This window comes from Streptomyces sp. NPDC021212 (assembly GCF_044332925.1).
Taxonomy (GTDB): domain Bacteria; phylum Actinomycetota; class Actinomycetes; order Streptomycetales; family Streptomycetaceae; genus Streptomyces.
Window position 1 is genome coordinate 56886 of record NZ_JBIRPZ010000018.1, and the last position, 55386, is coordinate 112271.

Sequence of the window (55386 nt, forward strand, 5' to 3'; positions counted from 1 at the left end):
GCGCCCGCCCGCGCCCGCGCTGACCGGCTGCTGATTGGGACGCGGCAGCCTCGGATACGTCACCGATACGCCACGACGTGAGAGCCGCACCCCATGCCACAGATCATCCCGGGCTTCGCCTACCACCGCGTCCCCACAGCCGAGACACCTGACGGCGTCGCCCTCAACGTGGCCGTCGGCGGCGCCGGCAGCCCGGTCGTCCTGCTGCACGGCTTCCCGCAGACCCACCTGATGTGGCGGCACGTGGCGACCGATCTGGCCGCCGACCACACCGTCATCTGCCCCGACCTGCGCGGCTACGGCGCGAGCGACAAACCGGCGGACCCGGACGGCACGGCGTACGCCAAGCGCACCATGGCCGCCGACATCGTGGCCGTGGCCCGCGCGCTCGGCCACGACCGCTTCGCCCTGGCCGGTCACGACCGCGGCGCGCTGGTCGCCTTCCGCGCCGGGCTCGACCACCCGGACACCGTCACCCACCTCGCCGCCCTCGACGTGCTGCCGACGCTGGACATGTGGGAGGCGATGCACGGCATCACCGCAGCGGTCGGCTTCCACCTCTATCTGATGGCGCAGCCCCCGGGCCTGCCCGAGCGGATGATCGCCGCCGCCCCGGACGACTTCTTCGGCCACTTCCTCGACCTCTGGGGCACGGACCCGGCCGCGATCCCCGCCTCCATCCGCACCGCGTACCTGGACGCCTGCCGCGCCGCCGTCCCCTCGATCGTCGCCGACTACCGGGCCTCCGCCGGGATCGACGTCGCCCACGACCGGGCCGACCGGGAGGCGGGCAACCGGCTGCGGATGCCGGTCACCGTCCTCCAGCAGGACTGGGGCGCCGCCCTCGGGTTCGACGCGGAGGCGCTGTGGCGCGCGTGGGCGCCGGATCTGCACCATGAGACCGTCGCGTACGGCCACTTCATGGCCGAGGAGGCGCCCACGGACGTCGCGAAGGCCCTGCGCGCACTCCTCTCGCGCAGCGCCTGACGCCCGCACGTGCGCCACGCCCGTGCCTTTGTCGCCAAACTTTTGCCCAATGATCGAACGAACCCTACGGGTGACCAATTCCGGCTAGCTTGGAGGCAGATCGTTCCGTACGCACAACCCCTCAGGAGCCCGCTCCGTGTCCGAGCAGGATGTCGCGCAGCGCATCGACACCACCAAGCCGCACTCCGCCCGTTTCTGGAACTACTTCGTGGGCGGCAAGGACAACTACGAGGCCGATCGGGCGGTCGGCGACGAGATCAAGGAGATCTTCCCGGGTCTGGTCGATGTCGCGGTGGCCAGCCGCCACTTCCTCTCCCGGGCCGTGACCTGCCTGGCCGCGGAGCACGGCGTACGGCAGTTCCTGGACATCGGGACGGGGCTGCCGACCGCCGACAACACCCACCAGGTGGCGCAGCGCGTCGCGCCGGACGCGCGGATCGTGTACGTCGACAACGACCCGCTCGTCCTGGTGCACGCCCGCACCCTGCTGCACAGCACCCCCGAGGGGGCCACCGACTACCTCGACGCGGACCTCTACGCCCCGGACGCCGTCCTCGCGGCGGCGGCCGGGACGCTGGACCTCACCCAACCGGTCGCGCTCGTGCTGCTGAACGTCCTCGGCCACGTCGCCGACCCCGCCGAGGCCCGTTCCCTGGTGGGCCGTCTGATGGCGGGGCTGCCGTCCGGCAGCTACCTGGTGATCGGCGATTCCACCGCCACCAGCGAGGGGATGATCGCGGCCTCGGCGGCGTACAACGCGAGCGGAGCGGTGCCGTATTACGTCCGCCCGGTCGAGGACATCGCCGCGTTCTTCGAGGGGCTCGACGTCCTGGAGCCGGGCATCGTCCCGATCACGCGCTGGCGGCCCGAGTCCGACGGTGACGCGGTGGACGCGTACGGAGGCGTGGGCCGCAAGCCGTAGGCCCGTCCAGGACCCCGGCGTCAGACACCGGCCCCTACCGCTTCGCCTCCATCAGGACACCAGCCGAGGACTCCGCCCAGGTCGGCCTAGTGGTGTGTCCGCAGGGATTCACCGGGTTGGACGATCTACAGGTGGTTCGAGTAGAAGTTGGCGAGCCGGTCGACGGCGGCGTCGACGTACTCGGGCTCGTCGTACATCTCGTAGTGGCCTGCGCCGTCGATCACCATGAGGTCGACCGGGTTGGGCACCAGCTTCCACAGCCGCGTGCCGGGCTCGTAGGAGCCGGTGTTGCCGATGCGTCCGGCGAGGATGACCTGCAGCGGCTGGGTCATGAGCTGATCGACCAGGTGATACGCGTCGTAGCCCAGCAGCAGCGAGTCGCCGCGCGAGAGGCGACGGTTCGTGGAGTGCTCGTTCCTGCCCCGCTCGGTGCGGTAGTAGGTGATTGCCTGGGTTGTGTCGATATCGGTCAGCCCGACTGCTGTGGCTTCCTCCAAGGTGTCGGGCAACCAGTTCACGCGGGTCAGCTCGCCGGAGCGGGTCTCTTCGATGCGCGCGTCGGCCATGGCGTCGAGTGCGGCCGCCGCGCCGTCCGACTGGAAGCTGCGGAACGACGTGCCCATGTTGCCGGGGACCACCGTGCCGACCGCCTTGATGCGGTGGTCCGTGCGGGCGGTGTGCACCGCGTAGCCTCCGCCGGCGCAGATGCCGAGGACGCCGATGCGCTCGGGGTCGATGCCGGGGATCGTGCTGAGCGCGTCGATCGCGTAGGAGATGTCCTCACCGCGGCGGTAGGGGTCCTCGAGGTCGCGGGGTTCTCCGCCGCTCTGGCCTTGATGGGCGGGGTCGAACACGAGCGCTGCGCCCGCGCCCTGCTCGCGACGGGCGTTCGTGTCCGGGCGCTGGTACGTGACCCCGCCACCGACCGGGCGAAGGCGGTCGAAGCGCTCGGTGCCCAACTGGTCACCGGCGACCTCTACGACCGCGACTCCGTGACCAGGGCCGCCGAGGGAGCCCGTGCCGTCTTCTCGGTCCAGATGCCCGACGTGAACGGACGCGCCTTCGAAGGCGAAGTCGCCCAGGCCGTCAACCTGATCGAGGGCGCGCGGGCCGCCGGGGTGCCGCAGTTCGTGCACACCTCCGTCTCCGGAGCCGGGCAGCACGCCAGCTGGGTCACGGGCCCCTGGGCGTGGATGGAGCCGTACTACGCGGCGAAGGCCGGAATCCAGGACCGCGTGCGTGAGGCGGGCTTCACGCACTGGACGCTCATCAAACCGGGCTTCTTCATGGAAAACTTCCGCCCCTCCGCGGAAATCATGTTCCCCCGCGGGGTCGAAGGCGGTCTGGTAACCCTCCTGAAGCCCGCAACCGTGCTGTCCCTCGTCGCGGTCGAAGACATCGGCAAGGCCGCCGCCGCTGCCATCGCCGCGCCCGAGCGGTTCGACCGGGTCGAACTGGAGCTGGTGAGTGACCACCTGACGATGCGGGATATCGCCAAGATCCTCTCCCGCAACCTGGGCACCGAGCTGACCGCACCCGATATGACGGCGGAGGAGGCAACCGCCGCCGGGATGCCCGACATGGGCTTCGGCCAGGCCCGCATCAACGAGTACGCTCGGACTCCCCCTCACCACCTTCGAGGCATGGTCACGAAAGCATCTGAGGGGCCACAACTGCTAGCGGCCCACGGTGACGGCAGCCTCGGGCGGCGCGGGAGGCGTGGCCCGCTCCAGCCGAGCGTTTCACACCCGGGCGGCGATGCGCTCGCCGAGTTCTGCGGCTGCCGGACTGCCGGGCATGGATGTGAGGCGGGCGGCGATGTTGGTCAGGCCGTCGTCGATCCGTACGGACTGCACGCCGTCGGCCCAGTCGAGGAACTCCCTCCAGGTGGCCAGAGCCGTCTCGCTGTTGCCGCGTTTGAGCTGGACGTGCCCGAGGTCGGCGAGCACGATCGCCCGGGTGCGCTTGCGGTCGAGGCCGTGGATGTCGAGGGCGAGATGGAGATGTTCTTCGGCGGCGGTGAGGTCGCCGAGCTTGGCGTGGATCATGCCCGATTCATGGGCCCACCGGCCGTGGCTGTAGTGGCTCGCCCAGGATTGCCCCGGCCGGGACGGCGCCTGCTCAATGGCGGCTTGGGCGGAGGTGAGCATCGTCGTGGCGGTGGGGTGGTCGCCGTCGGCGGCTGCCGCGCGGGCGAGGGTACTGCGGTAGTACGCGAGCGCCTTGGGGTTGGCGAGTCTCCGGCCGCGCTGTTCGCACGCCTCGGCGAGCCGTACGGCGGTGGGAATGTGGCCGAGGTCGATGGCCTGTTCGGCGAGCCCGCGCAAGGCCGTCGCGGCGAGTTCGTTCTCCCCGGCCTCGGCGGCGAGCTTGAAGCTGTGCAGGTGGTACTGCTGGCTCAGCCCCTGATTGCCCTCGTCACGGGCCATCCAGCCGATCAGGTGCACCAGTTCGCTGGTCGCGGCGAACAGCTCGCGGCCGACCTTGTCGCTGTAGCGGCCGTCCAACCATCGTCTGACGTCGACGGTGAGGTAGCGCACCGCGAGGTGCCGGGCGTGGCCGCCGCCGGTCTCGGAAGCGGCGTTGCCCAAGGTGGCCGTCATGGTACGGACGGCGGTGACTTCGCCCATGCCCACCGCGACGGGACCGGGACGGTTCACGCGGCGGATGACCGCTTCGGCGTCAGGGAGGTCGAGCGCGGCCAGGCCGACGGCGGCGGATGCGGCGAGGAACTGTCGTCGGTCCACGTCGCTGCCTCCCAGGATCATGACCGAGGTCACGGTATCGGCGAACTCGGACTCATTGTCCTCGGACAAACTGACGGTGAGGACCTGTTCGATGAACGGCAACCACGCCTGGGGCACTCGGCGTCCCGTTTCCCATCGGTATACCTGCTGCCGGTCGCAGAACCCCGTCTTCCCCCAGCGCGCCACTGAGAGTTCGTCCGCAAGTCTCGCCTGGCTGCACTTGGGGCGCCGTGCCGTGCGTGCTGCGCGGATGCGCTCCCCGATGGTCATACCCGGCCCGATCGTCGGTCCTGGTTCACAACTGGACTACAGGTGGCAGACATTGTGGCAGCACCCCACCCGCCGCATCCGGACGTTGACTGATGGTAACCACTCGGTGGGGCAGCCGCCGGGTAGCGAGCGGAAGGAACACCCTCATCATCACCCGAACCAGCACTTCCGCTTCGCACTACACCGTGCTGCTCTCCGCCACCCGCAAGGGTGCCCGCCTCGCCCGGCTGCTCGCGACCGAGCGCATCCGCTCCTGGGGGTTGCCGCACGAGAAGGCGGCGCTGATCGTCGCCGAGCCGGCCGCGAACGCCGCGCTGCACGGCCGCGTTCCGGGCCGGAACTTCCGGCTCTCGCTCAACAGGACCCCCGACACGCTCCGCATCGAAGTGAAGGACCCCCGGGCCGACCGCCTGCCCGTCGTCCGTCCGAAAACCGAGACCGGTGAGCAACCGCGCGAATCGGGTCACGGGCTCCTCCTCGTCGAGGAGTTCGCGGACCGCTGGGGTGTCCGCCCTGAGCTGATCGGCAAGACGATCTGGGCCGAACTCGACCTCTCCGTCTGACGTCCGTCCCACCGGAGGCCCGGAACCCAGGATCCGGCGGGGCGGGCCATCAAAGACCAAGAACTGCGGGAAAGAACCTTCCCAACCCATCCAAACCTCTCACCAGTCACCCGGACGGGTGATTTCACCCAACTCGGCTGGCGCGCGGACGGATTGGCACGGCAGGCTCGGCCACAACAACCCCAGACATGCGACGGCCCCCGGCCGGGACTGGCATCCCGAGTCGAGGGCCTGACCACCGAGGAAGTGGACCCTTCCTGATGGCTGAACAGCACCCTAACGCGCCTGCGCGCGTACTTCCCCTCGTTCGCCGATCCGCCGGCGGAGTCACCCATGTGAGGGAACGGCACCCGAACCGCTACACGATCGTCGGCAACCACCTCACCCAGCACCGCGAACTCTCCCTCACCGCGATCGGACTCGGCGCGCACATCCAGTCGCTGCCGGAGGGCGCGTCCGTGGACATCCGTACGCTCTCCGCGAGGTTCCCGGAGGGCCGGGACCGGATCGCCGCCGCGCTGCGGGAGTTGGAGGCGTACGGCTACATCGAACGCAGCCGGGAACGCACCACGGAGGGCCGGATGGTGACCCGTACGGTCTCGTACAACCACCCGGAGGCCACGCGCGCCCGCCGTACCCGCGAACCGCAACCCGTACGGCCCGTACAGCCCGTACGGCCCGAACGCGAGCGGCAGCCCGAACGCCCCGCACCGCCACCGCCGCCACCCCTCCCGCAGCCCAACAAGCCCGCCCCCACGCACCCCGTCGCGACGGCACTGCTCACCACCCTCCGCCGCGCGGACGACCGGTTACTGCTCTCCGAGCGGGACGTACGCCGCCTCGCCCCGGGCGTGGCCGTCTGGCTGGAGCGTGGCGCCGCACCCGATGCCGTACGCCGCACCCTCACCGCGAACCTCCCGCCCGACCTCCGTTACCCCGCCGCGTTCCTGGCGCACCGCCTCACCGAGCTGCTCCCGCCACCGCTCCCGGCGGCGACCCCGACCGCTCCCGGCTCCCGCCCGGCGGTCGTCCCGCTCCGGAACTGCAACGGCTGCGACCGCGCCTTCCGCTCCGCCGCCCCCGGCCGATGCCGCGACTGCCGCCAGGCCGCAGCCGCCTGACCGCATCTGGCCTGCCGGCCCGGCCTCACTTCAGATGCCGGGTGAAGAACCGGGCCGCGGCGTCCCCCGCGGACTGCGGGACGCCGGTGTGCCCGCCCATGTTGGCGTTCAGCGTCTTCTCCTCGGAGCCGAAGGCGTCGAACAGGTCCAGGGCCGCCTGCCGGTCGTTCCCTTCGTCGTCCCACTGGAGCAGGACGTGCAGCGGAATGGTGACCTGCCGGGCCTCCTCGACAAGGGCGCGCGGCACGAAACTCCCGGCGAACAGAACGGCGGCCGCGATGCGCGGGTCGACCACCGCCAGCCGGATCCCGATGGAGATCACTCCCCCCGAGAACCCGACCGGGCCGCCGATCCCGGGCAGCGAAAGGAGGGCGTCCAGGGCGGCCTGCCATTCCGGGACCGCCTTTTCGACCAGCGGGAGGACGAGCCGGTCCACGATGTCCCCGCCGACCGGCTCGCCGGCCTCCAGGGCCCGGCGCAGGTCGGCGCGGGTCTGCTCGGCGGCGGCGGAACGGGGCCGGTCGCCGCTTCCGGGGAGTTCGATGGTGGCCGTGGCGAAGCCCTCCGCAGCGGAGTGCCGGGCCCGGGCCAGCAGTCGGGGGTACATCTTGCGCAGGCCACCGGGGTGGCCGAGCAGGATCAGCGGCACCGCTGCGGATGTGGATGCGGATCCGGGCGTCCACAGGATGCCGGGGATCTCGCCGAGGGTGAATTCGCGCTCGAGGACGCCGTCGTCGAGACGCTGCTGAGAAGTGAATCGCATGGTCGTGCCTTTCGGGAGGGCTCGGAGACGGCGCTCCCGGACGACCTGCCTATCGCCCGACCGTGACCCCGGAGGGGAGCACCCATGTCGATACGTTCACGGGTACCACCTCCTCGTTTTCTCGCACGGCCTCCGGAAAAGTAGCAGCGGTCGCCGTGGTCCGCCACCGGGTTTTCGCGGAGACCTCCGCCCGTTCCAGCCCGGCGCAAGTTCGGCCCCGCCGCTCACGCGGCGGGGCCGAATCCTGGATCCTCGTGGATCTACCTTTTAGTTCTTCTCACACTTCTTGGTGTCCTTGCTGACACCCATGATCTCGTTGATGTGCGCGAACTTGTACGTGCCCTTCGTCATTCCCTCGAAGCTGACGCACTTGTAGAACGGCGTCGACCCGTCGTTCCAGAACTTGAAGGCAACCTTGGTCTTGAAGCCGCCCAGGCAGTGGTTGTTGTAGTACACCTTGGTGCTCGCATAGCCGGTCTTCCAGGAGAAGTTGACCCGCGAGTTGTTCTCATTGCACTTGACGCTGCCCTTGCCCGCCTTCGGCGGGGGCTTTGCCGCCGGTGTGGTCGAGGCGGACGCCGTCGTCGGCGCCGCGGATGCCGGGGCGGTCATCAGGCCGAAGGTGAGGCCGGCGGCGGCGAGCATGCCTCCGGCCGATATGAGTGCGCGCATCGATTCCCCCGTGGGAAGTCGCGGATCACTGGTCGGGTGATCCGTTTCTGATCGGTCGCGATCACTAAAGGCTTTCGGCCCGTCAGGCGTCAAGCCCCTGGCCTGCGATGCCGCGCTGGGGTCATCCTTGATTACAAGGAGCTACGGTCAGATCCCGCTTTTAGGGTGCATGGTTCGGGCACCGTCGGTTGTGGGCCAGCGGTGAGAAGCCGGCCATCAGGCCGACGGCCGCGAGCGGGATCAGATCGAGGCTGACCGCGATCAGGATGAAGGACAGGGCCACGAGCGCCGGGCTCCACACGGGCAGTCGCCCGGGCCGTACGGCCACCAGCATGATCAGCAGGGCGAGCATGCCGAGCTGGAAGGCCGGCGGGCCTGCGAACTCAAGAGGGCCGGGCAGAGGGGCGGAGTCGGCGAGGCCGGAGAAAAGATCACCGAGGATCACCCAGACGAAGCAACCGGCGCCGAACACTCCGGTAACCATGGCGGCACTGGCGGCGGTTCTCATCCGGATGGTGGCTGCGGGAATGAGGCCGCGCAGCACCACGACAAAGGCGCCGAACAGGAGGAAGGCGGCGAGGAAGAACGTGTGGCCGAGGTTCCAGGCCACCCCCGGACCGTGATCGCCGTCCATGCCGTCGATCAGGCGAAGCACGCCGTACGACAGCAGCAGGAGAGGGATGAGGACAGAAAGCAATCGGGTTGTGGGCGTCGTCGATGTCATGCTCATACGGTCGCTGTCCGGTCCGCATGCGGGCCATCGGGACGATCCCCCACTGCACCCGGACAGCCGCCCTAGGAGTTGGGCGGCTCCACCACCGGGATTTCCCTGGTGCGTCTCGCATACGCCGTCGCCGGTCTCTGGTGAATCAGCAGCCGTGCGGAGGCCGGGTGGTGAGAACCCGAGACGAACAAAGGCGAGGAGAACCTTCTCCTCGCCACTCTTAACTTATAGCGCACAGGGGGGCTTGCGGCAAGGCCCGGGTCACGGCGCAGAATCGTCGGCCGAGACCACGACCAGCGGAAACGGGGACACGAGTGGGTGTCGCAATGATCGAGCAGTACGTGTTGGATCTTCAGGAGGTTGACGAGACGCAGGTCGCGGTCGTCGGCGGCAAGGGCGCGCACCTGGGCGGGCTGTCGCGGATCGACGGCATCCGCGTGCCGGGGGGCTTTTGCGTGACGACGGACGCCTTCCGGCGGATCATGGCGGAAGCGCCGTCGATCGACGAGCGGCTCGATCAGCTGTCGCGCGTGAACCCGGACGACCGGGAGGCGATCCGCACGCTCAGCGCGGAGATCCGCCGGACCATCGAAGACATCGCCATTCCGGACGATCTCGCGGCGGCGATCACCCGCCCGCTCGCCCGGCTCGGCGAGCAAGCCGCCTACGCCGTCCGGTCCAGCGCGACGGCGGAGGACCTGCCGACGGCCTCCTTCGCCGGGCAGCAGGACACGTACCTGAACGTCGTGGGGCCGACGGCGGTCCTCCAGCACGTCAGCCGGTGCTGGGCCTCGCTGTTCACCGAGCGGGCCGTGACCTATCGCCGGCGGAACGGCATCGACCACCGTACGGTCCACATGGCCGTGGTCGTGCAGCGGATGGTCTTCCCGCATGCGTCCGGCATCCTGTTCACGGCCGACCCCGTCACGGGCAACCGGAAGGTCGCCACCGTGGACGCGGGCTTCGGCCTCGGCGAGGCCCTGGTCTCCGGACTGGTGAACCCGGATGTCTTCAAGGTGCGTAACGGCGAGGTGGTCACCAAGGCGATCGCCGCCAAACAGCGTGCCGTTGACGCCCTACCGGACGGCGGTACGCGGGAAGTGGCGATCGACTCGGGGCGGCAGGAGCAGCCCGCGCTGACGGATGCGCAGGTCGTGCGGCTCGTGCAGCTCGGGCGGCGGATCGAGGCGCACTTCGGCCGCCCGCAGGACATCGAATGGTGCCTGGCCGACGATGGCTTCCAGATCGTTCAGAGCCGGCCGATCACGACGCTGTTCCCCATCCCCGAGGCCGACGACCAGGAGAATCACGTCTACGTCTCCGTCGGTCATCAGCAGATGATGACCGACCCCATGAAGCCTCTGGGGCTCTCCATCTGGCAGCTGACGGCCATGGTGCCGATGCCCGAGGCCGGCGGGAGGCTGTTCGTCGACGTCACCCGCCGCCTGGCCTCGCCCGCGAGCCGCGCCGCCCTCCTGGAGCTCATGGGGAAAGGCGATCCGCTGGTCAGGGACGCGCTGGAGACCGTACTCGAACAGGGCGATTTCGTCCCGTCGCTCCCGGATACGGGCCCCGGTGGGCCGCCGGCCGGGGGTGCGTCCGCCGCGATCGAGACCGATCCGGCCCTCGTCACCGAGTTGATCGAGCGCAGCCAGGTGTCCATCGCCACCCTGGAGCGCGACATCCGGACGAAGACCGGACCGGCGCTGTTCGACTTCCTGCTGGAGGCCTTCGAGGAGCACAAGCGAGTCCTCGGTGATCCGCTGAACTTCCAGGCGATCATGGCGGGGATGGAGGCCACGTGGTGGCTCAACGACAAACTGCGGGAGTGGCTCGGCGAGAAGAACGCGGCCGACACGCTCACGCTGTCCGCCCCCGACAACGTCACGTCGGAGATGGGCCTCGCGCTGCTCGACGTCGCGGACGTGATCCGGCCGAAACCGGAGGTGGTGGCGTTCCTGCAGGGCCTGCAGGACCGGCAGGGCGTCGAGAACGAGGAGGGCTTCCTGGACGAGCTGGCGAAGCTCGCGGGCGGGGCCGAAGCGCGCGACGCCATCGAGGGCTACCTCGACCGGTACGGCATGCGCTGCGTCGGCGAGATCGACATCACGAGGCCGCGTTGGCGCGAACGCCCCACCACGCTCGTGCCCGTGATCCTCGACAACGTCAGGAACTTCGAGCCGGGCGCCGCCGAGCGGCGCTTCGAGGAAGGCCGGCAGAAGGCGCAGCAGAAGGAACAGGACGTGCTGTCCCGCTTGCGGGCCCTGCCGGACGGGGACCGGAAGGCCGACGAGACCAAGCGGATGATCGACCGGGTCCGCACCTTCATCGGGTACCGGGAGTACCCGAAGTACGGCATCATCAGCCGCTACTTCGTCTACAAGCGGGCCTTGCTGGCGGAGGCCGAACGCCTCGTGCAGGCCGATGTGCTTCCTGAGAAGGAGGACATCTTCTACCTCACGTTCCAGGAGTTCCACGACGTCGTGCGCGCGAACCAGGTGGATGACCGGCTCATCCAGCAGCGCAAGGAAGCGTTCCGGTCGTACCACGCGCTCACCCCGCCCCGCGTGCTCACCTCGGACGGTGAGGCCGTCACCGGGGCGTACCGGCGCGACGACGTGCCGGCCGGCGCCCTGATCGGCCTGCCCGTCTCCGCCGGGACCATCGAGGGAAGGGCCCGCGTCGTCCTCGACATGGCGGACGCCGATCTCGAAGCGGGCGACATCCTGGTCACGGCCTTCACGGACCCCAGCTGGTCGCCGCTGTTCGTCGGCATCGCGGGCCTGGTGACGGAGGTGGGCGGCCTGATGACCCATGGCGCCGTGATCGCCCGGGAGTACGGCTTGCCGGCCGTCGTGGGCGTGGAGCAGGCCACCCGGCTGATCCGGGACGGGCAGCGGATCCGCGTGCACGGAACGGACGGGTACGTCGAGATCCTGTCGTGACTCCTCTCGTGACCGGCCAAAACCCGTGGTCGGCGCTGGTGTGACCGTGGTAGACCGGGGGCCGCCGTCCCAGCCGTCCAGTCCCAGCCGTCCCGGAGGTCCCCATGCGCCGTCTCGCCGTCTTCATCGCCTCGTCCGACGGGCACGATCCGGCGTACGCCGAACTGGCCGCCGGTGTGGGCGCGGAGCTGGCCCGGCGCGGGATCGGCCTGGTCTACGGCGGCGGCCGCAGGGGGCTGATGGGGGTGCTGGCGGACAGCGTCATGAAGGCGGGCGGCGAGGTCGTCGGCGTCATGCCGCGCAGCATGGTCGAGCGGGAGTGGGCGCACGAGGAGGTGACGGAGCTGCTCATATGCGATTCGATGCACGAGCGCAAGGCGATGATGGCCGAGCGCGCCGACGCCTTCGTGGCCCTGCCCGGCGGGCTCGGCACACTGGAGGAGATATTCGAGGTGTGGTCGTGGCGCCAGCTGGGCTTCCACGCCAAGCCCGTCGGTCTCCTCGACGCCGGAGGCTTTTGGACTCCGCTGCTCGACGCCCTGCGCGGCATCGCCGACTCCGGCTTTCTCCCCGCGTCCACTCTGGACGACCTCGCCGTCGCACCCGAACTGCCCGGCCTGCTGGACGCGCTGGAGGAGCGGCTGCGCCGCGCCCCGCAGCCCGCGCACGGAGGCTGAGACGTCCATACGAATGAGACGTCCATACGAAACGGGGCGGCGTACTCCGACGGGGTGTCGGTGTACGCCGCCCTCGGGTGGGACGCCTTGCGGGAGGTGTCCCGCGTCGTCATGGCGGTTACTTTGGGTCGTGGTGGAACTTCGAGGTCGACCAGAGATAGCCGAGCACCGCGAGACCCAGGCACCAGGCGACGGCGAGCCATCCGTTGTGGCCGATCCCGGTGCCGAGCAGCAGGCCGCGCAGGGTCTCGATGGCGGGCGTGAACGGCTGGTATTCGGCGATCGGCTGGAACCAGCCCGGCATCGCGTCGAGAGGGACGAAGGCGCTGGAGAGCAGCGGCAGCAGGATCAGGGGCATCGCGTTGTTGCTGGCGGCCTCGGCGTTCGGGCTGATCAGGCCCATGCCGACGGCGATCCAGGTGAGCGCCGTGGCGAAGAGCACGAGCAGTCCGAATGCCGCCAGCCACTCCAGGACGGTGGCATCGGTGGAGCGGAAGCCGATGGCCACGGCGACGGCGCCGACGAGGACCACGCTGATGATCGACTGCAGCACGCTGCCGATGACGTGTCCGATGATCACGGAGCCGCGGTGGATCGCCATCGTGCGGAAGCGGGCGATGATGCCCTCGGTCATGTCGTTGGAGACGGAGACCGCGGTCCCGATCGTGGTGCTGCCGATGGTCATCAGCAGCAGGCCCGGGACGATATAGGCGATGTATACGGAGCGGTCCGGACCGCCGCCGCCGATGCCCGCGCTCATGGTGTCGCCGAAGATGTAGACGAAGAGCAGCAGCAACATGATCGGGGTGAGCAGCAGGTTCAGGGTGAGGGACGGGTAGCGCCGGGCGTGCAGGAGGTTGCGGCGCAGCATGGTGGCGGAGTCGCGTACGGCGAGGGAGATCCGGGTCGGGCGGGCGGGAGCCAGGGGGGTACTCATCGGGCAGTCTCCTTGGGCTGGTGGGGGATGTTGGCCGGGCCGGTGAGGGCGAAGAACACGTCGTCGAGGTCGGGGGTGTGCACGGTCAGCTCGTCGGCCTCGACGCCGGCCGAGTCCAGCCAGTCGAGGAGGGCGCGCAGCTCTCGTTGGCTGCCGTCGCTCGGGAGCTGGAGCGCGAGGGATTCGTCGTCCCGGGATGCCTCGCTCAGGGCGGCGGCGGCACTCTGGTACGCGGCCGGGTCGGTGAAGCGGAGCCGGATGTGTCCGCCGGGTATGAGCCGCTTCAGCTCCTCGGCGGTGCCCTCGGCAGCGATCTTGCCGTCGTTGAGCACGGCGATGCGGTCGGCGAGTTCGTCGGCCTCCTCCAGGTACTGGGTGGTGAGGAAGACGGTGACGCCGCCCGTGACCAACTCGCGGATGATGCCCCACATGGTGTGGCGGGAGCGCGGGTCGAGTCCGGTGGTGGGCTCGTCGAGGAAGATGATTCGCGGGTTGCCGACCAGGGTCATGGCGATGTCGAGACGGCGTTTCATGCCGCCGGAGTAGGTGGAGGCGGGCTTCGAGGCGGCCTCGGTGAGGTCGAAGCGCTCCAGCAACTCGGCGGTGACCTGGCGTCTTTCGCGCTTGGAGAGGTGGTGCAGGTCCGCCATGAGGAGCATGTTCTCCTCACCGGTGATCAGGCCGTCGACGGCGGAGAACTGCCCGGTGACGCCGATCGCGGCGCGGACCGCCTGTGGGTCGGTGGCGAGGTCGTGTCCGCCGACGCGGCCCTGCCCGCCGTCGGCGGTGATGAGCGTGGACAGGATCTTGACGGCGGTGGTCTTCCCGGCGCCGTTCGGACCCAGGAGGGAGAAGATCGTTCCTTCCGGGACGGTCAGGTCGATGCCGTCGAGGACGGTCTTGTCACCGTAGGACTTGCGCAGCCCGTTCGCCGCGATGGCCACGTCGGTCATGAGGAGTGCTCCTTCTCGTTCTGCAGGCTGCGGATTCAGAGGCTGCGGGCGGTGATGTCGCCGTAGGCGGTGGTCGCGTGGATGGTCAGGCCGGCGGCGTCGCCGTCGGTGTTCTTGAGCGTGTTGTGGATCCGGCCGTAGCTGGTGCCGGCGTCCAGGGAGGCGGAGACTCCGCGGGCGGCGCCGACCGAGATCTCGCCGTGCTCGGTGCGCAGGGTGAGCGCGCCGCGCATGGCCTCGGTGATCTGGATGTCGCCCCTCTGGGTGCTGATCTCCCCGGGGCCGCCCAGGCGGCCGACCGAGACGTCGCCGTCGAGAGCGGCCAGGCGGGCGCTCGCGGTCTCGTCGAGCTTGACCGAGCGGTAGCCGCCCTCGAAGGCGACGTCGCCGAGCCGTCCGACGCCACGGAACTCGGCGGCGGCCGCCTTCGCCTCGACGCGGGAACCGGCGGGCAGTTGGACCGTCACCTCGACGGATCCGGAGTGCCCGAGGATCCGGTTCTTCGGCTCGGGGGTCTCGATCCGCAGGACGCCGTCGCCGTAGGTGACCTCGATCTGCTCCGCCGCCTTCACGTCGCGGCTCTTCGAGGGGTCGGCGGGCAGGACCTCGACCGTGGTGTCGGCCCGGTCGGCGGCGATGAACTGGAGGCGCCCGGCGGGGATGTCGAGGACGGCGGTCACCGGGGCGGGGGTGGCGAACTTCTGCATCGTGCGCTCCTTCGACTGGTCGTTTCCGATGTCGAAAACGCTACGTTGCGTTCATGGAATTGGCAACGAGTTCGTTGCATGAGATCCGCGTTAACGCAGCTAGAAGCCGAGTTTTCGTTGCAACGATTCTGGATCTAACGCAACGGCCTGCACGCTGCTCGTTGCAATGGATTGAGGGTGAACGCTATGCTGCACACACCACGGACCACGAAGGAGGCCGCGATGCCGGGAGGCAGGCTCACCCAGCAGGAACGTCAGCAGATCGCGCTGGGGCTGGCCGACAGCCTCGCCTACGCGGAGATCGCCAGACGCCTCGACCGCCCGACCTCGACCATCACGCGCGAGGTCATGCGCAACGGCGGCCCCACCGCCTACCGTGCCGACCTCGCCCACCGCGCCACCGAACACCGCGCCCACCGCCGCAGACAGGCCGCACCCCGGGGCCGGAAGACGCCCCCGCAGGCCAACGGACGCGACGCCGAGGTCGTGCGCGAGTACGAGGAGGCGTTCGCCACCCTCCTCATGCAACAGGGCCTGCCCAAGATGATGTCCCGGGTGCTGGTCTGCCTCTACACCACCGACGAGGGCAGCCTCACCGCGGCCGAACTCGCCCAGCACCTCCAGGTCAGCCCCGCGTCCGTCTCCAAAGCGATCACGTTCCTCGAAAGCCAGGGCCTCGTCCGCCGGGAACGCGACGAACGCCGCCGCGAGCGCTACGTCGTCGACAACGACGTCTGGTATCAGGGGATGATCGCCGCCGCCCGCACCCACGCCCAGATGGCCGAGATCGCGCGGCGGGGCGTCAGCCTCCTCGGCCCCGACACCCCGGCCGCCACCCGCCTCGAGAACATCGCCCGCTTCATCGCCTTCGTCGGCGAGAGCATGACCCGCGCCGCGGAACAGGCCCGCGACGTCCTCTACGCGGAAGCCGAGACGACGTCGGGCGGCGACGAAAAGGCTTGACCCTGACCCTGCGTCAGGGTTGGAGCCTGGTCGCATGACGAACAACAGCACTTCCCCGACCCGGCTCGTTCCGCCGGTCGGCGGGTTCCAGGAGATCGACGGCCGCCGCGTTCTCGTGCATCGGTCGGGCAGCGGCGGACCGGCCGTGGTCTTCCTGCCGGGCGCCGGTGCGGTCGGCCTGGACTATTTCGGTGTGCAGCAGGAGGTTTCGCGTTTCACCACCGCCGTGGTCTACGACCGCGGCGGTACGGGCTACAGCGATCCCCTCCCGCTGCCGCGCACCGCCGCCGCGGTCGCCACGGAACTGCGCGAGCTGCTGCGCGCCCAGAACAACGCCGCCCCCTACGTCCTGGTGCCGCACTCCCTCGGTGGCTTCTCCGCGCACCGGTTCGCGCAGCTGTACCCGCAGGACGTGGCCGGACTGGTCTGGTTGGACGCCTTCCACCGCGACTGGGACGACTTCATGCCTCCCGCGGCGAGTCTGGCCGCGGTCGAGCGGATGGCGCCTGGTGGGGAGCAGCTGGAACAGATGCGCCCTGCCCTGCGCGAGATGTTCGCCGAGTTGTACGCGCTCGTGAACTACCCGGAGCGCATGCGGCAGGCGCTGGCCGATGCCAGGGTGAGTGACGCATGGGCCCAGGTCGGCATCGCCGAGCGCACCAAGTTGGCCGCACTCGCCACCGAACTACGGGCCGGGCCGAACATTCCTGACGTCCCGGTGGTCGCTCTCACCGTGGTCGGCACCGACCCCGCCCAGCAGGCGCTGACGTCGGAGCGGACGCTGCGAGAGATGCGTGACGGCCACACGAGAATGGACGCGGCCCTGGTGAGCGCGGTCTCGCATGGGGAGCAGCGCATCATCTCCGACACCAGCCACCACCGGCTCTGCTTCGACCGCCCCGATGTCGTGGTCCAGGCGATCCGTGACGTCGTCGACCGGGCTCGTGCCTAGACTCGGCACGGCCGCGTCGCACGAAGACCGGAGGGGGACGGTGCTCACGATCAGCCAGCTCGCCGCAGCCGCCGGCGTGACCGTGCGCACCGTTCGCCACTACCACCACGTCGGCCTGCTGCCGGAGCCCGAGCGCGATGCCTCGGGATACCGCCGCTACGGCGCGCAAGCGGTGGTGGACCTCATCCGGATCAGGACCCTCGCCGATGCGGGAGTGCCGCTGGCCCGTATCGACGCGCTGCTGCATGCACAGCCGGCCGAATTCGCCGAGGCCGTCACCGAGATCGACGCCGAGTTGCAGTGCAAGATCGACCAGCTCACCGAATACCGCCGCCGGATCGCCCAATTGGCCGGCGGCGAAAGGCTGGTCCTGCCGCCGGAGGTGGTCGCCCTCCTGGACCGGATGCGTGGTCTCGGGATCAGCGAATTGAGGGTACGGCTCGAGCGCGACGCGTGGATCCTGATGCAGGCGCTGGATCCGCACGTCATGCCGCAGCGGATACGGGACAAGAACGCCGCCTTCGACGACCCCGAGACGACGCGCCTGTATCTCGCCTGTGATCAGTCGGTCGACTGGGATCCGCACGATCCACGCCTGGACCGGCTCATCGACGACCTGGACGCGTGGGAGATCGAACAGGAACGAGGCAGCAGCCGGCCAGGGCTGCTGAAGCTGGTCTCCTCCCGGATCTCCGAGGCATCACCGGCATGGCAACGCATCATCGAAGCGCTCGCCCACCGCGCCGAGCAGCGCGACACCCCCTAGGGGGTGCCCGGCTGCCGCAGTCCCGCGATGAGCAGTTCGACCAGGCGGCGCGGGTCGTAGCGGGAATCGCTGTCCGCGCCGATGCAGAGGTTGCCCACGCCGCGCATCAGCTCCAATGCCGTCAGGCCGGAGCGGATCTCGCCGGATTCGACCGCGGCGTCGAGCAGTTGGGTGCAGACGGGCAGGAGGCGGTCGAGGAAGTAGGCGTGCAGGGTGTCGAAGCCGGAGCTGTCGGACTGGAGCACGGCGGCGAGGCCGTGCTTGGTGACCAGGAAGTCCACGAAGAGGTTGATCCACTGCCCGAGCGCGGCGTGCGGGGTCGGACTGGACGCCAGCAGGGCCGGGCCGGCCTCGGCGCACGCTTCGACCTGGTGCCGGTAGACGGCGATGATGAGATCCGCCCGGGTGGGGAAGTGGCGGTAGATCGTGCCCATCCCGACGCCCGCCTCGGCCGCGATGTCGCGTACGGGCGCCTCCACGCCCGACCTGACGAAGACCGTGGCGGCCGCGTCGAGCAGCGTCTCCTTGTTGCGTCGGGCGTCCTTCCGCTTGGACGGGGCCGCGCCGCCCTCCCCGCTGTCGTTCACCGCGCCGCTCTCCCTCCACTGCCGACGGATCTTGCCAAATCGGAACAGCGTTCCGTATCGTTGAAGCGGAACGAGGTTCCGTTTGCTCATGATGCCAGAGCGGGAGCCCGTGACCAAGCCATGTCTTGCCGCCGTTACGGAGGAACACCGTCATGCACTACCGCACCCTTGGCCGCACCGGCGTGCAGGTCAGCACCCTCGCGCTCGGCGCGATGAACTTCGGTGCGATCGGACGCACCACCCAGGACGAGGCCACCGCCATCGTCGACGCCGCCCTCGAAGCCGGGATCAACGTCATCGACACCGCCGACATGTACAGCGGCGGCGAGTCGGAGGAGATGGTCGGCAGGGCCATCGCGGGCCGCCGCGACGACATCGTGCTGGCCACGAAGGCGGGCCTGCCCATGGGCGACGAGCGCAACCACCGGGGCAGTTCGCGCCGCTGGCTGGTCACCGAGCTGGACAACAGCCTGCGCCGCCTCGGCGTCGACCACGTGGATCTCTACCAGATCCACCGGTGGGACCCGAGCACCGGCGACGAGGAGACGCTGTCGGCCCTGACCGACCTCCAGCGCGCGGGCAAGATCCGGTACTTCGGCTCCTCGACCTTCCCCGCGTACCGCCTGGTGGAAGCCCAGTGGGCCGCCCGCGAGCATCACCTGAGCCGTTACGTCACCGAGCAGCCCAGCTACTCGATCCTGCAGCGCGGCATCGAGACCCACGTACTGCCCGTGACCGAGCGGTACGGGCTCGGCGTGCTGGCGTGGAGCCCGCTGGCCTCGGGCTGGCTGTCGGGCGCGGTCCGCGCGGGCCGGTCCATCGCCACCAGCCGCTCGACGCTCATCCCGGAACGCTTCGACACCGCCCTCCCCGCCAACCGCGCCCGGCTCGAAGCCGTCGAGCAACTGACGAAGGTCGCCGACGACGCGGGCCTGACGATGATCCAGCTCGCGCTCGGCTTCGTCACCGCGCACCCCGCCGTCACCAGCGCGCTCATCGGCCCCCGCACCCTGGACCATCTGCACGCGCAACTCGCCGCCGCCGACACCGTGCTCTCCGCCGACGTCCTCGACGCGATCGACGCCATCGTCGCCCCCGGAACCGACCTCGCCCCGCACGAGAAGTACGACACCCCGCCCGCGCTGCTCGACCCGTCACTGCGCCGCCGCTGACGGCCTGTTGATGTTCCCCGGGGCGGCCGGTAGGTTCGGCCGGGTGACTGCCGGGTCGGCCCACGAGGGCCATGCACGAGCGAGGCGCCCGGCCTCGGCGTGAGCGCGAGGCGGGCCAGAGCCCCGCCGCCCTTCTCCGTGTTTTTCGTTGGCACCGCAACCACGACGACACCGGAGAGTCATGCATCAGCAGCACACCATCGACCTGAACCACACCGCCGTATACGCCTCGGACCGGCACCGGTCGGCCGAGTTCCTCGCCACGGTCCTGGGACTGGCGGTCGGCGCCCCGTTCGGGCCGTTCCTCCCCGTCGACCTCGGCAACGGCGTCACGCTCGACTACTACGAGAAGCGGGACGAGCCGATCCAGCCGCAGCACTACGCGTTCCTCGTCCCCGAGGAGCGATTCGACGGCATGATCGCCCGGCTGGAGGCGGCCGGGGTCACGTACTACGCGGACCCGAGCCACACCGACCCCGGCAAGACCAACGGCCTCTTCGGCGGCCGCGGCGCCTATTTCGCCGACCCGGACGGCCACAACATGGAGATCATGACCCGCCCCTACGTCCGGCCGTAGCCACCTGGGGGCCGATGGCTACGGCGCCAGGATGTCCAGCTCGCGCAGGGCGCCCATGGTGATCTCCCGGGTGTAGCGCTCGGCGCGCTCCGCGTCGCGGGCGCGGATCGCTTCGGCGACCCGGACGTGGAGGGTGACCGCCTCCGGGTCCGGGTCGGTGAACATCACCTGGTGCTCGGTGCGGCCCGCCAGGACCTCGGTGACCACGTCGCCGAGGCGGGCGAACATCTCGTTGCCCGAGGCGCGCAGGATCACGCGGTGGAAGGCGACGTCGTGGACGAGGTAGGCGGGAAGCTGCTGGCCGCGGGAGGTGGCGACCATGTTGAGGGCGTGCTCGGTCAGCTCGGCGCACTGGGCGGCGGTGGCGTGCTCGGCGGCCAGGGCGGCGGCGGCCGGTTCGATGGCCGAGCGCAGGGAGGTCAGGGAGCGGAGCTGGCGGGGGCGGTCGGGGCCGGCCAGTCGCCAGCGGATGACCTGCGGGTCGAAGACGTCCCACTCCTCCGGAGGGAGGACGGTCACCCCGACGCGGCGGCGGGAGCGGACCAGGTGCATGGACTCCAGGACCCGCACCACCTCCCGGACCACGGTCCGTGAGACGTCGAAACGCCGCTCCAGCTCGTCGGTGCGGAGCACCGTCCCCGGCGGGTAGTCGCCCGCGGTGATCGCGGGTCCGAGGGCCGCCAGCACCCGAGCGTGCAATCCCCGCCCTGCGGGCCCCTGGTTGTCCATGGAGTCAGACTACGTGGCCATCGCTGGGCATTTAAGTATGACTTTTAAATCACGAACTCTTGAATACGTCGTATCAGTGGGGTTGAGTGTGCTGCCGGCGGTGCCGAGGTCGAAGAAGACGGTCAAGGAAGACAGCACCGGAGCAGAACAGCGAGGTTTTCCACATGCATGCCCCCCTGGTCGTCGTCATGGGAGTGTCCGGCACGGGCAAGACCACGATCGGCCCCCTGCTCGCGGAGGCGCTCGGTGTGCCGTACGCCGAGGCCGACGACTTCCACCCGCCGGCCAACATCGCCAAGATGTCGGCCGGCACCCCGCTGGACGACGAGGACCGCAGGCCGTGGCTGGACGCCATCGGCGCGTGGGCCCATGACCACGTCGGCAACGGCGGCGTGGTCAGCTGCTCCGCCCTCAAGCGGAGCTACCGGGACCGGCTGCGCGCCGCCGAGCCCGGCGTCGTCTTCCTGCATCTGACCGGCGAGCGCAAGCTGATCGCCGACCGGATGAAGGAGCGCAAGGGTCACTTCTTCTCCGAGAAGATGCTCGACTCGCAGCTCGCGACGCTGGAGCCGCTCCAGCCGGACGAGGACGGCCTGGCCGTCGACATCGCCCCGGGCCCCGAGACCATCACCGAGCGGGCCGTCGCCGCACTGCGGCAGCGGTAGCCCGGACACCAGTAGCACACGTTAGGAACCCTCCGTGACCAGACTCAGCGCCGAGTCGCTGGCAGCGGACACCGTCGACCCGATCACGTCGGCCGGTCACGCGCAGCTGGGCATAGCCGTCCTCGTCGGCATAGCCGTACTCGTCCTGCTCATCACCAAGACCAAGCTGCACGCGTTCTTGTCGCTGACGATCGGCTCACTGGCGCTCGGCGCCGTCGCGGGGGCCCCGCTCGACAAGGTCATCACCAGCTTCTCCGGCGGGCTGGGCGACACCGTCGCGGGCGTCGGCGTGCTGATCGCCCTCGGCGCGATCCTCGGCAAGCTGCTCGCCGACTCCGGCGGCGCCGACCAGATCGTGGACACGATCCTCGCCAAGGCGAGCAACCGGACGATGCCCTGGGCGATGGTGCTCATCGCGGGGATCATCGGCCTGCCGCTCTTCTTCGAGGTCGGCATGGTGCTGATGATCCCGGTGGTGCTGCTGGTCGCCAAGCGCGGCAACCTCTCCCTGATGCGGATCGGCATCCCGGCGCTAGCGGGCCTGTCCGTGATGCACGGCCTGGTGCCGCCGCACCCCGGCCCGCTCGCCGCGATCGACGCGGTCCACGCCGACCTGGGCGTCACCCTGGCGCTCGGCGTCCTCATCGCGGTGCCGACCGCCGTCATCGCGGGCCCGGTCTTCTCGCGCTTCGCCGACCGCTGGGTCGACGTCACCCCGCCGGACCGGCTGATGCCGACGCGCCCTTCGGAGGACCTGGAGCGGCGTCCCGGATTCGGCGTCACCGTGCTCACGGTGCTGCTCCCGGTCGTGCTGATGCTCATCAAGGCGCTGGTCGACATCGTCGTGGACGACCCGGAGAACGCCGTCCAGCGCATCGCCGACGTCATCGGCAACCCCCTGGTCGCACTGCTGGCGTCGGTGCTGGTGGGCATGGTCACGCTCGGCCGTGCGGCGGGCTTCACCCGGGACCGCATCTCCACCACCGTGGAGACCTCGCTCGCCCCGATCGCCGGAATGCTGCTGATCGTGGCGGCGGGCGGCGGCTTCAAGCAGACGCTCATCGACATCGGCGTCGGCAACATGATCATGGACGTCTCGAAGGACTGGAACGTTTCCGCGCTGCTGCTCGCCTGGCTGATCGCGGTCGCGATCCGGCTGGCGACCGGCTCGGCGACCGTGGCCACGATCTCCGCCGCCGGGCTGATGGCGCCGCTCACCGCCGACATGTCCAGCACCCACGTGGCGCTGCTCGTACTGGCCATCGGCGCCGGATCGCTCTTCTTCAGCCATGTCAACGACGCGGGATTCTGGCTGGTCAAGGAGTACTTCGGGATGAGCGTGGGCCAGACGGTGCGGACCTGGTCCGTGATGGAGACGGTCATCTCGGTCGTCGCGCTGGCCTTCGTCCTGCTGCTGTCGTTGGTCATTTGAGAACCGAGAGGGTAGTTACGCCATGACGACACATCCGCTCTTCGACATCGCGGGCCGCACCGCCCTGGTCACCGGCTCCAGCCGCGGCATCGGCCACGCGCTCGCCCGCGGGCTGGTGGAGGCCGGCTGCACGGTCGTCCTCAACGGCCGTGACCAGCAGGCCCTGGACAAGGCCGCGGCCGAACTCGGCGGCGCGGAGGCGGGCGTGCACACCGCCGCCTTCGACGTCACCGACGGCCCGGCCGTCGCCGCCGGGATCGCCGACGTGGAGGAGCGGGTCGGTCCGCTCGACATCCTGGTCAACAACGCCGGGATGCAGAACCGGGCACCGCTGCTGGAGTTCACCGACGAGGCCTGGCGGCAGATCGTGGACACCAACCTGACCAGCGCGTTCCTGGTGGGCAGGGAGACCGCGCGGCACATGACCCTCCGCGGCCACGGCAAGATCGTCAACATCTGCTCGCTCCAGAGCGAGGTGGTCCGCCCCGGCATCGCCCCCTACTCGGCGACCAAGGGCGCGCTGAAGATGCTCACCAAGGGCATGTGCGCCGACTGGGGCCAGTACGGCATCCAGGTCAACGGGGTCGGCCCCGGCTACATCGAGACCGAGCTGACCCGGCCGCTCGTCGAGGACGAGCAGTTCAGCACCTGGGTGCGCGGCCGGACCCCGGCGGGCCGCTGGGGCCGCACCGAGGACCTGATCGGTGCGCTGCTCTATCTCGCCTCGCCCGCCGCCGACTTCGTCAGCGGACAGGTGCTGTACGTCGACGGCGGCATGACGAGCCAGTTGTGAAGACCACGGAGGAGGCAGGGCGGATGGTGCTGGGCTGTGTGATCCATGGGCAGGGAGATCTACGGGTCGACGAACTCCCCGAACCGGAGGTGGCACCCGGGCAGGCGCTGGTGGCGATCCGGTACGGCGGGATCTGCGGGTCGGATCTCCACTACCACCAGCACGGTGGCGTGGGCGACTTCCGGCTGAAGCAGCCCATGGTGCTGGGGCACGAGGTCGTCGGCACGGTCGTGTCGTACGGCGAGGGCGCGAGGGGGCCCGCACCCGGCACCCCGGTCGCCGTGCATCCGGCGACGCCGTGCGGGGTGTGCCCCGAGTGCGTGGGCGGCCGGGCCAACATCTGCCGCGACACCCGCTACCTGGGCAGCGCGGCGCGCTTCCCCCACGTACAGGGCGGGTTCGCGTCCCGTATCGCCGTACCGGCCGGGCAGCTGCGCGTCCTGCCCGAGGGGCTGGACCCGAAGCGGGCGGCGCTCGCCGAGCCGCTGTCCGTCGCCCTGCACGCGGTGCGCCGCGCGGGCGATCTCGCGGGACGGCATGTGCTGATCACCGGGTCCGGGCCGATCGGCTGTCTGGCCATCGCCGCCGCGCGGGCGGCGGGCGCCGCGTCCATCACGGCGACCGATGTGCTGCCCCGGGCCCTGGAGTTCGCGGCGGCGGCCGGTGCGACGGCGTGCGTACGGGCCGACGACCCGGACGACCCGGACTGGCCCTCCGCCTCGGACGAGATCGATGTCGCGATCGAGGCGTCGGGCGTGGCCGCCGGGCTCGACACCTGTCTGCACCGGGTGCGGCGCGGCGGGGTGATCGTCCAGCTCGGCATGCTGCCGCCCGGGCAGAGCCCGTTTGCCGGAAACCTGCTGGTCGCGAGGGAGATCGACCTGCGCGGCGCGTTCCGCTTCCACGAGGAGTTCGACGCCGCGCTGCGGCTGCTGGCGACCGAGCCGTCGTTCGACGCGCTGATCAGCGGGGTGCGGCCGGTGCGGGAGGCGGCGGAGGCGTTCGCCCAGGCGGCCGACCGCCGCGAGTCCTGCAAGGTGCTGCTGGACTTCGAGCAGGCATGACCCTGTTGTAGGGGTTTCCCTGGAGAGGGCGCCGGGTGCCATGACGGTCCGTATCCGCCATGGCACCCTACGGTCGACAGGCGCCCGGACAACGTTGTCCAGGCGCCCCGGGCACGTCAACTGACTTGGAGTCGACCGCCAATGTGACGCGTCGGTACCTTATTCAGCGCCCTCACCACCCTCACCCTCGCCACCGTGACCCTGGGAACCGCTGCCCAGGCCGCTCCCTCCTCCTCGAACGCACCCACGTCCGGCGCCGCCATATCCGCCGACGACCAGCGCGCCGCCGAGCGCTACTGGACGCCCGAGCGGCTGCGCGGCGCCAAGGACGTCACCGCCCTGCCCGCCGCCCGCGCCGCGCACATCGGCACCGCGCCCACCAGTACGTCTCCACCAAGGGCAACGCCAACTGGGACTACTCCTGGGCCGTGATGAACACCCTCAACGGCCGCACGCTGGTCGACACCGTGGGTGCGCAGGGCGTCGTCTTCAACTCGACGACCAGCCGCCGCGTCCACTCCTTCGGCTACGGCGGCTCCGCGGCCGAGGGCAACGGGGAGCGGCTGAACCACTGCGAGGGCGACGCGTTCCCCGACCCCGGCCGCCCCGGCTCCACGATGTGGGGATCGACTGCGTGCAGACCGGCGGTTCGAGCGGCGGCGGCTTCCTCGCCGACTTCTCGAACGGTGGCGGCTATCTGATCGGCAACATCAGCGTGAGCGCCGGCCAGAACGAGTACTACCCGACGCTCGGCAACGAGGCCCTGGCCCTCTACCGCCGGGCCGGCGCCGCGTAACAGCCGCGTAAGAGCGGTCAAGAGCGGTGAAGGGCCTGCTCGCGCGGCTCGCGAGCAGGCCCTTCCAGTGTTCGTGCGTGCTTATCGGGCGAAGCCGTAGTTCAGCAGCTTCTTCGCGTCCGCGGTGCGGTTGGCGACCGAGGGCGAGGCGAGGACGGTGCCGATGACCGTCTTGCCGCTCCGGGTGGCGGCGAAGACCAGGCAGTACTTGGCCTCCGGGCCCGAACCGGTCTTCACGCCGATGGCACCCGAGTAGGTGCCGAGCAGCGGGTTGGTGTTCTCCCACGTCATGTTGCGGTAGCCGCCGCTCTTGGTGACGGTCTTCTGCGTGGTCTTCTTCGTGTTCACGACCGAGCGGAACGTCGAGTACTTCATCGTGTTGCTCGCGAGCTTCGTCAGGTCGCGCGGCGTGGAGTAGTTCTTGCCGTGCCCTATGCCGTCGAACGAGTCGAAGTGCGTGTTGTTCAGGCCGAGGCTCTTGGCGGTGGAGTTCATCTTGCCGATGAACGACTTCACCCGCGCCGCCCGGGTCGAGCCGGTGCCGAACTTGTCGGCCAGGGCGTACGCGGCGTCACAGCCGGACGGCAGCATCAGCCCGTAGAGCAGCTGGCGGACGGTGACCTTGTCGCCGACGATCAGCCGGGCCGAGGAGGCCCAGTTGTTGTCGACGATGTAGTCGCTGTACGCCTTCTGGACCGTGACCTTGGAGTTGAGGTTCAGGCCCGACTGGGCCAGCACCACTCGGGCGGTCATGATCTTGGTGGTGGAGCCGGTGGAGAGACGGGTGTCGGCGGCCTTCTTGTAAAGGTCCTTGCCCGTCCCGTTGTTCATCACGTACCCGCCCTTGGCGGTGATCGTGGGCGCAGCGGCGGCAGCGGCCTGCGCCGGGACGAACGCCCCGGAGGCCAGGACGGATCCCGCGGCGAGAACGCTCAGCGCGGAGAGACGACGCATGCGCTTGGTGGTGGTTTTCAAATGAATACTCCAAATGTCCCTGTCGATGCGGCCGTCCAAAGGGAAAGCCGTCGAGCCGGGGACGCATGAGAGCGGTCAATGGATGTGCGCTCCGCGATGTTATCCGTACCCGCTGTGCGATTTCCCGTCGTATCGTCCTACGCACCCAAGCCGGTCAGATATCCCGTCATCCGATCCGCATGGTCGGCCGCGCACCCCACATAGCCGTCCGGCCGGATGACGAACACGCCCCGATCGCCGTACCCGGCACGGAGGTGACCGTCCGGGTCGAGCAGATCGGGTGCCGGGCCGCCGACACGATACGCAACCACGGACGCGCGTCCGGGGGCCGGCGGTTCCGCGCCGCCGAGCGCCAGCACCGTCACGTGCGGGCCGCGGAAGGCGTCGAAGAGGCGGAACGGGGTGCCGTCGGGGAGCGTGCAGGGGGCGTCGGGCGCGCGGTCGCCGGGCCGTAGGGCGCTCTTGGTCGCGGTGCCTCGCAGATCGACGGCGAGCGCCGCGCCGTGGTACGTCAGCCCCAGTTGGTGCACCTCCGCCGTGCGCCGGGGCTCCTGCGCGTTGCCCAGCATCCCGGCGCGGTGGATGCGGGTGCTGATGCCCAGCACCCCGGCGGCGACCGGCATCCGCTCCTCCTCGTACGTGTCCAGCAGCGCCGCGTCGGCGCCGCCGCGCAGCACGGCGCCCAGCTTCCAGCCAAGGTTGTACGCGTCCTGGATGCTGGTGTTCAGGCCCTGGCCGCCCGCGGGGGAGTGGGTGTGCGCGGCGTCGCCCACCAGGAAGACCCGCCCCTCACGGAACCGTTCCGCCATCGCCGCCCGGACCCGGAACGGCGACGCCCACAGCACCTCGCCCACCTCGGACTCCGTCAGATGCGTCCGCTCGACGATCAGCCGCCGCACCGCCTCGGGGTCCAGGTCGGGGACCGCGTCGACGTCGTCGTACTGGGCCATCGCCTGGAAGAGGCCGGTCCCGGCGAGCGGGCACAGCGACAGGCTGCCGCCCTTCGCCTTCTGCCACACATGCCAGTGGTCCCGGTCCAGGCCGGTCAGCTGGATGTCGGCCACCAGCCGCGGAATCGGGTCGACGGACTCGCCCGCCATGCCGATGCCGAGCGCCTTGCGGACCGCGCTGCGCCCGCCGTCGGCCGCCACCGCGTACGTCGCCCGTATGTTTTCGGCCGAGCCGTCGGCGTACGTGAGCCGCGCGGTGACGCCGTCCGCGTCCTGCGTCAGGCCCGTGCACGCCACGCCGAACTCGACCTCGCCGCCCAGCTCGCGCAGCCGCGCATACAGGATCTCGGCGGTCCGCCACTGCGGCAGCATCCAGATGTCGTGGTACGGGGCCCCGGGGGTCGGTTCGTTACGGACGATGATCTCGAACTCGCCCAGCCGCCGACCCTCCTCCCACCCCATCATCGGCGGGTACGGGCCACCCGCCGCGCGGACCGCGTCCATCACCCCGAGGTCGTCGAAGACCTCCTGCGTCCGCGGCTGGAGCCCCTTGCCGCGCGACCCCGGGAACAGCCGCTCGCCCCGCTCCACGATCCGCGCCGCGACGCCGCGCCGGGCCAGATCGATGGCGAGGGTCAGCCCGGCCGGGCCCGCTCCGATGATCAGTACCCGTGTGCCCTTAACGTTGTTAAGTTCCATGGTGCCGAGGATGCGCTTAACGTTGTTAAGCTGTCAAGGGGTGCGGGCTGGGTACGGGCTGAACTGCGAGGATGAGGTCATGGCGACGACGCGACTGGACCGGGACCAGGTGGTGGACACCGCGCTGCGGCTGCTCAACGAGGTGGGCCTCGAAGGGCTCACCCTGCGCCGCATCGCCAAGGAGCTGAACGTCCAGGCGCCCGCCCTCTACTGGCACTTCAAGAACAAGCAGGCGCTGCTCGACGAGATGGCCACCGCGATGTTCCGGCGGCTGGCCTCGGCCCGGAACGTCGACGCGACGACGTGGCAGGACCGCCTCATCGCCGCCCAGCGCACCCTGCGCCGCGCCCTGCTCGGCTACCGCGACGGGGCGAAGGTCTTCAGCGGCACCCGCTTCACCGGCACGCCCCATGCCGCGCCCATGGAATTCCAGCTCCGCGCGTTCGTGGACGCGGGCTTCACCCCCGGCGCCGCGGCCCGCGCCGCGTTCATCGCGTACACCTTCACCCTCGGCTTCGTGATCGAGGAGCAGGCCGTCGAACCGCTGCCGGGGGAGCGGGCGCCCGGGTACGACGTCGAGGAGCGGGCCGCCCTCATCGGCCCCGACTACCCGCTCACCGCGGCCGTCGGCGCGGACCTCTTCGAGGACTACGAGGGCCGCTTCGAGGAGGGGCTGCGGACGATCGTCGCGGGCATCGAGACCACGCTGGGCCCGGCGGCACAATGACCGTATGACGATCGACGCGGCCACCGCTTACGCCTGGGACGCGCTGGGCGGCGCCCCCGAACTCGCCGAGCGGATCTCCTACACCCCGGCGGGTGAGGTACTCCCCGCCCGGCTGCCGGTGCGGCAATTGGCCCGGGCCACCGTGGCCGTCTGCTCGCTGGCCGCCGCCGAACTGGCCGCGCTGCGCGGCGGGGTCGGTATCCCCGCCGTACGGGTGGACGAGGGCGCGGTCGCCACGGCGTTCGTCAGCGAACGCCATCTGCGGATCGACGGCCGTGAGGCCACCACCTTCGCCCCGCTGTCCGGGTTCTGGCGCACGGCCGACGGCTGGGTGCGCACCCACGCCAACTACCCCCACCACCGCGCCCGGTTGCTGGCCGCGCTGGGCCTGCCGGAGGGCGCCGAGCCGGAGGCGCTCGCCGCCGAACTGGCCCAGCGCCCGGCCCGGGAGGTCCAGGAGACGGCGTACGCGGCGGGCGCGCTGGCCGTGGCCGCCGTACCGCCCGGCGAACTCCCCATCCGCACCCTCCCGTTGGCCGAATCCTGGGACACCGACGGCACCACCCCGCGCCCTCTCCCACCGGCGCTTCCCGCCGAGGGGATCCGGATCCTTGACCTGACCCGGGTCATCGCCGGTCCCGTGGCCACCCGCACGCTGGCGCTGCTGGGCGCGGACGTTCTGCGCGTCGACTCCCCGCGCCTCCCCGAGGACCCCGACGCCCACGCCGACACCGGCTTCGGCAAGCGCTCGACCCGCCTCGACCTGACCGACCCCCACGACCGGCGGACGTTCGACGAACTCCTCGCCCAGGCCGACGTCGTGATCAACGGCTACCGTCCCGGCGCGCTCGACCGCTTCGTCACCCGCCACCCCGGGCTGATCGTCGCCCAGCTGGGCGCCTGGGGCTGGACCGGCCCATGGGCCGCCCGGCGCGGCTTCGACAGCCTGGTCCAGGCCGGGACCGGTATCGCTCTGCTGGAGGCTTCGGACGACGGCCACCCCGGCGTGCTCCCCGCCCAGGCCCTCGACCACGGCACCGGCTACCTGCTCGGCGCCGCCGTCCTGCGCGCCCTGACCGACCGCGCGTCGACGGGCACCGGCCGCCACCTGCGCTTTTCCCTGGCCGGTACGGCATCGTGGCTGATGCACGGCATCGCCCCCGCCGCGCCGCCGGACGGCCCGTACGCCCCGGACCCCTACCTCACCGAGACCCCGTCCCCGTACGGCCGCCTACGCCACGCACTCCCGCCGCTCGCGTACGACGGCGCCCCCCGCAACTGGGCCCGTCCACCGGGGCATTGGGGCACCGACGCCCCGGCGTGGCTGCCCCTGTGATATCCCGTTGTGAGCCCAGGGGGACGACCGTAAGGTCCACCGGTATGACTTTGCGTGTCCGTATGCGTCAAGCACTGCCGGAAGCGATGCGCGCCCGTGACAAGGCGGCGGTGAGCGCGCTACGTGCGACGCTTGCCGCGCTGGACAACGCCGAGGCGATGCCCGTGGACGAAGCCGCGCTGCGCGGGGTGGCCCTTGAACAGTCGCCGGTCGGCGTCGGAGCCACCGAAGGGGTGCGGACCGAGCTGAGCGAGCACAGGGTGGTCGAGGTCGTACGCGCCGAGGCGGCCGAACGGCTGGAGGCGGCCGAGCAGTTGACCGCGCCCGCGCATGCCGAGCGCGCCGCGCGGCTCCGTGCGGAGGCCGCCGTGCTGCTGCGGTTCCTCGACGGGCCCGGCAGCCCCGCATAGGGCCGCGCGTCTCGCCTACTGACGCCACGGGTTCGGCGACGCTGGCAGGATGAGCGGAGCGATCTCTTACACATGGTGCGGCCCCCTCACGGATGACGAGATGGTCGAACTCGTCCGGTCGCATGGCGGCAACGCCGTCTCCGGCTGGTGGAGCAAGATCAACGAGCACAGCCTCGGCTGGGTGGCGGCCCGCGATGCTGGTGGCGTCCTCGTCGGCTTCGTGAACGTGGCCTGGGACGGCGGAGCACATGCCTTCTTGCTCGACACAAAGACTCGGGGCTCGCACCAGCATCGCGGTATCGCCACAGCAGTTGTCCGCCTGGCGGCAGCCCATGCGCGTGCGTCGGGCTGCGAGTGGCTGCACGTCGACTTCGAGCCCGGGCTGCGAGACTTCTACTTCGGCGCATGCGGCTTCCGCCCGACGGACGCGGGGTTGATCCACCTGCCTTCTACGAGGTGATGGTGTCCGCTACCCCCGAGCGTGCCCCGGGCCCGGCGGCCGCATGCGGAGGCGTTCGGTAGCTCTACGCCTCTCCGTATTTCGGCCACCAAGCTGAGAACGATTCCGCAAGAGCGAGGGCTGTATCCCGATAGCCGATGAACTCTTGCGCCCGCTCATCGGGCAGGGATTCCCGCCCGGTGACAGCTCCCGAGGCGTCGTAGTGCATGGTGACCGGGGTCTGGGCGTCGAAGAGCCAAAAGTCTCGTACGCCTTCAAGGGGGTTGGACTGGTCGGTGGTGTCGAGAATGAAGAACTCCTCACCACCGCTCTGGTTCGTCCGGTAACCCCAGCCGAGTTCGAAGCGGAGATAGGGCGTAAGCGGCCGGGACAGAACGTGCACCCGGTAGATGCGCCTACCCCGGCCGGTGTGAGAGCGAAGCTCTGCCACCCATTCGGCGTTGTAGCCCTCCGGCGGAGGATCTGCCGCAAGGAACCTCTTGTACGCAGCCGTGTTGCCCGACCCGCTGTAGTCGTCCAGCGTCTCCAGCCGGAATGCCTCACAAAGCCTTACGTACCGCTGTGGCCCTCGGTCTGGAGCTCCTTCATAATGGGTTACTCGTCGCCTCCTGAGGGCAACGAATCTCAGGTCGGCTGCGGTGCGGGCTGCATGCGATCAGGCATACGGATAGGAATCGCTGCCCCGTGAGATACCAGCCGCCGACCACGTCCTCGCCACTGGCGAGCCGAGCCACCGCCCGGCTGACCGCATCGGTTAGGCGGTCGGAGTCGCGGTCGCGTTCCGATGTGAACGACGCGGCGGAGGACCGCACTTGCCCACCCCACCAGTCCGCTGCCTCCTGCGGATCGGACCATGTCCCCTGGATGAAGGATGTGGGCTTGAGAAGCCAGTGGGCCAACTCCAACGGGACGACCTTGCTCGACTTGAACTCCGGGTGCAGCGGGCGCCGGGGGCCGTCCTTGAGTAAGTCGTGAGCGGATCCGAGCCAGGTGTAGCCGTGGTGGTGCATGTGCTCGCTCTCTCGGTGAAGAGCGGCCCCCACCCGAGGTGGGGGCCGCGTCCTGGGTCACCTGCTACTCACGGCCGCAGCCGTCGCCATCACCGCAGCCGCCCTGCTGCCCGCCCTCGGTCGGTCCGTCGTCCTCGGGGTCCTGTCGGAGGACGACGGCCTTGAATCCGCGTAAGCGCATCGGGATGATTCCTCTCGGTGCTGTCGACGCGGGGGCTCTCCTCGCGCCGTCGTGCACGTGCACCCGTTCCGGACTGGGCTCGACCTGCCAGGGCCCCGGTCCAGCCGGGACGGGGGTCTTCAGGGGGAAAACGTGCCGCCTATCGGTCCTGGGACGTGTCCTTCGGTTCGCCGAGGGCGCGGTAGCAGACGCGGGGGCCGTCGAAGGCCGCTCGGGCGTGCAGCCACCGGGTGTTGTCCAGGAGGTAGCCCTGTCCGGGCCGGAGACGTCGCACCTGCTGGTGCCGAGCGATCACCGCCCGCAGAACGGGCAGATACGGCTGGGCCAGCGGCGAGAACCGCACCAGGGAATCCCAGCGCAGCCGCATCTCCGGACGCCCATCGGGACGGGTTCCGAAGACCGCGCCGAGATGGCCATCCGCACCGCCGAAGTACGCGCTGCGGGGTGCGGAGAGGGCGGCCAGGGCGTCGGGATGGTGCGCGGCAAGGTCATCGCGGATCGCCCGGCCATCGGCGAGTAGGCACTCCCCGCCGCGGGTGGCGGGCCGATGGCAGACCAGCATCATCAGGCGGGGTGGCGTGGGGACGCCGGCGCGTTCGGTGTGCGGGAGAACTTCGGCGCTGGTGAGTCCGGTGCACCCTGCCTGGTCGGCATGACGACCGGTGTTGCGGATGACAGTGAGCCCATCGGCATCGCTGTCAGGGTGCGGGACGATGCGCATGACCCGGGACGCGAACTCGAAGGACGACCGGCGGGTGGTAAGTCCGTCGAGGTGAACCAGGCCGGTGGCGGGGAGCCGGTCGACAGGTACCGGGAGTACGGCGCTGTCGACCTGCGCCGGAACAGGGCTCATCCAAAGGCTCCTTGACGTGTGAGGCGGAGGAACGCGTTTGGTCTCACTGTCGGGACCACCGGCCGCGACGTAAAGTGACTGATTGTCAACCGGTCGTGATGGTTGAACGCCGCTGAAGTGCCGCGGGTAGTGCTACGTTCCGAATGCCTGACCGCCGCCCGCTGCCGCGAAGGACTCCATGACATACGTGCCGCGCACCTTCCCCGTATCCGTCAAAGGCGTCGCCATCGGTGGCGACGGCCGCGTCCTGCTGCTGCGCAATGAGCGCGACGAGTGGGAGTTGCCGGGCGGGCGCCTCGAACTGGGAGAAACACCGGAGCAATGCGTCAGCCGCGAGATCAAGGAGGAGTCCGGCTGGAGCGCTGACGCCCAGGCGCTGTTGGATGTCTGGGTGTATCAGCCGATTCCCGACCGACATGTCCTGATCGTGACGTTCGGCTGTCGCGTCCTGAACCCGGACGCCGTTCCGGTGATGAGCCACGAGCACAAAGAGATCGGCCTGTTCACCGCCGACGAGGTACCTGGCTTGCGGATGCCCGATGGGTACAAGGCATCGGTCGCCGCCTGGTACCAGCAGCACGCCGGGATGTAGTCCCCATGAGCACAGGTGCCGCCGGGGCGAAGGACGGCGGAAGCCGTCTGCCACTGCCACGCGCACTGCTTCCGCACGTCCAATGGCACTGGGCGACTCCGCAAGCCGAAGCAGTCCTGAGGTGCGGTGACCTGGGAGCCGTTCCGCGGTTTCACCGCCGCATTCACGACTTGTCCCAGACCGCACTCGGGACTCTGCTCGGCTACGACAAGACGTACATCTCCATGGTCGAGAACGGGCGGCGCACCATCGAGGACATTCCGTCACGCCGCCGGATTGCGGCCACGCTGCGCCTCCCACCCCACGTGCTCGGAGTGACCGACCCGACTGACGCCGACCACGTGGCAATGGTGCAGTTCGGGGATTCCACCGTACGGCTTGCCGAGATCGCCCGGCAGTCCGGCCACGCCAGCGAGGCGGTTGCCGAGCTGTGGCCGCTGGTCACCCGGCTGGAGGCGTGCGTCGCCGACGGCCATACCGAGCGCGAGGTTCTCATGCTGCTGGCCCGCGCTCGTGTCGGCCTCGGCGTCGCCCTGGGCCATGTCCTTCCCGAGGAACGGCTGCCCGTCGCAGCGCGGTGGACCGGTCAGGGTCTGGCGGTCGCTCGGCACCTTGGCGACCCGGCGATGACCTCGTACGCACTGCGCATGCACGGCAACGAACTCCGCAAGGCACGCCTCACCGGGGCCGCGGTGGACCGCCTTCGGCGTGCGGTGGCCATTGCGCCGGGCGACGGCGAGCGGGCCGCGGCACTGACACTGCTTGCCCGTGCGGCAGGAGAACTCGGCGATGGTGAACTGTTCGACGAGGCGTTGCGTGCTCCTACGCCGCGGTGACCCCACCGGCGCCGGCGAGCGGCTCTCCGCCGCGGTCACCGACGCCACCGCGCACCGACTCCCCCATCAGCTACAACGAGTCATCCGCGTCACCGGGCACGCGCTGCCCGCGATCCGCGAGTGTGCCGAGCAGGGGCTGCAAGGGCTGCGGCAGGACATGGCGGCCTAGATGTGCTGTCCGGAGAGGTTGTTTACCAGTGCAGCTGCCATGGACGCTCCATGACGGTGCATTCGCCGTCACCGTGACGTTCGTAGCGCAGCAAGGAGGTCGGCGATGGCTCGCGTTCCACATGGCACACCATCCCCGAGCGCAAGGACCAGTGGGTCAATCGACAGCGCCGCGGCAGCGAGGGCGGCCGGCCCGCTGGACACGCAAGGGCTTCCGGGGCCTGGCCGCCTGCTTTGCCAAGCGGGCGTACATCTTCCACGGCACTGCGACCGTTGCTGCTGCGAGGCTGTGGCTCCGCTGGTGTTCCGCCGGGACAGCACAGCTAGAGCGCTTCCAGCCCCTCCTCCGGTTCGTCCCGGGCTGCCAGGCCGGCCACCCACATCGGCATCAGCCAGTGCGTGATGAACACCGCAACCAGGACGGGTACGAGCAGATTCCCTGCCCGTACCTGACCGGTCCAGTCGCACGCGGCGACGCCCAGGACGGTGCCCGCCAGCAAGTAGGTGGTCAGGCGGTTCGCCCGGGCACGTACCCGGTCCCGCTCCGCCAGTTGGCGTTCGTCCAGGACGTGTGTCCGCAGTTCGAGAAGGCCGCGGGTAGCACCGTTGATCACGCCGGTGGCTACACACCACGGGAGTATCAGGGCAATGAGGGCGATGGCGAGCCAGCCTCGGTCGGTCACGTACATGCCGATACCCGTGGCCACGGATGCCACCGTAAGCACCACATGGATCGCGACAGCCGCGCGGCGACGGGCGACCGTCGCGTACAGCGCGTCCGCCTCGCGATTGTTCATGATGGAAAACATGCGCTCGTCATAGCGTGTACGCCGGTCTCGCTGGGGCGCGCCTGCAGTCGTCACTTTTTCCTCCCGTAAACCTCGTCCGTGAGCGGGCGGAACGGCCGGAGGGAGAAGAGTGCCTCCACCGGCAGGTCGAAGAACTCGGCGACGCGCAAGGCGAGGTCGAGGCTCGGGTTGTACTGCCCGCGCTCGATGTAGCCGATGGTCTGATAGTGGGCGCCGACCGCCTCGGCCAGCGCCTGCCGTGACACCTTGCGTTCCGCGCGCACCATCGCCAGCCTGTTGTGCACCTGCTCACCCATGTATAAGAAGTACTACATCAGAAGGCGGGATTACAACAGGTGGCGCGAGTTCCGGGTGCTAGGAACTGTTCAATGACTTGTGTGCTCGATCCGTTGGGCATGCCCCAGAGTCGCGCCCCCCCGGCGGCCTCTACGCGGTCGTGCGCCTGTGGATCAGCATCTTGGTCTCCTCCGGCAGGGCGTCGGCGGCCAGCAGCCGTGGCAGCAGGGCGGGTTCGCGGGTGAGGGCGCGGAAGGCCAGGGCGATGGTCACGTCGTGATCGGGCCGGTGGGCGATCTCGACCGGGTCGCCGGGGCGTATGGATCCGGGGGTGATGACGCGGAGGTAGGCGCCGGGGAGGGCGGCTTGGGTGAAGCGTTTGATCCAGCCGTCGCGCTCCAGCCAGCCCTGGAAGGTGGCGCAGGGGATGCGGGGGCAGGAGACTTCCAGGATCACGCCGGGGCCGATGTGCCAGCGCTCGCCGATCAGGGCGGCGTTGACGTCGATGCCGAGGGTGGTGAGGTTCTCGCCGAAGACGCCGTTCTTCAACGGGGTGCGGAACTCGGTCTCCCAGCCGTCGAGGTCTTCGCGGGCGTAGGCGTAGACGGCTTGGTCGGGGCCGCCGTGGTGTTTGACGTCGTACGCCCGGTCGCCGTCGAGGCCGACCGCCCCCGTGCCCTTGGGGCCGGGGGCGGTGACGGTGACCGGGCCGTCGACGGGGCGTTTGTCGATGCCCGTGGCGCTGAGGCCCTTCCACGGGTTGGGCCGGGGCTTGCCGACGTTCACGGAGAGCAGCTTCATCCGAGTGACGGTACGGTCCGCCGCGCACCGGGGCCACGGATTTTCACCGCACCCGGGGCGTGTTCCGAGGTGAATGGCGCGGAGGCGTCTCGTGCTCGCGGGGCTACGACAGCAGGTGGTCGAGGTGGCGTTCGTGCCGCGTTCCCGGATCTCGACTGCGGCCGCTTCGACGATGCGCAGGCGGGTCGCGGCGCCTTTTTCCCTCATGGTCACCGATCAAAGTGTACTTGTGGGTACATTTTTTGGTACATACCTTCGGCCGCATGAAAGCGATAGTCATCAACGAAGCAGGCGGTCCGGAAGTGCTGCGGCTGCGGGAGCGGCCGTCACCTCGTCCGGGCCCGGGAGAAGTGCTGGTGGACATCCGGGTGGCGGGTGTGAACTTCTTCGACACCGCCATCCGCAGACAGGCCATGGCCTAGGTGCCGGGCGTGGAAGGCGCCGGCGTGGTGGCGGAGACGGGCGAGGGCGTTCACGGGGTCGCCCCGGGGGATTGTGTCGCGTGGCTGACGAACGGCCACGGCAGCTACGCCGAGCTGATCGTGCTCCCGGCGAGCGGCGTCGTCCCGGTGCCCGACGCCGTCGACGACGAGACGGCCGCGGCCGTGTTCGTACAGGGCCTGTCCGCGCACCACTTCGCCACCGTGTCCCACCCGGTGCGACCGGGGGACGTCGCGCTCGTGCACGCGGCCGCCGGCGGGGTCGGGATGATGCTCACCCAGATCATCAAGGCCCGCGGTGGCACCGTGATCGGCCTGGTGTCGCGTCCGGAGAAGGTCGGGTACGCCGCCGACGCGGGTGCCGATCACGTCCTGGTCTCCTCCGGTGACGCGTTCGTCGAGCCGGTGCGCGAGCTGACCGGCGGCGAGGGTGCGCATGTGGTCTTCGACGGTGCGGGCGCCACCACGTTCGCCGCATCGCTGCAGGTACTGCGCACGCACGGCACGCTGGTGTTCTACGGGCCGCTGATCGGGGACGTGCCGACCATCGCGATGAACGACATTCCCCGCAGCACCCGCCTCACCTACCCCGTGACCGAGGACCACATCCGCACCCCCGAGGAACTCGCGGCCCGCACGGCGGAGTTGTTCGCGCTCGTCGAGAGGGGCGAGCTGGTCGTCCGGATCGGCGGTCGGTACCCGCTGGCGGAGGCGGCAAGGGCACACGCGGACATCGAGTCGCGTACGAGCACCGGGAAACTGCTGCTGTTCCCGTGACCGGTGGCCGCACGTGCACAACGGCGGGCCTGCCCGGGGTTCGGCAAGCCCGCCGCGGCTCGCGGCTCGGCGCGGTCAGCGCACGCGCGCTGCCGAGAGGGATCGCTTCAGCACCGGGGTGAGGCGCTGTTCCACGAAGCGGTAGAGCAGCCACGCCAGGGTCAGCATCAGCAGGATGGTGAGGGGGAACGTCCCATACGCCGGGATGCCCAGGGTGCGGTGGAGGTACTGGACGACCACCCAGCCCAGGTGCTCGTGGACCAGGTAGAAGGGGTACGTCAGCGCGCCTGCGACCGTCAGCCAGCGCCAGTTGGCCCAGTTCAGCTTGCCGAGGGCGACCAGGGCGACGGCGACGTAGCCGAAGGCGACGATCGCGACGATGCCGAGGGTCGAGCGGTAGGAGAAGAAGTCGGGGTTGGGGCGGTGCCACAGCTCGGAGACGGCGTAGTGCTGGCCGATGAGGAAGCTGAGGGCGACGATGCCCCAGGCCGTGGCGTCGTGGCCGTAGCGGTGGATCAGGTAGAGGCCGATGCCGCCGATGAAGTACGGGGCGTAGTTCGGCATCAGGATGAGGTCGAGGAGGGGCTGGTCGGCCGCGTCGGTGAGGGCGGCGGCCAGGGTCCATACGGCGCAGAACAGCACCACGCGCTGGCGGCTCGCGCCCGGCAGGACGACGAAGAGCGCGAAGAGGGCGTAGAAGCGCAGCTCCGCCCAGAGGGTCCAGCACACGCCCAGCACCCGGTCGGCGCCCAGCGGTTGCTGGAGCATGGTCAGGTTGACCAGGGTGTCGCTGGGGGAGACCGTCTCGTACGTCACCCAGGGGAGCGCGAAGACGGCGGTGACCAGCAGGATCGCGGCCCAGTAGGCGGGGAAGAGCCGGGAGACGCGGGAGGCGAAGAAGGACCGTAGGGGGCGTCCCCAGCCGCTCATGCAGATGACGAAGCCGCTGATGATGAAGAAGATCTGGACGCCCAGGCAGCCGTACGAGAAGTAGGGCGAGACGGTCGGGAAGATCTCGCGCGGGGAGGCGCCCCACGCCTGGGCGATCTCGCCGTCGCGGCCGCCGTAGTGGTACGCGGCGACCATGAGCGCGGCCAGCAGCCGCAGCCCGTCCAGGGCGCGCAGCCGCACCGGCTGCCCCTTGCGGCCCGGGACCGGCTGTCCCGGGCCCTGTCCCGGTTCGGCCTGCCCCGGTTCGGCCCGTCCCGGTTCGGCCTGCCCCGGCTCGCGCTGGGACGGGACCGAGACAGTGGCCGGGGGTATCGGGCCCGCTTCAGGGGCAGGCGGTGCACCCGCGGTCATGACGCCACCCCCGAGGCGCCGGTGCGTATGTGGCTTGCCCCGTGGTCGGCGGTCACGCCGTTGCTCCTTCTCATAAACGGATGGTCGGCTGGGTCAGCCGGTCGCGGTCTTCTTCAGCGCGGCCTTCTTCAGGGCCCGCGCCCGGCGGGCCACCCGCCGTACCGTCTCGTTGCGCGGAATGAAGCCGAGCTGAGAGGGGACCGCCCCGGGCAGGGCGAGCGCGGTCAGGCGGCGGCGCTTGAAGTAGCGCCAGGTGTGGGCGTCCAGATGCGCGGCGAGGTAGCGCTCCGCGGCGGGCCGCAGACCGGGGTAGATCTTCGCCTGCATGCAGAAGCCGACGGCCGCGACCAGACCGGTCAGCTTCTGGCCCGACCGCTCGTCCACCGCACCGGCGCCGGAACCGGCGGCCACCGCCCTGTGGTCCTCCAGGTCCGGCAGCAGCGCGTCGACGATGGTGACCGGGATCCGGTTGCTGTTCTGGTACGGGGTGAGCCGTTCCAGCAGCGTGTCGGTGCCGATCCGGGCCACCGGAAGGCCGTAGAAGACGCTCGCGGTGAGCAACGCGGTGGAGAAGCAGCCGATGACCAGGCCCGGCTCCATCCGCTGGTAGAGCACCTCGGCGAGGACCGGGGTGTCCATGACGGTCAGCTCGGCGCCCAGCTCGGCGGCCTTCTTCTCCAGCATCCGCGACCAGCGCGCCGGGGCGGTGGGGTGCGGTTTGAAGACGACGGTGCGGTGGCCGAGCGCGACCGCGCCCCGCAGCATCCGCACATGCAGCTCTTCCTCCTCCTCCGGAGTGAGGATGTCGAGCGCGGACAGGTACTGACCCAGCATCAGGGCGGGCCCGCTGCCGGTGGCGATCCGCTCGGTCGCCGAGGCGACGGTGCGCGGGGCGGCCTCGGCGATCTCGGCGAGCACCTTGGTGAACGTCTCGGTGGGCAGCACCTCGGCCGGTACGTCGAACTCGGTGAGCAGCAGCGGCTTCAGTCCCGGCACCAGCTCGAGGTGGAGCAGCCGGCGGATGCGGGTGCCGACCAGCGGGTGGAGCTTGTTACGGGTCGGGCCGTAGCTCATCAGCCCGTCGGCGTAGACGTCGATGGGGGCGCCCTGGAACACCTGGGCGATGGCGCTCGCCGGGCTGACCTGGATGGATTCCAGGACCAGCTCGATGTCGTCCTCGCCCAGGTTCCACAGCAGCCGCAGATGGCGCTCCCACAGCGGGGCGTCGTCCTGGCGCGGGGACCAGCCGCCGGGGTGGAAGGGGCTGATCGTCTCGTTCCAGGACAGGACCCGGTCGAAGCGCGGCCGCAGCCGCTCGAAGCCCGGCATGTCGTCCACGGCGGGCGTGGTCTCCGGCGTCGCGGCGTTGTTGCTGACCAGCAGCAGTCTGCGGTCGGCCGGTCCGACGCTGCCCGCGTCGATCGCGGCGGCGAGGGTGGCCGCCCCGTACAGCGTGGAGGCCATGAAGATCTGGGTGCGCTTGCGTTCCCCGCGCGGGGTGTACGTCGGGGTCGTCAGGGTCGCGGACATCAGGCCGCCACCTCCGTACCCGCGCGGCGCTTCACTCGCCGCAGGCGCGCGGCACGCTCGTAGTCCATGGAATCCAGCGCGTCCTTCAATACGTCCTGGGGCATGCGTTTCATCGCAGCCGCCGACATCGAACGGAGCTTGCGGGCCACCTGCGGCTCGAAGCGCTCGATGTTTCCGAGATGGTGGGAAATGATCGCGCAGTAGGTGCGCACGGCCTTGGGCAGCAGGGTGTCCGCGTCGCGGTCCCGCGCCGTTTCCTCCACGACCTGATCGAAGGCGCGGATGAAGTCGAGCTGCCGCACATCGCCGATCTGGGTGAGCGAGGAGGAGACCCCCCGCCGGTAGAAGACGCCGTGCGTGCCGAGGACGGCGAAGTTGCGCGCCTCGCGGTGCAGCCGCCAGATCCAGGGCCGGTCCTCGGCAGTGCGCAGCCCGTGGGTGAAGTGGAGAAGCCCTTCGTCGAGCAGCCGGCGGTGGTACATGCCGGCCCAGGCGAAGGCGTAGTCGACCGAGGTGGAGCGGTCGGCGGGCAGGATCACCTCCCGCGGGTTCATCACGTGGTCCCGCAGGCCGTGCGGCACCCGGGTGACCGAGCGCTTGCGGCCGGTGCACTGGACGTGATCGGTGCGGACGAAGTCGCACCCCAGGTCCTCTATGGCCGCGAGCAGCTGCTCGTAGTACCCCGGGGCGAGCCAGTCGTCGCCGTCGAGGAAGGTGATGTACTCGCCGTTGGCCGCGTCCAGGCCGGTGTTGCGCGCGGTGGCGAGCCCGCCGTTCTGTTCATGACGGATGTAGACGGCCCCCGGAAGCTCGCGTTCGGCGCGCTCGAGGATCTCCGGTGTCCCGTCGGTCGCATGGTCGTCGACGAGAATGAATTCGAAGTCCTCACGCGCGTTCGCACGAAGACTTCTGAGCGTGTCAGGGGCATAGGTCTGCACGTTGTAGAACGGCACGATGACGGAGAGCTTAACCACGCGGGTGACGCTAGGTCGCCGGGCGGCATTCGTCTTGACCGTAGGTGTACGTCAAGGTGAACGAAGAACGTCGGAACGGTTAACCAGCCGCTCCGGCCTGCCGATTCGCCATTCGTCGACGCGCTGTTAACCCTTTGTTGCTCCTACGTTGGGCCGTGAATCGGAATCCCTTCCTAGCGTCTCCGACGTGCCCTCACGTATCAAATCCCCCGTGCGAGTAGCCGTGCTCGCCGACTCCGACACCCGGTGGAAATGGGGCGCGCTCACCGCGCAGCGCCTCGTCCCGGACAGCTCGGATTCCTCGGAAGCGGGTTCGGCAGATTCAGGCCGGAGCCTGGACGGCTACCTGTTGCGCGGCCGCGCCACCCCGACGGTCCGGCAGCTGGCCGAGGTCGGCGTGCGTACGGACTCGCTGCGCGAGGTGACGGGCATCGAGTTCATACGGTCCATGGACCGCGAGCGGTACGACGTGATCGTGCTGTCCCTGGTGGGCGGCGGCGTCCAGGCCATGCTGCACGGTCTCGCCCACGCCTGGGAGGGCGCCACCCGCCGCCCGGTGATCGTCACCGGCTATGTGGGCGTCGTCTACGAGAAGCTCGCCGACGGCCTGCTGCTGCGGCACGGCGCCGATGTGGTGCTCGCCAACTCGCGCCATGACGCGGACCGGTTCCGCGAGGTCTATACCGGCGTCGGCGCCTCCGGGGACAGTGTCACCGAATGCGCGCTCCCCTTCCTCGGCGGGGCCCGCTACGACGAGAAGGCCCGGCAGGAGCGGAAGTACCCCGGCGGCACGGTCGTCTTCGCCGTCCAGCCGTCCGTCCCGGACAACCGTGCCGACCGTACGTACCTGCTGCGCCGGGCCGTCGACCACGCCCGCCGCCACCCGGACCGCGAGGTCGTGGTGAAGCTGCGCTCCAAGCCGGGCGAGCACACCACGCACATCGAGGAACTGCCGTACCAGAAGCTGATCAGCAAGTTCGGCGACCAGCTGCCGCCCAACTTCCGCCTCGCGTACGGGAACATGGGCGAGGTCCTGGACACCACCGACCTGCTGGTCACCATCAGCTCCACGGCCGCCCTGGAGTCCCTGCACCGCTCCATCCCGACGGCGATCCTCACCGACCTCGGGATCCGCGAGCCGCTGGGCAACCACCACTTCCTCGGCTCCGGCTGTCTGGCCTCGTGGGACGAGCTGGACGCCGGATACCGGCCCGAGCCCGACCCCGAGTGGCTCGCCCGCCAGGGCGTGGCCGCCGACGGGTCGTACGAGACCGCGTTCGACGCCGCCCGGCACAAGGTCTCCGCCCTGGCCGCAGCCGAAACCCTCCCGGCGCTCGCCCCCTACTACACCCGGGCCACCGCGCCCGGCTATCTGCCCCGGATCCTCGAACGGTACGGCTTCGAGCCGGACGGCCGGCCCCGCCCGGGCGCCGCCGGCGCGGACGAGGCCGAGGTCAGCGGATTGCGGCGGGTCGTACGCAACACCATGCGGGACGCGGCGCGCGGCGCCTACCGGCATGGCGTCCAGCGCGTGGCCCCGGTCATCCGGCGGATGGGGGAGCTGTGAGCGACGCACGCGCGGCCGCCGGGCCGCAGACGACCGCGATGCCCGCGCCTCTGCGCCGCGCGGGCGGAGAAGCGAACAAAACAGGCGCTGTGAGCGACGTGCGCGCGGCCGCCGGGCCGCAGACGACCGCGATGCCCGCGCCTCTGCGCCGCGCGGGCGGAGAAGCGAACGAAGGCGGCGGTGTGAACGCTGTTACGTCCGAATCCCCCGAAGGAGCCGCCATGCCCGCATCGAGCCCCCGTGTGCTCGCCGTGATCCCCGCCCGCGGCGGGTCGAAGGGCGTGCCCGCCAAGAACCTCGCCGCCGTCGGGGGTGTGCCGCTGGTCGCCCGCGCCGTCACGGAGTGCCGGGCCTCCCGCCTGGTGACCGACGTGGCCGTCTCCACCGACGACGCCGGCATCGCCGCCGCGGCGCGCGGCGCGGGCGCCGTGGTCATCCAGCGGCCGAACGACATCGCGGGCGACACCGCCACCAGCGAGGCCGCGGTCATCCACGCGATGGACGCGTACGAGGCGATGCACGGCATCCCCGTGGACGTCGTGCTCCTGGTGCAGTGCACCAGCCCGTTCATCACCCGCGAGGACATCGACGGAGTGGCCGGCGCGGTCGCCGAGCAGGGCGCGGACAGCGCGCTGACCGTGGCCCCGTTCCACGGCTTCGTCTGGCGCGAGGGCGACGACCCGGCGGTGGACGGCGGCGACGGCGTCAACCACGACAAGTCGTACCGTCCGCGCCGCCAGGACCGCCCCCAGGACTTCCTGGAGACCGGCGCCGCCTACGCCATGGACGCGCGCGGCTTCCGCGAGGCCGGGCACCGCTTCTTCGGCCGCACCGAGCTGGTGCGCACCGACGCCGCCCGGGTGCTGGAGGTCGACGACCCGCACGACCTGGCCCGCGCCCGCGCCCTCGCCCCGCTGCTGGACGCGGAGCGCCCGGGCGCCCTCCCCACCCGCGACGACATCGACGCGGTGGTACTCGACTTCGACGGCACCCAGACCGACGACAGGGTGCTGATCGATTCCGAAGGACGTGAACTCGTCTCCGTGCACCGCGGCGACGGGCTCGGGATCGCCGCACTGCGCCGCTCGGAGCTGGCGCTGCTGATCCTGTCCACGGAAAAGAACCCGGTCGTCGCCGCACGGGCCCGGAAGCTCCAGGTCCCCGTGCTCCACGGCATCGACCGTAAAGATCTCGCACTGAAGCAGTGGTGCGAGGAGCAGGGCATCGCGCCGGAGCGCGTGCTCTACGTCGGCAACGACGTCAACGACCTCCCGTGCTTCGGCCTCGTCGGCTGGCCCGTGGCGGTCGCAGGTGCGCACGACGTCGTGCGCGGCGCTGCACGTGCGGTCACTTCCACCCCCGGTGGTGACGGCGCGATCCGCGAGATCGCCTCGTGGATTCTCGGAAAGGAACTGTCTTAAGTGAGCTCCAACTCTCGCCTCCGCACCCTCGGCGCGAAGACCGCCGGCCCCGGCAACCCGGTCTACGTCACCGGTGAGATCGGCATCAACCACAACGGCGACCTGGAGAACGCGTTCAAGCTGATCGACGCCGCCGCCGACGCCGGTTGTGACGCGGTCAAGTTCCAGAAGCGAACCCCGGAGATCTGCACCCCGCGTGACCAGTGGGACATCGAGCGGGACACCCCCTGGGGCCGGATGACCTACATCGACTACCGCCACCGCGTGGAGTTCGGCGAGGACGAGTACACCGCCATCTCCGAGCACTGCAAGAAGCGCGGCATCGACTGGTTCGCCTCCCCGTGGGACACCGAGGCCGTCGCCTTCCTGGAGAAGTTCGACGTCCCGGCGCACAAGGTGGCCTCCGCCTCGCTGACCGACGACGAGCTGCTGCGCGCCCTGCGGGCGACCGGCCGCACGATCATCCTGTCGACGGGCATGTCCACCCCGAAGCAGATCCGCCACGCGGTGGAGGTGCTCGGCAGCGACAACATCCTGCTGTGCCACGCCACCTCCACGTACCCGGCCAAGGCCGAGGAGCTGAACCTGCGCGTGATCAACACGCTGCAGGCCGAGTACCCCAACGTGCCGATCGGCTACTCCGGCCACGAGACCGGTCTGCAGACCACGCTGGCCGCCGTCGCGCTCGGTGCCGCGTTCGTCGAGCGCCACATCACCCTGGACCGCGCCATGTGGGGCTCGGACCAGGCCGCCTCCGTCGAGCCGCAGGGTCTCGCCCGTCTGGTGCGTGACATCCGCGTGGTCGAGGAGTCGCTCGGTGACGGCGTCAAGAAGGTCTACGAGAGCGAGCTGGGCCCGATGAAGAAGCTGCGCCGGGTCTCCGGTGTGGTCGCCGAGGCCGAGGCCGCCGACCGTGAGCCCGTCGCGGTCTGAGCCTCATCTCCGTGATGCCACTGGCCGGTCGGACCGGCCTACGCCCGGAAGCGGCGGGATCCCTCGACTTTTCGGGGGATACCCGCCGCTTCCGGGCCCTGCCTTTGGACGGTGTGATGTCTTCGGACGGTGCGATGTCTGTGGACGGTGCAACTGTGGACGGTGCGATGTCTGAGGACGGGGCGCAGCCCGGGAACGGCGCGAAGGCCACCACCACGCTCGCCTTCGTCGAAAGTCCGGTCCAGCTCCTCAACGTGCTGGAGTGGGCGTACGCGGACGCGCTGCGCGCCCCGGGTCCGGGCCCGGCCGCGCCCCCGGGGCCTCCGGGTTCCGACGACGAGCCGTCCCCGCTGCCGTCGCTCGGCCGGGCCGCCGATCTCACCGTCGTCGTGCTCTCCCCGCACGACCCGATGACCCGCGGCCAGCTGCGCCGGATGGCCGAGCTGGCGCGCGACGAGGGCATCACGGTGCGCTGGGAGAACGCGCGGGGCGGGGCGGGCGCCCCGTTGAAGACCATCGGGGGGCTGCGCGGACCGCTGCGCCGGGCCGGCCGGATCGTGATCGGGGACCCGTTCTCCCGCTACGTCCAGCTGCTGCTGACCCTCACCCGGGCCAAGGACCTGGTCGTGGTGGACGACGGCACGGCCACCATGGAGTTCATCTCCCAGCTGGCCAAGGGGGAGCGCCTGGAGCGCTGGCACCGGCGCGGCAACAGCCGCGGGGCGCGCGACATGGTGTTCGCGCCGGTCTCCGCCACCGCGCGCCGCAGGCTCACCCCGGGCCAGAAGCGCCGGGTCGAGGTGTTCAGCTCGATGCCGGTCGAACCGCCCCCCGGGGTCACCGTCACCGCCAACGACTTCGCCTGGACCCGGGCCCGCTTCGGCCCGCCCCGGCTCACCCGCGGCACCGACCTGGTCGGCACCTCCCTGGTCGAGACCGGCGTGGTCGACCTGGAGCGCTACCTCGAGGCGGTCGCCGGACTGGCCGAGGCCCACGGCGCGACCCGCTACTTCGCCCACCGCCGGGAGAGCGCCGAGAAGCTCAGCCGGGTCGCGCACGAGGTGGGTCTGGAGATCGTACGGCCGGACCTGCCGCTGGAGCTGATAGCGCGGCGCGGCCCCATCGGCCACACCATCGTGAGCTTCCCGTCCACCGTGGTGCACACCCTGCCGCTCGCGCTCGCGGGCACCGAGGTGAAGGTCGCCGTGTACGACGTCGACCCCGCCTGGCTGACCAGCGACGCGTCCCCGCGCGCCCAGGGGTTCCTGTCGGGCGTCACCGGCACCGCCCGGGAGGTCCACCGGCTCAGCTCCGTGCCGTCGCCCGCCGACCGCCCGGACCCGGCGGCCGCGCCCCCGGCCTCGCCCGGCGCCCCGGTGACCGCGTCGTGAGACGGGTCCCCCATGTGGCGCTTCTCACGAAACGATCACACGCTCACCGAGAAGCGGTGTCTTATACCCCCTGACTAGGGAGATCATGCACCGCCCGGGGTACTTTCCCGCCCCGAACGGGTTGAAGTTTTGTTGATCGACATTCGCTCCACCCCAAGGTCGTTCTACGCTTCCTTGGGTGAAGCAATTGATGTCCCTCGATGAGACCGCTGCCACACCGTCCGCCGACAAAGGGTTGCCCGGCGCGCTTCCCGATGAGCTGCGCGCCGAACTGATCGCCTTCCGGCGGGACTTGCACATGCACCCCGAGCTGGGGAACTGTGAGTTCCGCACCACCGCAGCCCTCAAGGCGCGGCTGGAGAAGGCGGGCCTCGAACCCCGCGTCCTGCCCAGCGGCACCGGCCTCATCTGTGACATCGGCCCCTGGGGCAGCCCCTCGGCGGTCCTCCCGGCCCTGGCCCTCCGCGGCGACATCGACGCCCTGCCCATCCCGGACACCAAGACCGTCCCGTACCGCTCGACCGTCGCCGACCGCGCGCACGCCTGCGGCCACGACGTCCACACCACCGTCGTCCTCGGCGCCGGTCTGGTCCTCGCCGAGCTGGCCCGCGAGGGACGGCTGCGGCGCCCGGTGCGGCTGCTGTTCCAGCCCGCCGAGGAGGTCCTGCCGGGTGGCGCCGCCGACGCGATCGAGGGCGGTGCCCTGGACGGCGTCGGCCGGATCCTCGCCCTGCACTGCGACCCCAAGGTCGAGGTCGGCCGGATCGGGCTGCGCACCGGCCCCATCACCTCGGCCTGCGACCGGCTGGAGATCTCCCTCGACGGCCCCGGCGGCCACACCGCCCGCCCCCACCTCACCACCGACCTGGTCACCGCGACCGCCAAGGTGATCACCGAGGTGCCCGCGCTGCTGGCCCGCCGGGTCGACGCCCGCTCCGGCCTCGCCGTCACCTGGGGCCGGGTCCAGTCCGGCCACGCCTGCAACGTCATCCCGCAGCACGCCGAGCTGTCCGCCACGGTCCGCTGCCTGGACCTGCCCGCCTGGCGCGCCGCCCCGGACCTGGTGCACGCCGCGGTCGACGAGGTCGCGACCCTCCACCGCGCCAAGTCGGAGATCAACTACATCCGCGGCGTCCCGCCCGTGGTCAACGAGGACACCTCCACCGAGCTGCTGCGCGACGCGATGGTGGCCCGCCGCGGCTCGTACGCGGTCGAGGACACCGAACAGAGCCTCGGCGGCGAGGACTTCTCCTGGTACCTGGAGAAGGTGCCCGGCGCGATGGCCCGGCTCGGCGTGCGCAGGGTAGGCGACACCACCCGGCGCGATCTGCACGCGGGCGACTTCGACGTGGACGAGGGCGCGATCGAGGTGGGCGTCGAGCTGTTCACCGCGGCCGCTTTGCTTGATCGAAACGTTCCGTAGACCAGGCTGTTACGAGAGGTTCGCGACGATCCGATAACGGCTTCGGCGCGGGCCTTTTTCTGGAATCTACGCGCGTTACGATGCGGCGGAGCCAGCGCCGCAGAGAGGCGCTTCGAGATTCAGAGGGGACCCTCGTGCGCCGGGTATCCACGATAGCTGTCGCGGGCATTGCCACCGCGGCTCTCGCAATGTCCGTCACCGCCTGTGGCAGCAGTTCCGAAGAAGGAAGCAAGAATGCCGGCGTCGGCCTCGCCTACGACGTCGGCGGCCGCGGCGACCACTCCTTCAACGACTCCGCCGCCAAGGGCTACGACCGCGCCCGGAAGGACTTCAAGGTCAAGGGCAAGGAGCTGACCGCGAAGGACGGCGACACCGACGCCGACCGCTACGACAAGCTGGCCAGCCTCGCCGAGGCGGGCTACAACCCGGTCGTCGGCGTCGGCTACGCGTGGACCCCCTCGCTGACCAAGGCCGCCAAGAAGTACCCCGACACCGACTTCGCGATCGTCGACTCCGTCGTCGACGCCAAGAACGTCGCGAGCCTGGTCTCCGCCGAGCACGAGGGCTCGTACCTCGCCGGGGTCGCCGCCGGGCTCAAGACGAAGACCAACAAGGTCGGCTTCATCGGCGGCACCGACAGCGCGCTGATCAAGAAGTTCGCGGGCGGCTTCCAGCAGGGCCTGAAGGACACCAACCCCAAGGCCTCCCTCGACGTCCAGTGGGTCCAGGTCGGTTCGCCCAAGGGCTTCGGCATGCCGGACCGCGGCAAGGACATCGCCGAGGGCATGCTCTCCAACAAGGCCGACGTGATCTTCTCCGCGGCCGGTGGCTCCGGCGCGGGCGCCATCGAGGCGACCGGCAAGAAGAAGGGCACCTGGTCGATCGGCGTCGACGGCGACCAGTACTACGACAAGGGTCTGGCCCAGTACAAGAACTCGATCCTGACCTCCATGGTCAAGAACGTGGACGGTTCGGTCTACGACTTCATCAAGAGCGTCGTGAAGACCAAGAAGCCCGAGAGCGGCGTGCAGTCCTACGACCTCAAGCGCGGCGGCGTCGGCCTCTCCTACTCCGGCGGCTTCATCGACGACATCAAGCCGAAGATCGAGGCGGCCAAGAAGAAGATCGTCGACGGCAAGATCAAGGTCGCGGACACCTACAAGTAATCGGTCCTCGCAGCCGAGGAACTGACGGGGGCGTGCTCTTGGGCGCGCCCCCTGCCTCTCCAGCCCCGCCCCTCAGGAGTGCGCCATCAAAGCCGCCAGCCCACCCAAGGGCGCCCCCGCCGGTGACGTTACGGACACCGCCGTCCAACTTCGCGGAATCACCAAGCGGTTCCCCGGAGTCGTCGCCAACCACGACATCGACATCACCGTGCGACGCGGCACCGTGCACGCCCTCGTGGGCGAGAACGGCGCGGGTAAGTCCACCCTGATGAAGATCCTCTACGGGATGCAGCGCCCCGACGAGGGCACCATCGAACTCGACGGCGCACCCGTGGAACTGCACTCCCCGGCGGACGCCATATCCCGCGGCGTGGGCATGGTGCACCAGCACTTCATGCTCGCCGACAACTTCACCGTGCTGGAGAACGTCGTCCTCGGCGCGGAGAAGCTGCACGGCATCGGTGGCAAGGCGCGCGCCCGTATCAAGGAGATCTCCGACGCCTACGGCCTCGGCGTCCGCCCCGATGTCCTGGTCGAGGACCTGGGCGTGGCGGACCGCCAGCGCGTGGAGATCCTGAAGGTCCTCTACCGGGGCGCCCGCACCCTCATCCTCGACGAGCCCACCGCGGTCCTCGTCCCGCAGGAGGTCGACGCGCTCTTCGCCAACCTCCGCGACCTCAAGGCCGAGGGCCTGACCGTCCTGTTCATCTCCCACAAGCTGGGCGAAGTCCTCTCCGTGGCCGACGACATCACCGTCATCCGGCGCGGTACGACGGTGGCCTCGGTCGTCCCCTCCGAGACCGACCCGCGGCGGCTCGCCGAGCTGATGGTCGGCAGCGAACTGCCCTCGCCCGAGACCCGCGAGTCCACCGTCACCGACACCGAGATGCTGCGGCTGCACGGGGTACGGCTCACCGCCACCGATGTGGACGGCGTCGAGCGGGCCGTCCTGGACGACATCGGCTTCGCCATCCGCAAGGGCGAGGTCCTCGGCATCGCCGGGGTCGAGGGCAACGGCCAGGCCGAACTGGTCGAGGCCATCATGGGTATGCGCGACCCCGACGAGGGCACCATCACCCTCGACGGCGCCGACATCTCCCACGCCCCCACCCGCAAGCGGCGCGAGGACGGCATCGGCTACATCCCCGAGGACCGCCACCGGCACGGCCTGCTGCTGGAGGCCCCGCTGTGGGAGAACCGCATCCTCGGCCATGTCACCGAGGCCCCCAACAGCAAGGGTGGCCTCCTCAACCCGGCCGCCGCCCGCCGCGACACCGAGCGCATCGTCGCCGCGTATGACGTCCGCACCCCCGGCATCGAGGTCACCGCGGCCTCGCTGTCCGGCGGCAACCAGCAGAAGCTGATCGTCGGCCGCGAGATGAGCCACCACCCCAAGCTGCTCATCGCCGCGCATCCGACGCGCGGCGTGGACGTCGGCGCGCAGGCGCAGATCTGGGACCAGATCCGCACCGCGCGCCGCGAGGGCCTGGCCGTCCTGCTGATCTCCGCCGACCTGGACGAACTGATCGGCCTGTCCGACACCCTGCGGGTCATGTACCGGGGCCGCCTTGTCGCCGACGCCGACCCCGCCACGATCACCCCGGAGGAGCTGGGCTCGGCCATGACCGGCGCGGCCTCCGGCCACCTGGAACACTCCGCGGCGGAGACGGCCGGGGGAGAGGACCGATGAAGAAGTTCGACAAGGAGCGGGTGCTCCTCGCGGTCGCGGCCCCGCTGCTCGCGCTCGTCGCCGCGTTCCTGCTGACCGCCCTGGTGCTGGCCGCCACCGGCAAGGCGCCGTTCGACGCCTTCGGCATCATGTTCGACTACGGCATCAAGGCGGACAGCCAGGTCTACATCCTCAACAAGGCGACCACGTACTACCTGGCGGGTCTCTCGGTGGCCATCGGCTTCCGGATGAACCTGTTCAACATCGGCGTCGACGGCCAGTACCGGCTCGCCGCCTTCTTCGCCGCCGTCGTCGGCGGGGCGCTCAAGCTGCCGGGCCTGGTGCAGATCCCGCTGATCATCCTCGTCGCCATGCTCGTCGGCGCGATGTGGGCGTCCATCGCCGGACTGCTCAAGGTCTACCGCGGGGTCAGCGAGGTGATCAGCACGATCATGCTGAACTCCCTCTCGGGCATCCTCATCAGCTATCTGCTGGTGGACGGCCGCCTGGCCGATCTCGACAAGCAGACCAACATCGTGGCCACCGACCCGCTGCCCTCCTCCAGCCACTTCTTCACCATCCCGGCGGGCGGCGACCTCGACCCCGTCTTTGGCTTCATCGTCGTCGCCGCGCTCGCCGGGGCCGGGTTCTGGTTCCTCCTCGGCCGCACCAGCTTCGGCTTCGACTTGCGCGCGGTGGGCCGCTCCGAGTCCGCCGCCCAGGCGAGCGGCGTGGACGTCAAGCGCATGGTGCTCACCAGCATGCTGCTCTCCGGCGCGATGGCCGGGCTCATCGGCATGCCCACCCTGCTCAACGACACCCACCAGTTCACCTCCGACTTCCCGGCCGGGATCGGCTTCACCGGCATCGCCATCGCGCTCCTCGGCCGCAACAACCCGGTCGGCATCGCGCTGGCCGCGGTGCTGTGGGGCTTCCTGGAGCGCGGCGCCAACCGGCTGGAGTTCGAGGGCTACGACAAGGAGATCGTCGGCGTCATGCAGGGCGTGATCGTCCTGTGCGTCGTCATCGCGTACGAACTGGTGCGCCGCTACGGGCTCAAGCGCCAGCAGCAGCGGGTCGGCGCGGAACTCGCCGCCCAGGCGCGTACGAACGACGAGAAGAAGGAGGTGGCGGTATGAGCGCCACGGCTACCGCCACCAAGAACACCACCGCGCCCGGGAAGAAGCCCGGCTCCCGGATGTCCGTCGCCAAGGTGCTGCTGATCATCGCCGGGACGCTGGTCGCGCTGTCCGTGCTGCGCGCCCTGGCCGGCGGCGGGCAGCAGTCCGCCTTCGAGAACATCACCTCCTCCGGCCAGATCGGCGCCGCCCTCTCCATGGCCGTGCCCATCGGGCTCGCGGGCCTCGGCGGGCTGTGGGCCGAGCGGGCGGGCGTCGTCAACATCGGCCTCGAAGGCATGATGATCCTCGGCACCTTCTTCGGTGCCTGGGCGGGCTACCAGACCAACCCCTGGGTGGGCGTCCTCGCCGGGGTCCTCGGCGGCGCGGTCGGCGGCCTGGTGCACGCGATCGCCACCGTCACCTTCGGCGTGGACCACATCATCTCCGGTGTCGCGATCAACATCCTCGCGCTCGGCGCCACCACCTACCTCGCCAAGCGCTGGTTCGAACCGCTCTCCGACCTCGGCGGCAGCCCCAAGCAGTCCCCGCAGGTCGACGACATCGCCTCGTTCACCGTGCCGGGCCTGTCCGACGGGCTGGCCACCGTCGAGAACCACCACTGGTTCCTGGTCTCCGACCTCGCGGGCCTGCTCGGGGGCCTGGTCACCGACATCTCCGCGCTGACCATCGTCTCGATCCTGCTCTTCGCGGGCACCTTCTTCGTCCTGTGGAAGACCTCGTTCGGGCTGCGGCTGCGGTCCTGCGGCGAGAACCCCACCGCCGCCGAATCCCTCGGCGTCAACGTCTACCTCTACAAGTACGCGGCCGTCGTCATCTCCGGCGGCCTCGCCGGACTCGGCGGCGTCTTCCTCGCCCTCGTCCGCTCCCACATCTACAACGAGGGCCAGACCGGTGGCCGCGGCTACATCGGCCTCGCCGCCATGCTCTTCGGCAACTGGCGGCCCGGCGGCCTCGCCATGGGCGCGGGCCTCTTCGGCTACTCCGACGCCCTCCAGCTGCGCAACGGCGGCCCCACCGTCCACGCGCTGCTGCTCCTGGTGGCCCTCGGGCTCGCCCTCCTGGCGGGCTGGCGGCTCTACCGTAAGAGGTACGTCGCGGGCGCGGTGTCCGGCGCCGCCGCGATCGTGCTGGTGCTGTGGTACGCCCTGACGGAGACCGTGGCCAACGACCTGGTCCCGGCGACCCCGTACATCGTCACCCTGCTGGTCATGGGGCTCGCGGCGCAGCGGCTGCGGATGCCCAAGGCCAACAACAAGCCCTACCGGAAGGGACAGGGCACATGACACCACCCGCCGCGGCGGCTCCCGACTGGGAGGCGCTGCGCACCGCGGCCCGGGACGCCATGTCCCGGGCCTACGCCCCCTACTCCCGCTTCCCCGTGGGCGCCGCCGCCCTCGTCGACGACGGCCGCACGGTCAGCGGCTGCAACGTGGAGAACGCGGCGTACGGCGTCGCGCTGTGCGCCGAGTGCGGCCTGATCTCCGCCCTCTTCGCCACCGGCGGCGGCCGCCTCACCGCCTTCACCTGCTGCGACCGTGACGGGGCCGTGCTGATGCCGTGCGGCCGCTGCCGCCAGCTGCTGTGGGAGCACGGCGGCCCCGAACTCCAGGTGGACACGGCGTCCGGCATCCGCCCGCTCGCCGAACTCCTCCCGGACGCGTTCGGCCCGGCCGACCTGGCCCGCATCAGCGCCCCGTAACCACGTCGCCCCCCGCGACACGCCCGTACGAAAGGCCCCTCCGCACATGGACGCCATCTCCGTCATCCGAGCCAAGCGCGACGGCGGCCGCCTGAGCGACGCCCAGATCGACTGGATCATCGACGCCTATACGCGCGGCGAGGTCGCCCACGAGCAGATGTCCGCCCTCGCGATGGCGATCTTCCTGCGCGGCATGGACCGCGCGGAGATCGCCCGCTGGACCGCCGCGATGATCGCCTCCGGCGAGCGGATGGACTTCTCCTCGCTGCCCCGCCCGACGGCCGACAAGCACTCCACGGGCGGCGTCGGCGACAAGATCACCCTCCCGCTGGCGCCCCTGGTCGCCGCCTGCGGGGCCGCCGTACCGCAGCTCTCCGGCCGGGGCCTCGGCCACACCGGCGGCACCCTCGACAAGCTGGAGTCCATCCCCGGCTGGCGCGCCTCGCTCTCTAACGACGACATGCTCGACGTGCTGCGCTCCGTGGGCTCCGTCATCTGCGCGGCGGGCGACGGCCTCGCGCCCGCCGACAAGAAGCTCTACGCCCTGCGCGACGTCACCGGCACGGTGGAGTCGATCCCGCTCATCGCCTCCTCGATCATGTCCAAGAAGATCGCCGAGGGCACCGGCTCCCTGGTGCTGGACGTCAAGGTCGGCTCCGGCGCCTTCATGAAGGACATCGACTCCGCCCGCGAACTGGCCACCACCATGGTCGGTCTCGGCACCGACCACGGCGTCCGCACCAGCGCCCTGCTCACCGACATGGCCACCCCGCTCGGGCTGACCGCGGGCAACGCGCTCGAAGTCCGCGAATCCGTCGAGGTCCTGGCGGGCGGCGGCCCCGCCGACGTCGTCGAACTCACCCTCGCCCTCGCCCGCGAGATGCTCGACGCGGCCGGTCTCCCCGACGCCGACCCCGCCAAGGCCCTCGCCGACGGCACCGCCATGGACCACTGGCGGCGCATGATCGCCGCGCAGGGCGGCGACCCCGACGCGTCGTTGCCGGTGGCCCGCGAACAGCACGTCGTCACCGCGGAGTCCAGCGGCGTCCTCACCCGCCTCGACGCCTACGCGGTCGGTGTCGCCGCCTGGCGGCTGGGCGCCGGGCGCGCCCGTAAGGAGGACCCGGTGCAGGCGGGCGCGGGCATCGAGATCCACGCCAAGCCGGGCGACGACGTCAAGGCCGGGCAGCCCCTGCTGACCCTCCACACGGACACCCCTTCGGCGTTCGCGTACGCCTTGGAGGCCCTGGACGGCGCCACGGATTACGCCCTGGCGGACACCGCCTTCACGGCGCGACCGATCGTTCTGGAGCGCATCGGCTGAGGCGCCAACCGAGGGGGAGCGGCGCGTATTTCGTTTGATCGCGCCGCGCCCTCCCCCGTAT

At 70.3% G+C, this 55386-nt stretch carries 57 protein-coding genes and 2 pseudogenes; 39 read left to right on the plus strand and 20 right to left on the minus strand.

Translation table 11 applies throughout. The annotated features are described in order from the left end of the window. Positions 1-93: 93 nt before the first annotated feature. Together ACH4SI_RS36055 and ACH4SI_RS36060 are read left to right on the plus strand one after the other, a co-directional pair. Positions 94-987: an alpha/beta fold hydrolase gene (locus ACH4SI_RS36055; protein ID WP_398303412.1), complete on the plus strand. Its 894-nt coding sequence runs from the start codon at positions 94-96 to the stop codon at positions 985-987. A gap of 136 nt (positions 988-1123) precedes the next feature. After that, a complete protein-coding gene (locus tag ACH4SI_RS36060; protein WP_398303414.1) occupies positions 1124-1909 on the plus strand; it encodes an SAM-dependent methyltransferase in 786 nt (261 codons plus the stop codon). 125 nt (positions 1910-2034) lie between these two features. On the opposite strand, the gene ACH4SI_RS36065 is transcribed toward ACH4SI_RS36060, so the two are convergent. Beyond that, entirely contained in the window at positions 2035-2946 is a 912-nt protein-coding gene (locus ACH4SI_RS36065; RefSeq protein WP_398303622.1) for an alpha/beta hydrolase, read from the minus strand. Here ACH4SI_RS36065 and ACH4SI_RS36070 point away from each other — a divergent pair. Beyond that, positions 2830-3375 (plus strand): annotated as a pseudogene (locus ACH4SI_RS36070) (NmrA family NAD(P)-binding protein); the annotation flags it as partial. The gene ACH4SI_RS36065 and the pseudogene ACH4SI_RS36070 sit on opposite strands and share 117 nt — an antisense overlap. Positions 3376-3651: 276 nt before the next feature. Here ACH4SI_RS36070 and ACH4SI_RS36075 read toward each other — a convergent pair. Beyond that, positions 3652-4656, minus strand: a complete 1005-nt coding sequence (locus ACH4SI_RS36075; protein ID WP_398303624.1) for a tetratricopeptide repeat protein — start codon at positions 4654-4656, stop codon at positions 3652-3654. A 362-nt stretch (positions 4657-5018) separates the two neighbouring features. Between ACH4SI_RS36075 and ACH4SI_RS36080 the strand changes: the two genes are divergently transcribed. Together ACH4SI_RS36080 and ACH4SI_RS36085 are read left to right on the plus strand one after the other, a co-directional pair. Then, complete coding sequence (locus ACH4SI_RS36080; RefSeq protein WP_398303416.1) at positions 5019-5489, plus strand: ATP-binding protein; 471 nt, start codon at positions 5019-5021, stop codon at positions 5487-5489. A 335-nt stretch (positions 5490-5824) separates the two neighbouring features. Then, the gene (locus tag ACH4SI_RS36085) at positions 5825-6610 is read left to right on the plus strand and encodes a helix-turn-helix domain-containing protein (RefSeq protein WP_398303418.1); all 786 of its coding nucleotides are present in this window, start codon (positions 5825-5827) and stop codon (positions 6608-6610) included. 25 nt (positions 6611-6635) lie between these two features. Here the strand turns inward: ACH4SI_RS36085 and ACH4SI_RS36090 are convergent, their stop codons facing one another. From ACH4SI_RS36090 to ACH4SI_RS36100, 3 genes are all read right to left on the minus strand, one after another. After that, positions 6636-7373, minus strand: coding sequence for a dienelactone hydrolase family protein (locus tag ACH4SI_RS36090; protein ID WP_398303420.1), 738 nt, complete (start codon positions 7371-7373; stop codon positions 6636-6638). Positions 7374-7640: 267 nt separating this feature from the next. Next, complete coding sequence (locus tag ACH4SI_RS36095; RefSeq protein WP_398303422.1) at positions 7641-8045, minus strand: hypothetical protein; 405 nt, start codon at positions 8043-8045, stop codon at positions 7641-7643. A 160-nt stretch (positions 8046-8205) separates the two neighbouring features. After that, a complete protein-coding gene (locus ACH4SI_RS36100; RefSeq protein ID WP_398303424.1) occupies positions 8206-8769 on the minus strand; it encodes a hypothetical protein in 564 nt (187 codons plus the stop codon). A gap of 326 nt (positions 8770-9095) precedes the next feature. Between ACH4SI_RS36100 and rph the strand changes: the two genes are divergently transcribed. Both rph and ACH4SI_RS36110 read left to right on the plus strand, forming a co-directional pair. After that, entirely contained in the window at positions 9096-11714 is a 2619-nt protein-coding gene (rph, locus tag ACH4SI_RS36105; protein WP_398303426.1) for a rifamycin-inactivating phosphotransferase, read from the plus strand. Between the two features lie 104 nt (positions 11715-11818). Continuing rightward, complete coding sequence (locus tag ACH4SI_RS36110; RefSeq protein ID WP_398303428.1) at positions 11819-12391, plus strand: TIGR00730 family Rossman fold protein; 573 nt, start codon at positions 11819-11821, stop codon at positions 12389-12391. Positions 12392-12509: 118 nt separating this feature from the next. On the opposite strand, the gene ACH4SI_RS36115 is transcribed toward ACH4SI_RS36110, so the two are convergent. From ACH4SI_RS36115 to ACH4SI_RS36125, 3 genes are read right to left on the minus strand one after another with little or no spacing between them, the layout of a single operon-like run. Continuing rightward, on the minus strand, positions 12510-13328 hold the full coding sequence (locus ACH4SI_RS36115) for an ABC transporter permease (protein ID WP_398303430.1): 819 nt from the start codon (positions 13326-13328) through the stop codon (positions 12510-12512). Beyond that, the gene (locus ACH4SI_RS36120; RefSeq protein WP_398303432.1) at positions 13325-14281 is read right to left on the minus strand and encodes an ATP-binding cassette domain-containing protein; all 957 of its coding nucleotides are present in this window, start codon (positions 14279-14281) and stop codon (positions 13325-13327) included. The genes ACH4SI_RS36115 and ACH4SI_RS36120 overlap by 4 nt, the downstream gene beginning before the upstream one ends. Positions 14282-14316: 35 nt before the next feature. Beyond that, entirely contained in the window at positions 14317-14988 is a 672-nt protein-coding gene (locus ACH4SI_RS36125; protein WP_398303434.1) for a DUF4097 family beta strand repeat-containing protein, read from the minus strand. 222 nt (positions 14989-15210) lie between these two features. On the opposite strand from ACH4SI_RS36125, the gene ACH4SI_RS36130 reads away from it, so the two are divergent. From ACH4SI_RS36130 to ACH4SI_RS36140, 3 genes are read left to right on the plus strand one after another with little or no spacing between them, the layout of a single operon-like run. Beyond that, positions 15211-15951 carry a helix-turn-helix domain-containing protein gene (locus tag ACH4SI_RS36130; RefSeq protein ID WP_398303436.1) on the plus strand — a complete coding sequence of 247 codons (741 nt, stop codon included), beginning with the start codon at positions 15211-15213 and terminating at the stop codon, positions 15949-15951. A 34-nt stretch (positions 15952-15985) separates the two neighbouring features. After that, positions 15986-16903: an alpha/beta fold hydrolase gene (locus tag ACH4SI_RS36135; protein WP_398303438.1), complete on the plus strand. Its 918-nt coding sequence runs from the start codon at positions 15986-15988 to the stop codon at positions 16901-16903. Continuing rightward, on the plus strand, positions 16875-17669 hold the full coding sequence (locus ACH4SI_RS36140; RefSeq protein ID WP_398303440.1) for a MerR family transcriptional regulator: 795 nt from the start codon (positions 16875-16877) through the stop codon (positions 17667-17669). The genes ACH4SI_RS36135 and ACH4SI_RS36140 overlap by 29 nt, the downstream gene beginning before the upstream one ends. Here ACH4SI_RS36140 and ACH4SI_RS36145 read toward each other — a convergent pair. After that, positions 17666-18256 (minus strand): TetR/AcrR family transcriptional regulator, encoded by a 591-nt coding sequence (locus ACH4SI_RS36145; RefSeq protein ID WP_398303442.1) that lies wholly within the window; start codon positions 18254-18256, stop codon positions 17666-17668. The genes ACH4SI_RS36140 and ACH4SI_RS36145 overlap by 4 nt on opposite strands. Positions 18257-18408: 152 nt before the next feature. On the opposite strand from ACH4SI_RS36145, the gene ACH4SI_RS36150 reads away from it, so the two are divergent. Together ACH4SI_RS36150 and ACH4SI_RS36155 are read left to right on the plus strand one after the other, a co-directional pair. Further along, positions 18409-19428, plus strand: coding sequence for an aldo/keto reductase (locus ACH4SI_RS36150; RefSeq protein ID WP_398303444.1), 1020 nt, complete (start codon positions 18409-18411; stop codon positions 19426-19428). A gap of 181 nt (positions 19429-19609) precedes the next feature. Further along, positions 19610-20005 (plus strand): VOC family protein, encoded by a 396-nt coding sequence (locus tag ACH4SI_RS36155; protein WP_398303446.1) that lies wholly within the window; start codon positions 19610-19612, stop codon positions 20003-20005. Positions 20006-20023: 18 nt separating this feature from the next. Here ACH4SI_RS36155 and ACH4SI_RS36160 read toward each other — a convergent pair whose 3' ends face one another. Further along, positions 20024-20734 (minus strand): FadR/GntR family transcriptional regulator, encoded by a 711-nt coding sequence (locus tag ACH4SI_RS36160; RefSeq protein ID WP_398303448.1) that lies wholly within the window; start codon positions 20732-20734, stop codon positions 20024-20026. A gap of 164 nt (positions 20735-20898) precedes the next feature. Here ACH4SI_RS36160 and ACH4SI_RS36165 point away from each other — a divergent pair, with 164 nt between their 5' ends. From ACH4SI_RS36165 to ACH4SI_RS36190, 6 genes are all read left to right on the plus strand, one after another. Next, positions 20899-21399: a gluconokinase gene (locus ACH4SI_RS36165; RefSeq protein WP_398303450.1), complete on the plus strand. Its 501-nt coding sequence runs from the start codon at positions 20899-20901 to the stop codon at positions 21397-21399. Between the two features lie 34 nt (positions 21400-21433). Next, a complete protein-coding gene (locus tag ACH4SI_RS36170) occupies positions 21434-22831 on the plus strand; it encodes a gluconate:H+ symporter (protein ID WP_398303452.1) in 1398 nt (465 codons plus the stop codon). Between the two features lie 22 nt (positions 22832-22853). Next, the gene (locus ACH4SI_RS36175) at positions 22854-23624 is read left to right on the plus strand and encodes a glucose 1-dehydrogenase (protein ID WP_398303454.1); all 771 of its coding nucleotides are present in this window, start codon (positions 22854-22856) and stop codon (positions 23622-23624) included. Between the two features lie 23 nt (positions 23625-23647). Next, positions 23648-24688, plus strand: a complete 1041-nt coding sequence (locus ACH4SI_RS36180) for an L-idonate 5-dehydrogenase (protein WP_398303625.1) — start codon at positions 23648-23650, stop codon at positions 24686-24688. A gap of 195 nt (positions 24689-24883) precedes the next feature. After that, positions 24884-25120: a hypothetical protein gene (locus ACH4SI_RS36185; RefSeq protein ID WP_398303456.1), complete on the plus strand. Its 237-nt coding sequence runs from the start codon at positions 24884-24886 to the stop codon at positions 25118-25120. Positions 25121-25307: 187 nt separating this feature from the next. Beyond that, on the plus strand, positions 25308-25484 hold the full coding sequence (locus ACH4SI_RS36190; protein ID WP_398303458.1) for a hypothetical protein: 177 nt from the start codon (positions 25308-25310) through the stop codon (positions 25482-25484). An 81-nt stretch (positions 25485-25565) separates the two neighbouring features. Here the strand turns inward: ACH4SI_RS36190 and ACH4SI_RS36195 are convergent, their stop codons facing one another. Beyond that, entirely contained in the window at positions 25566-26438 is an 873-nt protein-coding gene (locus ACH4SI_RS36195; protein WP_398303460.1) for a D-alanyl-D-alanine carboxypeptidase family protein, read from the minus strand. Between the two features lie 158 nt (positions 26439-26596). Next, entirely contained in the window at positions 26597-28108 is a 1512-nt protein-coding gene (locus ACH4SI_RS36200; RefSeq protein WP_398303462.1) for an FAD-dependent monooxygenase, read from the minus strand. Positions 28109-28187: 79 nt separating this feature from the next. Between ACH4SI_RS36200 and ACH4SI_RS36205 the strand changes: the two genes are divergently transcribed. The 4 genes from ACH4SI_RS36205 (at position 28188) to ACH4SI_RS36220 (ending at position 31041) form a co-directional block, all read left to right on the plus strand. After that, the gene (locus tag ACH4SI_RS36205) at positions 28188-28835 is read left to right on the plus strand and encodes a TetR/AcrR family transcriptional regulator C-terminal domain-containing protein (RefSeq protein ID WP_398303464.1); all 648 of its coding nucleotides are present in this window, start codon (positions 28188-28190) and stop codon (positions 28833-28835) included. A gap of 4 nt (positions 28836-28839) precedes the next feature. Then, positions 28840-30171: a CoA transferase gene (locus ACH4SI_RS36210; protein WP_398303466.1), complete on the plus strand. Its 1332-nt coding sequence runs from the start codon at positions 28840-28842 to the stop codon at positions 30169-30171. Positions 30172-30257: 86 nt separating this feature from the next. Next, a complete protein-coding gene (locus ACH4SI_RS36215; RefSeq protein WP_398303627.1) occupies positions 30258-30581 on the plus strand; it encodes a hypothetical protein in 324 nt (107 codons plus the stop codon). 49 nt (positions 30582-30630) lie between these two features. Next, positions 30631-31041 carry a GNAT family N-acetyltransferase gene (locus ACH4SI_RS36220; RefSeq protein ID WP_398303468.1) on the plus strand — a complete coding sequence of 137 codons (411 nt, stop codon included), beginning with the start codon at positions 30631-30633 and terminating at the stop codon, positions 31039-31041. Between the two features lie 64 nt (positions 31042-31105). On the opposite strand, the gene ACH4SI_RS36225 is transcribed toward ACH4SI_RS36220, so the two are convergent. Both ACH4SI_RS36225 and ACH4SI_RS36230 read right to left on the minus strand, forming a co-directional pair. Next, entirely contained in the window at positions 31106-31570 is a 465-nt protein-coding gene (locus tag ACH4SI_RS36225) for a DUF6879 family protein (RefSeq protein ID WP_398303629.1), read from the minus strand. 801 nt (positions 31571-32371) lie between these two features. Next, positions 32372-33085, minus strand: coding sequence for a TauD/TfdA family dioxygenase (locus ACH4SI_RS36230; RefSeq protein ID WP_398303470.1), 714 nt, complete (start codon positions 33083-33085; stop codon positions 32372-32374). A 178-nt stretch (positions 33086-33263) separates the two neighbouring features. On the opposite strand from ACH4SI_RS36230, the gene ACH4SI_RS36235 reads away from it, so the two are divergent. The 4 genes and pseudogenes from ACH4SI_RS36235 to ACH4SI_RS36250 form a co-directional block, all read left to right on the plus strand. Beyond that, positions 33264-33677 carry an NUDIX domain-containing protein gene (locus ACH4SI_RS36235; protein ID WP_398303472.1) on the plus strand — a complete coding sequence of 138 codons (414 nt, stop codon included), beginning with the start codon at positions 33264-33266 and terminating at the stop codon, positions 33675-33677. A gap of 170 nt (positions 33678-33847) precedes the next feature. Beyond that, positions 33848-34513 (plus strand): hypothetical protein, encoded by a 666-nt coding sequence (locus ACH4SI_RS36240; protein WP_398303474.1) that lies wholly within the window; start codon positions 33848-33850, stop codon positions 34511-34513. Next, positions 34494-34682 carry a hypothetical protein gene (locus tag ACH4SI_RS36245; protein ID WP_398303476.1) on the plus strand — a complete coding sequence of 63 codons (189 nt, stop codon included), beginning with the start codon at positions 34494-34496 and terminating at the stop codon, positions 34680-34682. The genes ACH4SI_RS36240 and ACH4SI_RS36245 overlap by 20 nt, the downstream gene beginning before the upstream one ends. Before the next feature lie 125 nt (positions 34683-34807). Next, a pseudogene (locus ACH4SI_RS36250) lies at positions 34808-34980 on the plus strand (IS5/IS1182 family transposase); the annotation flags it as partial. Between the two features lie 24 nt (positions 34981-35004). Here the strand turns inward: ACH4SI_RS36250 and ACH4SI_RS36255 are convergent. The 3 genes from ACH4SI_RS36255 to ACH4SI_RS36265 all read right to left on the minus strand — a co-directional run bounded on the left by ACH4SI_RS36255 (position 35005) and on the right by ACH4SI_RS36265 (position 36567). Further along, positions 35005-35478, minus strand: a complete 474-nt coding sequence (locus ACH4SI_RS36255) for a hypothetical protein (protein WP_398303478.1) — start codon at positions 35476-35478, stop codon at positions 35005-35007. A 62-nt stretch (positions 35479-35540) separates the two neighbouring features. Beyond that, positions 35541-35786, minus strand: coding sequence for a helix-turn-helix transcriptional regulator (locus ACH4SI_RS36260; protein WP_398303480.1), 246 nt, complete (start codon positions 35784-35786; stop codon positions 35541-35543). A 130-nt stretch (positions 35787-35916) separates the two neighbouring features. Next, entirely contained in the window at positions 35917-36567 is a 651-nt protein-coding gene (locus tag ACH4SI_RS36265) for an MOSC domain-containing protein (RefSeq protein ID WP_398303482.1), read from the minus strand. A gap of 263 nt (positions 36568-36830) precedes the next feature. Between ACH4SI_RS36265 and ACH4SI_RS36270 the strand changes: the two genes are divergently transcribed. Together ACH4SI_RS36270 and ACH4SI_RS36275 are read left to right on the plus strand one after the other, a co-directional pair. Further along, a complete protein-coding gene (locus ACH4SI_RS36270; protein WP_398303484.1) occupies positions 36831-36989 on the plus strand; it encodes a hypothetical protein in 159 nt (52 codons plus the stop codon). Further along, positions 36990-37784, plus strand: coding sequence for a quinone oxidoreductase family protein (locus ACH4SI_RS36275; protein ID WP_398303486.1), 795 nt, complete (start codon positions 36990-36992; stop codon positions 37782-37784). 75 nt (positions 37785-37859) lie between these two features. On the opposite strand, the gene ACH4SI_RS36280 is transcribed toward ACH4SI_RS36275, so the two are convergent. The 3 genes from ACH4SI_RS36280 to ACH4SI_RS36290 form a co-directional block, all read right to left on the minus strand. After that, positions 37860-39086, minus strand: coding sequence for an acyltransferase family protein (locus ACH4SI_RS36280; protein ID WP_398303488.1), 1227 nt, complete (start codon positions 39084-39086; stop codon positions 37860-37862). Between the two features lie 93 nt (positions 39087-39179). Then, positions 39180-40616 (minus strand): polysialyltransferase family glycosyltransferase, encoded by a 1437-nt coding sequence (locus ACH4SI_RS36285; RefSeq protein WP_398303490.1) that lies wholly within the window; start codon positions 40614-40616, stop codon positions 39180-39182. Continuing rightward, the gene (locus ACH4SI_RS36290; RefSeq protein WP_398303492.1) at positions 40616-41590 is read right to left on the minus strand and encodes a glycosyltransferase family 2 protein; all 975 of its coding nucleotides are present in this window, start codon (positions 41588-41590) and stop codon (positions 40616-40618) included. Before ACH4SI_RS36290 ends, ACH4SI_RS36285 begins: the two co-directional genes overlap by 1 nt. Positions 41591-41777: 187 nt before the next feature. Between ACH4SI_RS36290 and ACH4SI_RS36295 the strand changes: the two genes are divergently transcribed. The 11 genes from ACH4SI_RS36295 (at position 41778) to ACH4SI_RS36345 (ending at position 55325) form a co-directional block, all read left to right on the plus strand. Next, complete coding sequence (locus tag ACH4SI_RS36295) at positions 41778-43157, plus strand: DUF6716 putative glycosyltransferase (protein ID WP_398303494.1); 1380 nt, start codon at positions 41778-41780, stop codon at positions 43155-43157. 221 nt (positions 43158-43378) lie between these two features. Continuing rightward, positions 43379-44578 (plus strand): cytidylyltransferase domain-containing protein, encoded by a 1200-nt coding sequence (locus tag ACH4SI_RS36300; protein ID WP_398303496.1) that lies wholly within the window; start codon positions 43379-43381, stop codon positions 44576-44578. Then, positions 44579-45511 (plus strand): N-acetylneuraminate synthase family protein, encoded by a 933-nt coding sequence (locus tag ACH4SI_RS36305; RefSeq protein ID WP_398303498.1) that lies wholly within the window; start codon positions 44579-44581, stop codon positions 45509-45511. Between the two features lie 167 nt (positions 45512-45678). Further along, positions 45679-46902: a hypothetical protein gene (locus ACH4SI_RS36310; protein WP_398303500.1), complete on the plus strand. Its 1224-nt coding sequence runs from the start codon at positions 45679-45681 to the stop codon at positions 46900-46902. 190 nt (positions 46903-47092) lie between these two features. After that, complete coding sequence (locus ACH4SI_RS36315) at positions 47093-48325, plus strand: amidohydrolase (protein WP_398303631.1); 1233 nt, start codon at positions 47093-47095, stop codon at positions 48323-48325. Positions 48326-48459: 134 nt separating this feature from the next. Next, complete coding sequence (locus tag ACH4SI_RS36320) at positions 48460-49491, plus strand: BMP family protein (RefSeq protein WP_398303502.1); 1032 nt, start codon at positions 48460-48462, stop codon at positions 49489-49491. An 85-nt stretch (positions 49492-49576) separates the two neighbouring features. Further along, positions 49577-51181 carry an ABC transporter ATP-binding protein gene (locus tag ACH4SI_RS36325; protein WP_398303633.1) on the plus strand — a complete coding sequence of 535 codons (1605 nt, stop codon included), beginning with the start codon at positions 49577-49579 and terminating at the stop codon, positions 51179-51181. Beyond that, positions 51178-52299 (plus strand): ABC transporter permease, encoded by a 1122-nt coding sequence (locus tag ACH4SI_RS36330; RefSeq protein WP_398303504.1) that lies wholly within the window; start codon positions 51178-51180, stop codon positions 52297-52299. The genes ACH4SI_RS36325 and ACH4SI_RS36330 overlap by 4 nt, the downstream gene beginning before the upstream one ends. Next, positions 52296-53585 carry an ABC transporter permease gene (locus tag ACH4SI_RS36335; RefSeq protein ID WP_398303506.1) on the plus strand — a complete coding sequence of 430 codons (1290 nt, stop codon included), beginning with the start codon at positions 52296-52298 and terminating at the stop codon, positions 53583-53585. The genes ACH4SI_RS36330 and ACH4SI_RS36335 overlap by 4 nt, the downstream gene beginning before the upstream one ends. After that, on the plus strand, positions 53582-54001 hold the full coding sequence (locus ACH4SI_RS36340) for a cytidine deaminase (protein WP_398303508.1): 420 nt from the start codon (positions 53582-53584) through the stop codon (positions 53999-54001). The genes ACH4SI_RS36335 and ACH4SI_RS36340 overlap by 4 nt, the downstream gene beginning before the upstream one ends. A 46-nt stretch (positions 54002-54047) precedes the next feature. Next, positions 54048-55325, plus strand: a complete 1278-nt coding sequence (locus tag ACH4SI_RS36345; protein WP_398303510.1) for a thymidine phosphorylase — start codon at positions 54048-54050, stop codon at positions 55323-55325. Positions 55326-55386: the final 61 nt, after the last annotated feature.

Bases quoted from the DNA above. Each gene is read 5' to 3' on its own strand.
- ACH4SI_RS36055 (WP_398303412.1), top strand. From the start codon at position 94: ATGCCACAGATCATCCCGGGCTTCGCCTACCACCGCGTCCCCACAGCC.
- ACH4SI_RS36080 (WP_398303416.1), top strand. From the start codon at position 5,019: ATGGTAACCACTCGGTGGGGCAGCCGCCGGGTAGCGAGCGGAAGGAAC.
- ACH4SI_RS36090 (WP_398303420.1), bottom strand. From the start codon at position 7,373: ATGCGATTCACTTCTCAGCAGCGTCTCGACGACGGCGTCCTCGAGCGC.
- ACH4SI_RS36095 (WP_398303422.1), bottom strand. From the start codon at position 8,045: ATGCGCGCACTCATATCGGCCGGAGGCATGCTCGCCGCCGCCGGCCTC.
- ACH4SI_RS36100 (WP_398303424.1), bottom strand. From the start codon at position 8,769: ATGACATCGACGACGCCCACAACCCGATTGCTTTCTGTCCTCATCCCT.
- rph (WP_398303426.1), top strand. From the start codon at position 9,096: ATGATCGAGCAGTACGTGTTGGATCTTCAGGAGGTTGACGAGACGCAG.
- ACH4SI_RS36110 (WP_398303428.1), top strand. From the start codon at position 11,819: ATGCGCCGTCTCGCCGTCTTCATCGCCTCGTCCGACGGGCACGATCCG.
- ACH4SI_RS36115 (WP_398303430.1), bottom strand. From the start codon at position 13,328: ATGAGTACCCCCCTGGCTCCCGCCCGCCCGACCCGGATCTCCCTCGCC.
- ACH4SI_RS36120 (WP_398303432.1), bottom strand. From the start codon at position 14,281: ATGACCGACGTGGCCATCGCGGCGAACGGGCTGCGCAAGTCCTACGGT.
- ACH4SI_RS36125 (WP_398303434.1), bottom strand. From the start codon at position 14,988: ATGCAGAAGTTCGCCACCCCCGCCCCGGTGACCGCCGTCCTCGACATC.
- ACH4SI_RS36130 (WP_398303436.1), top strand. From the start codon at position 15,211: ATGCCGGGAGGCAGGCTCACCCAGCAGGAACGTCAGCAGATCGCGCTG.
- ACH4SI_RS36135 (WP_398303438.1), top strand. From the start codon at position 15,986: ATGACGAACAACAGCACTTCCCCGACCCGGCTCGTTCCGCCGGTCGGC.
- ACH4SI_RS36150 (WP_398303444.1), top strand. From the start codon at position 18,409: ATGCACTACCGCACCCTTGGCCGCACCGGCGTGCAGGTCAGCACCCTC.
- ACH4SI_RS36155 (WP_398303446.1), top strand. From the start codon at position 19,610: ATGCATCAGCAGCACACCATCGACCTGAACCACACCGCCGTATACGCC.
- ACH4SI_RS36160 (WP_398303448.1), bottom strand. From the start codon at position 20,734: ATGGACAACCAGGGGCCCGCAGGGCGGGGATTGCACGCTCGGGTGCTG.
- ACH4SI_RS36165 (WP_398303450.1), top strand. From the start codon at position 20,899: ATGCATGCCCCCCTGGTCGTCGTCATGGGAGTGTCCGGCACGGGCAAG.
- ACH4SI_RS36175 (WP_398303454.1), top strand. From the start codon at position 22,854: ATGACGACACATCCGCTCTTCGACATCGCGGGCCGCACCGCCCTGGTC.
- ACH4SI_RS36180 (WP_398303625.1), top strand. From the start codon at position 23,648: ATGGTGCTGGGCTGTGTGATCCATGGGCAGGGAGATCTACGGGTCGAC.
- ACH4SI_RS36195 (WP_398303460.1), bottom strand. From the start codon at position 26,438: ATGCGTCGTCTCTCCGCGCTGAGCGTTCTCGCCGCGGGATCCGTCCTG.
- ACH4SI_RS36200 (WP_398303462.1), bottom strand. From the start codon at position 28,108: ATGGAACTTAACAACGTTAAGGGCACACGGGTACTGATCATCGGAGCG.
- ACH4SI_RS36205 (WP_398303464.1), top strand. From the start codon at position 28,188: ATGGCGACGACGCGACTGGACCGGGACCAGGTGGTGGACACCGCGCTG.
- ACH4SI_RS36210 (WP_398303466.1), top strand. From the start codon at position 28,840: ATGACGATCGACGCGGCCACCGCTTACGCCTGGGACGCGCTGGGCGGC.
- ACH4SI_RS36215 (WP_398303627.1), top strand. From the start codon at position 30,258: ATGCGCGCCCGTGACAAGGCGGCGGTGAGCGCGCTACGTGCGACGCTT.
- ACH4SI_RS36220 (WP_398303468.1), top strand. From the start codon at position 30,631: ATGAGCGGAGCGATCTCTTACACATGGTGCGGCCCCCTCACGGATGAC.
- ACH4SI_RS36230 (WP_398303470.1), bottom strand. From the start codon at position 33,085: ATGAGCCCTGTTCCGGCGCAGGTCGACAGCGCCGTACTCCCGGTACCT.
- ACH4SI_RS36235 (WP_398303472.1), top strand. From the start codon at position 33,264: ATGACATACGTGCCGCGCACCTTCCCCGTATCCGTCAAAGGCGTCGCC.
- ACH4SI_RS36255 (WP_398303478.1), bottom strand. From the start codon at position 35,478: ATGAACAATCGCGAGGCGGACGCGCTGTACGCGACGGTCGCCCGTCGC.
- ACH4SI_RS36260 (WP_398303480.1), bottom strand. From the start codon at position 35,786: ATGGGTGAGCAGGTGCACAACAGGCTGGCGATGGTGCGCGCGGAACGC.
- ACH4SI_RS36265 (WP_398303482.1), bottom strand. From the start codon at position 36,567: ATGAAGCTGCTCTCCGTGAACGTCGGCAAGCCCCGGCCCAACCCGTGG.
- ACH4SI_RS36270 (WP_398303484.1), top strand. From the start codon at position 36,831: ATGAAAGCGATAGTCATCAACGAAGCAGGCGGTCCGGAAGTGCTGCGG.
- ACH4SI_RS36280 (WP_398303488.1), bottom strand. From the start codon at position 39,086: ATGACCGCGGGTGCACCGCCTGCCCCTGAAGCGGGCCCGATACCCCCG.
- ACH4SI_RS36285 (WP_398303490.1), bottom strand. From the start codon at position 40,616: ATGTCCGCGACCCTGACGACCCCGACGTACACCCCGCGCGGGGAACGC.
- ACH4SI_RS36300 (WP_398303496.1), top strand. From the start codon at position 43,379: ATGCCCGCATCGAGCCCCCGTGTGCTCGCCGTGATCCCCGCCCGCGGC.
- ACH4SI_RS36310 (WP_398303500.1), top strand. From the start codon at position 45,679: ATGTCTGAGGACGGGGCGCAGCCCGGGAACGGCGCGAAGGCCACCACC.
- ACH4SI_RS36315 (WP_398303631.1), top strand. From the start codon at position 47,093: ATGTCCCTCGATGAGACCGCTGCCACACCGTCCGCCGACAAAGGGTTG.
- ACH4SI_RS36330 (WP_398303504.1), top strand. From the start codon at position 51,178: ATGAAGAAGTTCGACAAGGAGCGGGTGCTCCTCGCGGTCGCGGCCCCG.
- ACH4SI_RS36335 (WP_398303506.1), top strand. From the start codon at position 52,296: ATGAGCGCCACGGCTACCGCCACCAAGAACACCACCGCGCCCGGGAAG.
- ACH4SI_RS36340 (WP_398303508.1), top strand. From the start codon at position 53,582: ATGACACCACCCGCCGCGGCGGCTCCCGACTGGGAGGCGCTGCGCACC.
- ACH4SI_RS36345 (WP_398303510.1), top strand. From the start codon at position 54,048: ATGGACGCCATCTCCGTCATCCGAGCCAAGCGCGACGGCGGCCGCCTG.